This is a genomic window from uncultured Sphaerotilus sp., from assembly GCF_963924895.1.
Classification (GTDB): Bacteria; Pseudomonadota; Gammaproteobacteria; order Burkholderiales; family Burkholderiaceae_C; genus Sphaerotilus.
The window spans coordinates 113,850-159,021 of record NZ_CAWURG010000022.1 but is presented as its reverse complement, the minus strand read 5'-3'; the positions used below and the strand labels follow the sequence as shown (position 1 = coordinate 159,021).

Below are 45,172 nucleotides of genomic sequence, written 5' to 3'. Positions count from 1 at the left end.
CATCCCCGTGCGGGACATGCTGATGGTGCGCAACAAGATGAAGGCCAAGGAAGCGGCCGGCGGCAAGAAGACGCTGCTGCTGGGCCCGAACTGCCCGGGGCTGATCACGCCGGAAGAGATCAAGATCGGCATCATGCCGGGCCACATCCACCGCAAGGGCCGCATCGGCGTGGTGTCCCGTTCGGGCACGCTGACGTACGAAGCGGTGGCACAGCTGACGGAAATCGGTCTGGGCCAGTCGAGCGCGGTCGGCATCGGTGGCGACCCGATCAACGGGCTGAAGCACATCGACATCATGCGGGCGTTCAACGACGATCCGGACACGGACGCCGTGATCATGATCGGCGAGATCGGTGGTCCGGACGAGGCCGAAGCGGCGATGTGGTGCAAGGCGAACATGACCAAGCCGATCGTGGGCTTCATCGCCGGCGTGACGGCTCCCGCTGGCAAGCGCATGGGCCACGCCGGTGCGCTGATCTCGGGTGGTGCGGACACGGCCGACGCCAAGCTCGCCATCATGGAAGAGTGTGGCTTCACCGTCACGCGCAACCCCTCCGAGATGGCCAAGCTGCTCAAGGCGCTGCTGAAGTGATCTGATCTGATCCCGTCACCGTCTCGCCCATCGGCGTGACACCATGACGAAGGCCACCGCGAGGTGGCCTTTTTTCATTCCCGCTCAAGACAGCACCCGGACTGTCGATAGAGCCGGGCATGCCGTCCGTTCAACTGCTCCGGAAGTTCACCATCCGCACCCGGATGAATGCGGCCATCGCCCTGGTGGTGCTGCTGTTCATGTTCGTCGGCGCCATCGGCACGCTCGGGGGGCGGCAACTGCAGGTGCTGAACGCCACCTTCACCGCGGCCACGCTGCGCGACGTGCATCTGCTCGGCGACATCCACACCGCCATGGGCGCGCTGCTGCCGCACGAGAAGCAGGCCATCATCGAGTACGAGAATGGCGTGGCCGTGCTCAGGGAGCGCGAGGCCTGGGCCGCCGCCATGGCCACGACCCGCCAATCCCTGGCGGCCTTGCAGGCCAGCGCCTCCACCGACATCGCCGGCCTCTGCGGCCAGGCCATCGAGCAGCTGGACGGGTACGCCCGCCTGACCAAGCCCGTGCTCGACCAGATCCAGGACGGTGGTTTCCAGACCGCACAGGACGCCGACAAGGCCATGGCCCCGGCCAAGGCCGTCGTCAAGACCATCGACCGGCACCTGGCCGAGATCAACCGGCTGGTCGACGCCGAAGCCAGCCAGGTGCAGCAGACCTTCGACAGCGCCATGCGGCACACGCTGTGGCTCTATCTGGGCACGCTCGGTCTCATCATCGCGCTGCTGGCCCCGCTGACCTGGCTCAATGCGCGCTCCATCGTGCTGCCGCTAGAGCAGGCCCGCGCCGTCGCCGAATCCATCACCCGCGGCGATCTGACCCATCCGGTCCTGGTGGAGGGCCACGACGAGGCCTCGGCACTGACCGGATCGCTGCGCGACATGCAGCAAGCCCTGCGCGCCCTGGTGGGCCAGGTCCGGGGAACCGCCGACGACATCCGGTCGGCCAGCCACGAGATCGCCTCCGGCAACCAGCACCTGAGCACACGCACCGAGCAGACCGCCAGCAATCTGCAGCAGACCGCGTCCTCCATGGAGCAGCTCACCGCCACCGTCACGCACTCCGCCGAATCGGCGCGGCACGCCAGCCAGCTGGCGGCGTCGGCCGGCGAGGTGGCCGCACGCGGCGGCAGCGTCGTGGCGCATGTCGTGCGCACCATGGACGAGATCCAGTCCTCCTCCAGGCAGATCGCCGAGATCACCGGCGTGATCGACGGCATCGCCTTGCAGACCAACATCCTCGCCCTGAATGCCGCCGTCGAGGCGGCGCGGGCGGGTGAACAGGGCCGCGGATTTGCCGTCGTGGCTGGCGAGGTGCGCAACCTCGCCAAGCGCTCGGCCGACGCGGCACGGCAGATCAAGGGTCTCATCGACCACAGCGCGGAACAGGTGCGCTCCGGCTCGCGCCTCGTCGGGGATGCCGGGCGCACGATGACGGAGATCGTGAACTCGGTGCAGCGTGTCACCGCCATCGTCGACGCCATCACCGTGACCAGCACCCAGCAGGCGGGCGGCATCGCGCTGGTGAACGCGGCCGTGGTGGAACTGGACCAGATGACCCAGCAGAACGCGGCCATGGTCGAGCAGTCCGCCGCCGCCGCCCAGGGCATCCAGGAACAGTCGGCGCGCTTGACCCAGGTCGTGGGCGCCTTCCGCATCGATTCGACGGCAACAAGCCGCGCCTGAGGTTGCAGGACCTCAGGCGCCTGCCAACGCTGTCCGCTGGCAGGCAGCTCGGCTCAGCGGCCGTAGGTCGCCGTGAACGAGGCCTTGCCGAGCAGCTTGTCGCCGAGGCCCTTGTTCAGCACGAAGCCGTGCAGCGCGGCGGTGCCGGTCTGCGGGATGCTGGCAGCGGCGTGCAGGTTGTCCACCCCCAGCGCGAAGACGGTGAAAATGTAGCGGTGCGGCTTGTCGCCCACCGGCGGGCACGGGCCGCCCCAGTTGCCGTTGGCGCCGGTCGCGCCGGTGTCGTGGTAGTCGGTCAGGCCGCCGTTGGCCCCGCCCGGCAGCTTGGCCAGCGAGTTGCCCGCACCCTGCGCCAGCGAGGTCACCGCGGCCGGAATGTTGTAGACACCCCAGTGCCAGAAGCCGCTGCCCGTCGGTGCATCCGGGTCGTAGACCTGGACCGCGTACGACTTCGTGCCGGCTGGCGGATTGGTCCAGACCAGCGCCGGGGACACGTTGTCGCCCTTGCAGCCGAAGCCGTTGAGCACGAACTTGTTGGTGATGGTGCTGCCCTCGGCGATGTCGGGGCTGGACAGCGTGAAGCTGCTGGCCGGCTTGGTCAGCGACGCAAGCGACGGCATGGAGGGCATCGAACCCGAGCAGCCGGCCAGCAGTGCAGCCGCGGCGGCGGCAAGCAGGACGGGCGTGGCATTGGTGCGCAGGGGGCGTTGGTGGCGTTGCATCGTGCGGGGTCTCCGAAAACTGGGAAGGGTGGCGCCGTGCGGGCGCCACCCGCATTCTGTCAGTCCGCCACCACCAGGCTCAACCCATGAACCCGAGGTCCCGCAGGGGGAATTGTTCGAGTTCGGCCGGAAACACCTGCGTGCTCAGCGCCGACGGATTCACCCCGAACCAGCGGCCCAGCGTCGCGCCGAGCTGCTGGTACCCCAGCCGCGGAATCCACACCCCGCGGCCCGACGCGTCATCCGGTCCGCCGAGCGTGAAGTCCGGGAACTCGCCGTACAGACCGCCCTGCACCGCCCCGCCCACCGCCAGCGCGATGCTGCCCCAGCCATGGTCGGTGCCGGAGTCGTTCGGGCTCAGGGTGCGGCCAAACTCGGAGGCGGTGAACAGGGTGACGTTGCGGTCCAGGCCCGCGCCGGTGATGGCGGTCTGGAAGGCATCCACGCCGGCGGACAACTGCTTCATCAGGTCCGCGTGCTGCCAGGCCTGGCCGCCGTGGGTATCGAATCCTCCGAGCGACACGTAGTAGACCTGCCGCCCAGCGCCCAGCCGCGCATGCGCGGCGATGAGCTGGGCAGTGGTCTTGAGCTGCGCGCCAAGACTGGTGCTCGGGAACGTGGCCGCGAGCGATACGGCGGACGACGACTTCAGGGTGGCCGCCAGCCCGATGCCGTCGGCCAGCGACTTGTTGGCGGCGTTCGCCAGCCGGTGGCCGGTGTCGGCGGCCAGCACCTTCTTCAGTGCCGCGAGGCGCACATCCGCCTCGGCCTGCGGCCAGAAGCTGAATCCGTTGAGCGACAGACCGCCGCTTTCCGGCACGAGGTTGGCCGGCACCGACGCCCCCTGCACGAAGCGCCCGGCCGTGCCGACCGCCACCGCATCCAGCGCACGCGCGACACCGAGCGTGTCCATCAGCCGCCCGCCCCAGCCCGTGGCGCTGCCCGCGCCGAGGCCGGCATTCGCCTGGTTTTCCTGGTCCGGGTGGGAGAACAGCTCGCCCGGGGCCTGACCGCCGGCCAGATACGCCGCCTTGGTCAGCGGCCGGCGCAGGTTGCCGATGTTGAGCAGCACGGCCACCTTGCCCTGGCCGTACCACCGGTCGATCGGCGCCAGCGCCGCGTTGAAAGCAAACGGCTGGTCCGCCACGCTGGACGCCGCCCGCAGCGGGCTGCTGCGCGCCGGCATCAGCCCGCTGCCCGTCAGCGCCAGACCGGCGGCGCTGCGCAACCGGCTGTACTGGCCGTAGCGGGTCGCATCCAGCGGCACCACCATGTTGGCCCCGTCGTTGCCGCCGGAGAGGAACAGGCAGACGATCGCCTTGTAGTCGCTGACGGCGGCCTGCGCCGGACTGGTCAGGCCGAGCAGGCCCATCGAGGACAGCGCTGCCGCGCCGGCGGCGTGGGTGGAGTGGCCGAGAAAGCGGCGGCGGGACAGCGTCGGGTCGTTCATCATTTCTGCACCACGTAGTCGCCGGTGATGGCGGTCAGGTAGAGGGCGGTCAAGGCACGCTGCCGCAGATCGGTGGTCTTGACCGCCGCCTCGCCAATGGTCTGGCGGGCACTGGCCGACAGGCGGCCTTGCAGCAGGGTGCGCTCGACCAGCGCCATCAGCGCCTGCGGATCCTTGGCGACGTTCACGAACGGCGTCAGGTCGATCCGCACCGAGCCGGACAGACCGCCATCCAGCAGTGCCAGCACGAAGTTCGCCCGGCGCACCGCCTGGCTGCCGCTGTAGAGCTGGAATTCCGGCCCGATCAGACCGGATCCGCCCGGCAGCGGCGCGAGCGGCGAGTAGTAGCTGAACACGCTCGGCGCCTGGGCTGGGCGTTCGCCCATGAGGTAGTAGTCCCAGAGCAGGTTGCGGCCGCTGACCACCTGTCCACCCAGTGTGCGCACCAGCGAGAGCGTGTGCAGCACGGGGTCTCGCAGGTGCCCGGCGTCGGCCGCTGGTGCGTTCCGGGCCTCGGCATCCAGCAGGATGGCGCGCAGCGTGGCGGCGAGATCACCATTGGTCTGGCGGAACACGGTGGCCACCCGCTGGACATAGGCCCGGCTCGGGTTGCTGGTCACGAAGTGCCGGATCAGCCGCAGCGAGATGAAGGGCGCGACGTTCGGGTGCCGGGTCAGGTTGAGCAGGACGGCGTCGAGGTCCTGCGCCGCCGTCTGGCCCGCGGGCAGCGTGACGCCGTTGAGCAGCGTCTTGGCCCGCCGGTCGTGGTACTGCTCGCGCGCCACCAGCGGCGCCGACATGTCCTCGTAGCTGTTGGCAAAGCCCCAGCCGCTCAGCGCGCGGGCGAACTCGCCGATGCGGGCCTGGTCGTAGGTCGGGATGGTCTTGCCATTGGCGTCGAGACGCGGCGAGCCGTCCAGGTTCAGCTCGACCAGCCCGATGCTGAAGAGCTGCATCACCTCCCGCGCGTAGTCCTCGTTCGGCATCGGCACCCGGCTGTGGCCCAGCCCGAGGTACTTGCCCATCGCCGGGTTGAGCGTCATCTCGCGCAGCAGGTCACCGTAGTTCCCGAAGGCGTGCTTCGACAGGGTCTGCAGCCAGGGCGAGAGTTCCCGGCCCGCCGCGTTCTTGCTGGTCGACACCACCAGGATCTGCGACAGCGCGAAGACCATCCGCTGGCGCAACTGGTCCGGCGCCGCGGCCATCGCGAGGAACCAGGCCTCGCGCACCGGCTCGGTACTGTCGCCACCGTCCGCAATCGCGGTGGCCGGCATGGCGATCTGCGCGTCGATCCAGTTTGCCGCGCCGATCTGGCGCACGCGGGCGAGGTCGGCCGGTGTCGGGCCGAAGCTGGCCTGTTCCAGCAGACGGGCTGCAGCGACTTCGGCCGCATCCACGACCGGGGCCTTGAAGACCAGCGGCGCGGGGGATGGTGTCGGCGTCGGGGTTGGCGTGGGCACCGGAGTGGTGGGCGTGGTGGTCGACCCGCCCGTGCATTCGTAGCTGCTGGGTAACGCCCAGGCCCCGTTGACACATTTGAGCGTCGCCCAGCCCGTCATGCCCGCCAGCGTGTTGCGCACCGTGACGGCGCTGCCCGACGGCGTGGCCGCCACCGGGCCGGCGCAGGACTTGCCCGTCCACGGAATCGTCCAGCTCAGCGACTTGGCCGGACAGGACGACTGCGCCTGCGCCCCGGTGGTGAACAGTGACAGCGACAACGCCAGCAGTCCTGCGGCGCGAAGGCCGCTGCGGACCGGGAAAACAAGGTCTGGGTGGGAGGTCATGGGGCCTTCTGCATGCGATCCGGGTGGGGACGCCGGACGTTGGCACGCCAGCCCGACTGAATGGCATCGGCAGATCGGCGCCCACCTTGAGCGCGGGGCGCCGTGGTGTGCAGACTTGGCACGCGCCAGGCCGGTGGTGCGCAGGGGCAACACTGCGACCGTCCGGCGCCGGCCCTGGCGGATTTCTCCCGGATCGATGCAGGGAACCGGCGCTGGCCGGAGAATGCAGCGATGCACTACCTCCACACCATGGTCCGCATCACCGATGTCGATGCCTCGCTCCACTTCTACCGCGACGCCCTCGGGCTGGAAGTGGTCTCACGCCGCGAGGTGCCCCAGGGGCGCTTCACGCTGATCTTCCTGGCCGCGCCGGGCAACACGTCGGCGCAGGTCGAACTCACCCACAACTGGGACCCCGAGGCCTACACCGGCGGACGCAACTTCGGCCACCTCGCTTACGCGGTCGACGACATCTACGCCACCTGCCAGCGCCTGATGGACCACGGCGTGACGATCAACCGGCCGCCGCGGGATGGGCGGATGGCGTTCGTGCGCTCGCCGGACGGGATCTCGATCGAGTTGCTGCAGCATGGGGAGGCGCTGGCGATCGCGGAGCCTTGGGGGTCGATGCCGAATGTGGGGGTGTGGTGAGATGAAAAAACCCGATCGGCGCAAACCGATCGGGCTTGATTGCAGGAACAGCGGACAGATGCCGTGGGGCGTTACTTCCGATCCACGGAGTCTGGCTCCGCTTCCGGCACCTGCGCAATGGCAGCCAGAAACTTGTGCCGGCTGCTGCGGGCAGCCCGCTGCTCCAGATAGTCCTGCGCGGCCAGCGCCGCCAGCTTTTCAGCCAGCGCCGTGCTGATCAGCTGGTTGACCGAGATGCCCTCCTGGGAGGCGTAGACCTTGGCATTCTTGTGCAAGGACTCGGGCAGGCGGATGCTGAGTGCGCTCATGGCTGTTTCCTTTTCGGTTCGGTCAAGTCGTTCAGGTTCAAGAATGTCTGCGGCGTCATCACCTGGATGCCAAAGGAAGACGCCGCCGCGAAGTCCCGGAGATTCCAGGTGACGATGCACTGGCACTGCCCGTTCACGGCCGCCTCCAGCACCATGTCGTCCTTCACGTCAGCCAGCCGGGGGCACAGCAGGACATCTTCGTACTCCATGACCAGCAACTCGAAAGACCAGTATGGTGCAATCCGATGGATCGTCCGTTTGCAGCATCGAGAGGAGTCCGCCATGAACTACGCACAGGCCATCTACCAGCGTAGCCTGCAACTGCCAGACACCGCGACTTTCCTGCGGGCCATCTCGGATGGGTGGGGCGACGATTTCCCTGACGACATCGACGATGCAGATTTGGGCGTGGACAGCCTCCGTGACCCGCTTTGATGCCCGACTCTTCCAAGGTGATGCCCATGAAGCCCTGACGCTGCATCGCCTTTCGATCCGCCGAATCGTGGCTCAGCACCACGCCGCCAACGCCTGCATCTTCGGTTCGGTCGCCCAGGGCTGCGACGCCGAGGACAGCGATCTGGACATCCTCGTGGACCCGACGCCGGAGACCACGCTGTGCGACATCGGGGCGATCCGGCATGGGCTGTCGGCACTGTTGGGCGTGCGCGTCGAATGCTGACGCCGATGTCGCTGCCAGTGAAGTTTCGGGCTTCGGTACTGTCACAGGCGATTCCGCTGTGAGTCGCCACGGCCAGCGCCTGCCGGACTACCTCGGCCACATCGCCGAGGCCATCGAGCGGATCGAGTGCTACATCGTGTCGATCGATCAACTCAAATCGATTTCGGTCGTCACTTCCGCTCCATCGGATCCGGCTCCGCATCCGGCACCTGCGCCATGGCGGCCATGAACTTGTCGCGGCTGCTGCGGGCAGCACGCTGCTCCAGATAGTCCTGCGTGGCCAGCGCCGACAGCTTTTCGGCCAGCGCCGTGCTGATGAGCTGGTTGACCGAGATGCCCTCCTGGGATGCGTAGACCTTGGCGTTCTTGTGCAAAGACTCGGGCAGACGGATGCTGAGTGCGCTCATGGCTGCTTCCTTTCCGGTTGGTTCAAATCGTTCAGGTTCAAGAATGTCTGCGGCGTCATCACCTGGATGCCCAAGGAAGACGCCGCCGCGAAGTCCCGCAGGTTCCAGGTGACGATGCATTGGCACTGCCCGTTCACGGCAGCCTCCAGCACCATGTCGTCCTTCACATCCGCCAGTCGAGGGCGCCACAGAAAATGCACCGTCTGGCGAACGGCCATGGCGCAAAGGTAGTCGAGGATGTCGGTCACGGCAGCAGGGGCGACCGGCACCATGCCGGGGCGCAGCAGGACATCCTCGTACTCCATGACCAGCGGAACCGTGACCACAGGCTGGTAGCGCCCCCGCTCCAGTTGCATCAGCAGCTCGAATGACCGGCCTGACCTAGACCGCAGGGCGGCGACGAGCACGTTGGTGTCGATGACGATTTTTGGAACAGACTGCATGGTACTGCCGATGATACCGAGACATGCTGTAAGTCCAAACAAAAAGCCCGACTGGCTCACACCAATCGGGCTTTTCTTCGCAGACGTTGAAGCGCTGCGTGGGTACCCGCTTTCGCGGGCATGACGGGAATCGTCTTACTTCTTGCTCGGCGGCAGATCCGTACAGGAACCGTGCGCGACCTCCGCCGCCATCCCGATCGACTCACCCAGCGTCGGATGCGGATGAATCGTCTTACCGATGTCCACCGCGTCCGCGCCCATCTCGATCGCCAGCGCGATCTCGCCGATCATGTCGCCCGCGTGCGTGCCGACGATGCCGCCGCCGAGGATCTTGCCGTGGCCGTGCGCCTCGGGTGAATCGTCGAACAGCAGCTTCGTGAAGCCTTCATCACGGCCATTGGCAATGGCGCGACCGGAAGCCGTCCACGGGAACAGGCCCTTCTTGACCTTGATCCCCTGCGCCTTCGCCTGGTCCTCGGTCAGCCCGACCCACGCCACTTCCGGATCGGTGTAGGCCACGCTCGGGATCACGCGGGCGTTGAACGCAGCAGACGCCAGTTCCTTGTTGCCCTGCAGCGTGCCGGCGATGACTTCCGCCGCGACGTGCGCCTCATGCACCGCCTTGTGCGCCAGCATCGGCTGCCCGACGATGTCACCGATGGCGAAGATGTGCGGCACGTTGGTGCGCATCTGGATGTCGACGTTGATGAAACCCCGATCCGTCACGGCCACACCCGCCTTGTCGGCCGCGAGCTTCTTGCCATTCGGCGTGCGGCCCACGGCTTGCAGCACCAGGTCGTAGACGCCTTCCGACTTCGTGCCGTCCAGCCCCTCGAACTGCACCTTGATGCCTTCGGGGGTGGCTTCGGCGCCGACGGTCTTCGTCTTCAACAGGATGTTGTCGAAGCGCTTGGCGTTCATCTTCTGCCAGACCTTGACGAGGTCGCGGTCCGCGCCCTGCATCAGGCCGTCCAGCATCTCCACCACGTCCAGGCGGGCGCCCAGCGTGCTGTAGACGGTGCCCATTTCCAGGCCGATGATGCCGCCGCCGACGATGAGCATCTTCTTCGGCACGGACTGGAGCGCGAGCGCCCCGGTCGAGTCGACGATGCGCTCGTCCTGCGGGAAGAACGGCAGACGCACGGCTTGCGAACCCGCCGCGATGATGGCGTGCTTGAACTTGACGACCTTGGCGCCACCGGCGCGCTCGGTGCCCGCGCCCGTGGTCTCTTCGACCTGGACGTGGTACGGGTCCAGGAACTGGCCGACGCCGCGCACGGTGGTGACCTTGCGCATCTTGGCCATCGCGGCGAGGCCGCCGGTCAGCTTGCCGATGACCTTGTCCTTGTGGCCACGCAGCTTGTCGATGTTCAGGCTCGGGGCACCGAACTCGACGCCCAGATCCCCCAGGTGCGAGACCTCGTCCATCACGGCCGCGACGTGCAGCAGCGCCTTCGACGGAATGCAGCCCACGTTCAGGCAGACACCGCCCAGCGTCGCGTAACGCTCGACGATGACGACCTTCAGGCCCAGATCCGCCGCGCGGAACGCCGCCGAGTAGCCGCCGGGGCCGGCGCCGAGCACGAGCAGGTCGCACTCGACATCGGCCGCCCCGCTGTAGCTCCCCGCATTGCTCCCTCCCCCAGCGGGGGAGGGTTGGGGAGGGGGTGAAGCCGCAGGCGAAGCTTGTGCCACTGCCGCTGCCCCCACCCTGCCCTCCCCCGCTGGGGGAGGGTTCACAGCCGCAGCCGCCTCGGCGCTGTCCAGCACCAGGATCACGCTGCCCTGGTTCATCTTGTCGCCGATCGCGACCTTCAGCTCCTTGACCACGCCCGCATGGCTCGACGGAATCTCCATCGACGCCTTGTCGGATTCGACCGTGAGCAAGCTCTGCTCGGCCTTCACCGTGTCACCGGGTTTCACCAGCAACTCGATGATCGCCACGTCCTTGAAGTCGCCGATGTCGGGGACTTGTACTTCGATCAATGCCATGTCAGTTCCTTCCGATCACAGCACGATGCGGCGGAAGTCCGCCAGCAGCGACGCGATGTAGACGTTGAAGCGGGTGGCCAGCGCACCGTCGATGACGCGGTGGTCGGCCGTCAGCGACAGCGGCAGGGTCAGGCGCGGCTGGAAGGTCTGGCCGTCCCAGACCGGCTTCATCGCGCTCTTGTTGACGCCGAGGATGGCGACTTCGGGCGCGTTGACGATGGGGGCGAAGTAGGTGCCGCCGATGCCACCGAGGCTGGAGATGGTGAAGCACGCGCCGGTCATGTCGGCCGGGCCGAGCTTGCCGTCCCGCGCCTTCTTCGCCAGCTCGCCCGACTCGATGGCAATCTGGCTGACGCTCTTCTGGTCGGCATTGCGCACCACCGGCACCACCAGCCCGTTGGGCGTGTCGGCGGCGAAGGCGATGTGGCAGTACTTCTTGTAGACGAGGTTGTCACCGTCGAGCGAGCTGTTGAACTCGGGGAACTTCTGCAGCGCCTTGGCACACGCCTTGACCAGGAAGGCGAGCATGGTCAGCTTGGCGCCGGACTTCTCGTTTTCCTTGTTGATCTGGACGCGGAAGGCTTCCAGGTCGGTGATGTCGGCGTCCTCGTGGTAGGTGACCGCCGGGATCATGACCCAGTTGCGCGCCAGGTTCTGGCCCGAGATCTTCTTGATGCGCGACAGCGGCTTGACCTCGACCTCGCCGAACTTGGCGAAATCGACCTTGGGCCACGGCAGCAAGCCAGGGATGCCACCACCCACGGGAACCGCCGCCGCCACGGCCACCGGGGTCGGGGCAACAGCCTTCTGCGCCGCCGTCTGCACGGCACCCGCCATCACGCCCTTCACGAAGCCCTGGATGTCGGACTCGGTGATGCGCCCCTTGGGACCACTCCCCTTGACCTCCGCCAGCGGCACGCCCAGCTCGCGGGCGAACTTGCGCATCGACGGCGAGGCGTGCGGCAGGTTGAGCGCCGGAGCGGTCGGATCATGCGCAGGCACCGCCGCAGCCGCCGGAACCGCCACCACAGGCGCCGAAGCCACGCTCTGGCTCCCTCCCCCAGCGGGGGAGGGTTGGGGTGGGGGAACCACCGCGGCAGGCGCGGCAACCACCGCCCCCGCCACGCCATCCAGCACGACGATCAGCGAGCCCTTCTTCACCTTGTCGCCCAGCGCGACCTTCAGCTCGCGCACCACGCCGGCGTGGCTCGACGGAATCTCCATCGACGCCTTGTCGGACTCGACCGTGATCAGGCTCTGCTCGGCCTTGACCGTGTCGCCGACCTTGACCATCAGCTCGATGACCGCGACTTCGTCGAAGTCACCGATGTCCGGCACAAACACCTCGACCGGACCCGCAGCCGAAGCCGAAGCCGCATTGCTCCCTCCCCCAGCGGGGGAGGGCTGGGGAGGGGGAACCGCCACCGCAGCCACAGGAGCCGGAGCCGGAGCAGGCGCCACAGCAGCCGCCCCGGCCACCTCCAGCATCACCACCACGCTGCCCTCGTTCACCTTGTCGCCCAGCGCGACCTTGAGTTCCTTCACCACACCGGCGTGCGACGAGGGAATCTCCATCGAGGCCTTGTCCGACTCCACCGTCAGCAGGCTCTGCTCCGCCTTGATGGTGTCACCCACCTTGACGAGCACCTCGATGATCGCCACGTCCTTGAAGTCGCCGATGTCCGGGACTTTCACTTCGATCAATGCCATGTCGTGTCTCCGTGTACTGGAAATGCTGGCGTACGGTCAGGCGTACAGCGGGTTGATCTTGTCGGCCTTGATGCCGTACTTGGCAATCGCTTCGGCGACCTTGGCGACCGGCACCGTGCCTTCATCGGCCAGCGCACGCAGGGCGGCGACGACGATGTAGTGGCGGTTGATCTCGAAGTGCTCGCGCAGTTTGGAGCGGAAGTCGCTGCGACCGAAACCGTCGGTGCCCAGCACCTTGTAGGCGCGGCCCTTGGGGACGAAGGCGCGGATCTGCTCGGCGTAGGCCTTCATGTAGTCGGTCGAGGCGATGACCGGACCGGCGTGCGGCTGCAGCTGCTGCGTGACGAAGGGCACCTGCGCCGGCTCCATCGGGTGCAGCAGGTTGTAGCGCTCGGCGGCCTGGCCGTCGCGGCCCAGCTCGTTGAAGCTCGGGCAGCTCCAGACGTTGGCGGCCACGCCCCACTCGGCTTCCAGCAGCTTCTTCGCGGCGATCGACTCGCGCAGGATGGTGCCGGAGCCCAGCAGGTTGACGCGCGGCGTCACCGCGGCGGCGCCCTCCTCCAGCAGGTACATGCCCTTGATGATCTGCGCCTCGGTGCCGGCGGTGAGGCCGGGCATCGGGTAGTTCTCGTTCAGCAGCGTCAGGTAGTAGAAGACGTTTTCCTGCTTCTCGACCATGCGCTTCAGGCCGTCCTGCATGATCACCGCGACCTCGTGGGCGAAGGTCGGGTCGTAGCTGACGCAGTTCGGGATCGTGCCGGCGAGGATGTGGCTGTGGCCGTCCTCGTGCTGCAGGCCTTCGCCGTTCAGCGTGGTCCGGCCGGACGTGCCGCCCAGCAGGAAGCCGCGCGCCTGCATGTCACCCGCCGCCCAGGCCAGGTCGCCGATGCGCTGGAAGCCGAACATCGAGTAGTAGACGTAGAACGGCACCATGATGCGGTTCGACGTGCTGTAGCTGGTGGCGGCCGCGATCCAGCTCGACATGCCGCCGGCTTCGTTGATCCCCTCTTGCAGGATCTGGCCAGCCTTGTCCTCGCGGTAGTACATCACCTGGTCCTTGTCGACCGGGGTGTAGTTCTGACCAGCGGGGTTGTAGATGCCGATCTGGCGGAACAGGCCTTCCATGCCGAAGGTGCGGGCCTCGTCCACCAGGATGGGCACGACGCGCGGGCCGAGGGCCTTGTCGCGCAGCAGCTGGGTCAGGAAGCGGACATAGGCCTGGGTCGTCGAGATCTCGCGGCCCTCGGCGGTCGGCTCGATCACGGCCTTGAAGGTGTCGAGCGAGGGCACGGTGAAGTGTTCGTCGGCCTTGGTGCGGCGGTGCGGCAGGTAGCCACCTAGCGCCTTGCGGCGGGCGTGCAGGTACTGCATTTCCGGCGTGTCGTCGGCGGGCTTGTAGAACGGGATGTTCGCCAGCTCGCTGTCCGGCACGGGGATGTTGAAGCGGTCGCGGAAGGCCTTGATGTCCTCGTCGATCAGCTTCTTGGTCTGGTGGACGGTGTTCTTGCCTTCACCGACCTTGCCCATGCCGAAGCCCTTGACGGTCTTGATCAGCAGCACCGTCGGCTGGCCCTTGTGGTTGACCGCCGCGTGGTATGCCGCGTAGACCTTCTGCGGGTCATGGCCGCCACGCTTGAGGTTCCAGATGTCGTCGTCGGACATCTTGGCAACCATTTCCAGCGTGCGCGGGTCCTTGCCGAAGAAGTGCTTGCGGACGTAGGCGCCGTCGTTGGCCTTGAAGGACTGGTAGTCACCGTCCAGCGTGTCCATCATCAGCTTGCGCAGCGCGCCGTCCTTGTCGCGGGCCAGCAGCACGTCCCACTCCTTGCCCCACAGCAGCTTGATGACGTTCCAGCCGGCGCCGCGGAACTCGCCTTCGAGTTCCTGGACGATCTTGCCGTTGCCGCGCACCGGGCCGTCCAGGCGCTGCAGGTTGCAGTTGATGACGAAGACGAGGTTGTCGAGGTTCTCGCGGGCGGCCAGGCCGATGGCGCCAAGCGACTCGACCTCGTCCATTTCGCCGTCGCCGCAGAAGACCCACACCTTGCGGTTTTCGGTGTTGGCGATGCCGCGGGCATGCAGGTACTTCAGGAAACGCGCCTGGTAGATCGCCATCAGCGGGCCCAGGCCCATCGAGACGGTCGGGAACTGCCAGAACTCGGGCATCAGCTTCGGATGCGGGTAACTGGACAGGCCCTTGCCATCGACTTCCTGGCGGAAGTTGAGCAGCTGCTCTTCCGTCAGGCGGCCTTCCAGGTAGGCGCGGGCGTAGACGCCGGGCGATACATGGCCCTGGATGTAGAGGCAGTCACCGCCGTGGTTCTCGCTCTCGGCGTGCCAGAAGTGGTTGAAGCCGGCGCCGAACATGTGGGCCAGCGAGGCGAAGGAGCCGATGTGGCCGCCCAGGTCGCCGCCGTCTTCCGGGTTGTGGCGGTTGGCCTTGACGACCATCGCCATCGCGTTCCAGCGCATGTACGCACGCAAACGCTCCTCGATCTCGATGTTGCCGGGACAGCGCTCTTCCTGGTCGGTCTCGATGGTGTTCACATAGCCGGTGTTGGCCGAGAACGGCATGTCGATGCTGCTCTGGCGGGCGTGTTCCAGCAGCTGCTCCAGCAGCTGGTGGGCGCGCTCACCGCCTTCGGCCTGGATGACCGCCGTCAGGGCGTCCAGCCACTCGCGGGTTTCCTGGGGATCGGAATCGGGGTTGGCTGCACCGGGCAGGCCTTGGGGGATTGCAGACATGGTGTCTCCTCGTTCTGCAGCGTCAGGGGGTTGAGCGTCGATTCCCATCTGAATCGGCGTTCAGGTGCACCCCTCCATCGGGGTATGGGGCAGAAGTCTCGCACATTGAGCTTGAGATTTCAAATGGCGCGCAATGATTTCATTATGTGAAATTTACAGGGGCGTTTACGGCAATTCAGCCGCGGGCCGGCCGCAACGATAATTCCCGAATGCCTCTGTCCCTTCCCAACCGTCCGCCCGCGCTGGGCGGCCGATCCCGACCGCTGCGGCGCCTGTGGTCGTGGTGGCGCCGCCAGTCACCTTCGCGGCAGGACCGCATGGCCACGCTGGGGCCCCTGCTGTCGGTGCTGCTCTTCCTCGCGGCCATCATCTCGGCGTTCTGGTACCTGCGCACCGAGGAAATCGACCGGGACGTCGAGTCCGTCAAGCGCGATGCCGAGCTGGTGCAGCAGCAGATCCGGCTGCGCCTGATCGACAGCCAGGAGCAGCTCGTCCGGCTGGCGCGCGAGGTGGTCACCCACACGATCGACCGGGAGCAGCTGCTCGGCCAGGCCGAAGCCCTCATGGACAAGCGCCCGGAGATCGTCAGCCTGACCTGGCTGTCGCAGAACCGGCAGGTCGTGGCCCGCCACGTCTCGCCGGATCTGGTGGCGGCCATGCCGCGCCTGGGCACACCCGGCACCAGCGACCAGACCGACGAGCCGCGCCAGCGCGCCACCCAGGACGCCTTCACCGACGCCAGCGAAACGCGGCTGCCGGTGTACTCCACCCCCTTCCGGCACGCCGATCGCCTGATCGTCTTCCAGGTGCATGTGCCGCTGATCGACCACGGCAACTTCGCCGGCACGCTGGTGGCCGAATACTCCATCGACGCCCTGCTGCGCTACGTCGTGCCGGACGATGTTTCGCTCCGCCGCGTCATCTCGCTGCTGGATGCCGACGGGGAGGTGATGGTCAGCACGGTGAGCGGCCAGTCCGGCCGGCCCAGCCCGGGCCTGACCTACACCGTGCCCTTCGCCCCGGTGGACCACGGCGTGACGCTGCGCGGCGAGGGCTACCGCACCTCGGTGGGCCTCGTCGGCAACACGCTGTTCTGGATGGTGCTGGCCCTGTCGGCGCTGACGCTGTGGATGCTGTTCGGCACCTGGCGCCACATGCGCCGGCGGCTGCAGATCCAGGGCGCGCTGGTGCAGGAGACCAACTTCCGCCGCGCGATGGAGAACTCCATGCTCACCGGCATGCGCGCCATGGACAAGGACGGCCGCATCACCTATGTCAACCCGGCCTTCTGCGCGATGACCGGCTTCACCGAGGCCGAGCTGATCGGCCGGCTGCCGCCCTACCCGCACTGGCCGCCCGAGCGCATGGAGGAAAGCTCGCGCCTGCTCCAGCAGGAACTCGCTGGCCGCAGCCCGGCCGGTGGCATCGAGGTGCGCGTGCAGCGCAAGGACGGCACGCAGTTCGATTCGCGCATGTACGTCTCGCCGCTGATCGACTCGCGCGGCCACCAGACCGGCTGGATGACCTCGATGACCAACATCACCGAGGCCAAGCGCATCCGCGACCAGCTCACCGCCTCGCACGAGCGCTTCACCACCGTGCTCGAAGGGCTGGACGCGGCCGTGTCGGTGCTGTCGGTGCAGACCGGCGAGCTGCTGTTCGCCAACCGCACCTACCGGCTCTGGTTCGGCGGTGATGCCCACTGGCACACCCTGCTGGCCGGGCGTCCGCCCAAGTCGGTGGACGAACTCGGTGACGCCATCGACGGCATGACCGGCCTGCCCACCGCCGAGATGGACGACGCGGGCGCCGACGCGCGCGAGGTCTTCGTCGATCTGCAGCAGAAGTGGTTCGACGTGCGCGCGCGCTATCTGCAATGGACCGACGGCCGGCTGGCGCAGATGCTCATCGCCACCGACATCACCGCGCGCCGGCGCATGGAGGAGCAGACCGCCCACCAGATCGAACGCGCCCAGACGACGAGCCGGCTGGTGACGATGGGCGAGATGGCGTCGTCGGTGGCGCACGAGCTGAACCAGCCGCTGGCCGCCATCAACAACTACTGCAGCGGCATGCTCACGCGGCTGCGTGCTGGCACATTGAAGGACGAGGACCTCGTCTCCGCGCTGGAGAAGACCGCCAAGCAGGCCCAGCGTGCCGGCCAGATCATCCACCGCATCCGCCAGTTCGTGAAACGCAGCGAGCCGCAGCGCCAGGCCACGCGCGCCGCCGACATCGTCGACGACACGCTCGAGCTGGCCGGGCTGGAGCTGCGCCGGCGCAATGTGGCGATCCACAGCTATGTCGCACAACGCCTGCCCGTGCTGCAGGTCGATCCCATCCTGATCGAGCAGGTGCTGCTCAACCTGCTGAAAAACGCCGCCGAGGCCATCGACAACGCCCAGATGCCGGCCAAGCGGCGCACGATCGAGCTGCGTGTCGTGCCGCGACACACCCCGGAGATGGGCGGCGTGATCGAGTTCAGCGTGACCGATGCCGGCCCGGGACTGAAAGACGATGTGAACCATCGGCTCTACGAGGCATTCTTCTCCACCAAGCCGGACGGCATGGGGATCGGGCTGTCGCTGTGCCGCTCGATCATCGAGTCCCACCAAGGCCGGATCAAGGCGGAGAACCTCTACAATGCCGAGAGCATCACAGGTTGTCGTTTCTCCTTCATGCTGCCCGTCGGCACCGCCGGTGACCCCTCCTCCAAAACCTCAGAAACCCACTGAACCCGCATGAGCCTGATCCCCAAAAAAGGCACCGTCTACGTCGTTGATGACGACGAAGCAGTGCGCGATTCGCTGCAATGGTTGCTGGAAGGCAAGGACTACCGCGTCAAGTGCTTCGACTCTGCTGAAGCCTTCCTGTCGCGCTTCGATCCTCGCGAAGTGGCCTGTCTGGTCGCTGACATCCGCATGGACGGCATGAGCGGCCTGGAGCTGCAGGACCGCCTGCTGGAGCGCCGCAGCCCCCTGCCCATCGTCTTCATCACCGGCCACGGCGACGTGCCGATGGCGGTCACGACGATGAAGAAGGGTGCCGAAGACTTCATCGAGAAGCCCTTCAAGGAAGAGGAACTGGTCGGCCTCGTCGAGCGCATGCTCGACCGCGCCCGCAGCGCCTTCTCCACGCACCAGGAGCAAGCCAGCCGCGACGCCCTGCTCGCCCGCCTGACGACCCGCGAGGCGCAGGTGCTGGAGCGCATCGTCGCCGGCCGCCTGAACAAGCAGATCGCCGACGACCTGGGCATCAGCATCAAGACGGTGGAGGCGCACCGCGCCAACATCATGGAAAAGCTCAACGCCAACACCGTGGCCGATCTGCTGAAGATCGCCCTCGGCGCCACGGCCGCGGCAGCCAAGGCCTGACCCGGCCGCCCCGCGTCGCACCACCCCCGCACTGCAAGGCCGCTGTCCAGCGGCCTTTTTCATTCCAAGGAGACTTGTCCCCATGACCGCCCCCGCCCAGCTCATCGACGGCAACGCGCTGTCCAAGCAACTCCGCGCCGAAGTGGCGCAACGCGCCGCCGCCCTGACGGCGCGCGGCACGACGCCCGGCCTGGCCGTGGTCCTCGTCGGCGAGAACCCGGCCAGCGCCGTCTACGTGCGCAACAAGGTCAAGGCCTGCGCCGACAGCGGCCTGCACTCGGTGCTGGAGAAGTACGACGCCACGATGACCGAGGCCGAGCTGCTCGCCCGCATTGATGCGCTCAACAACGATCCGAGCATCCACGGCATCCTGGTGCAGCTGCCCCTGCCCAAGCACATCGACGACCACAAGGTCATCGAGGCCATCTCGCCGCTGAAGGACGTGGACGGTTTTCACATCGCCTCGGCCGGCGCGCTGATGGTGGGTGAAGTCGGCTTCAAGGCCTGCACGCCCTACGGCTGCATGAAGATGCTGGAGTCGATCGGCATGCAGGACCTGCGCGGCAAGCACGCGGTGGTGATCGGCCGCTCGAACATCGTCGGCAAGCCGATGGCGATGATGCTGCTGGCCGCCAACGCCACCGTGACCGTCACGCACAGCGGCACCGCCGACCTGGCCTTCCACACCCGCCAGGCCGACATCGTGGTCGCCGCGGTCGGCAAGCGCAATGTGCTGACGGCCGACATGGTCAAGCCGGGCGCAGTGGTGATCGACGTGGGCATGAACCGCAACGACGAAGGCAAGCTCTGCGGCGACGTGGACTTCGACGGCGTTCGGCAAGTGGCGGGCTGGATCACCCCGGTGCCGGGCGGGGTCGGGCCGATGACGATTACGATGTTGCTGGTCAATACCATCGAAGCCGCAGAACGTACCCTCTGACGCGCCGCTGTCCAACGCACTCCACGCCCATGACCGACACGACCTCCCCGAACCCCCTGCTCTCCGCCCAAGCGCTGCCCCTGTTCGACGCCATCCGGCCCGAGCATGTGACGCCGGCCCTCGATGTGCTGCTGGCCGACGCCGAGGCGGCGCTCGAAACCGCCGTGGCGCCGGACACCCCGGCCGACTACGACACGCTGTCGAAGGTGCTGTCGGTGGCGACCGAGCGGCTGGGCTGTGCGTGGGGGGCGGTCGGTCACTTGAAGGGTGTCGCGGACACGCCGGAGCTGCGCGCTGCGTTCAACGAGAACCTACCGCGCATCACCGAGTTCTACACGCGCCAGGGCGCGGACGAGCGGCTGTACGCCAAGTACAAGGCGATCGCCGCCAACCCATCGGCCGCGACGCTGAGCGCCCCGCGCCAGCAAGCGCTGTCGCACTGGCTGCGCGACTTCGTGCTGTCCGGCGCCGAGCTGCAGGGCGAAGCCAAGGCCCGCTTCGCCGCGATCCAGGAGCAGATGGCCGACCTGGGCCAGAAGTTTTCCGAGCATGTGCTGGACGCGACCGACAGCTTCACGCACTACGCCACGACCGACGAGCTGGCTGGCGTGCCCGACGACGTGAAGGCTGCGACCCGCGCCGCGGCGCAAGCCGAAGGCAAGGACGGCCACAAGCTGACGCTGCACATGCCGGTCTACCTGCCGGTGATGCAGTACGCCGACAACCGCGCCCTGCGCGAACAGCTCTACACCGCCTACGTCACCCGCGCCTGCGAAGCTGGTCCGCCCGAGCGCGACAACGGCCCGGTGATGGCCGAGCTGCTGCGCCTGCGCCAGGAAGAGGCGACGTTGCTGGGCTACCCGAGCTACGCCGACGTGTCGCTGGTGCCCAAGATGGCCGAGAGCCCGGCGCAGGTGCTGAGCTTCCTGCGCGACCTCGCCCGCCGCGCCCGCCCGTACGCCGAGCGCGATCTGGCCGAGCTGCGCGAGTTCGCGGCGACTGAGCTGGGGCTGAGCGACCTGCAATCCTGGGATTCCGCCTACGCCAGCGAGAAGCTCAAGGAAGCCCGCTACGCCTTCAGCGACCAGGAGGTGAAGCAGTATTTCACCGAGCCGAAGGTGCTCGACGGCCTGTTCCGCATCATCGAGACGCTGTTCGAGGTGGCGATCCGCCCGGACAAGGCGCCGGTGTGGCACCCGTCGGTGCGCTTCTACCGCATCGAGCGCGCTGGCCAACTCGTCGGCCAGTTCTACCTCGACCCCTACGCCCGCTCGGGCAAGCGCCCCGGCGCCTGGATGGACGACGTGAAGGGCCGCTGGCTCCGGCCGGACACCGGTGTGCTGCAAACGCCAGTCGCGCACCTGGTGTGCAACTTCTCGACGCCGGTCGGTGACAAGCCCGCGCTGCTCACGCACGACGAGGTACAGACCCTGTTCCACGAGTTCGGCCACGGTCTGCACCACATGCTGACGCAGGTCAGCGAGCTGGGCGTGTCGGGCATTTCGGGCGTGGAGTGGGACGCGGTCGAGCTGCCGAGCCAGTTCATGGAGAACTTCTGCTGGGAGTGGGACGTGCTCAAGCACATGACCGCCCATGTGGAAACCGGCGAGCCGCTGCCGCGCGCGCTGTTCGACAAGATGACGGCGGCCAAGAATTTCCAGAGCGGGATGATGACGCTGCGCCAGGTGGAGTTCTCGCTGCTCGACATGCGGCTGCACGCCGAGCCGGGCAGCGACACGCGTGTCCAGCAGGTCGTGGACGAAGTGCGTGACGAGGTAGCCGTGATGAAGCCACCGGCCTTCAACCGCTTCCAGCACACCTTCTCGCACATCTTCGCGGGCGGCTACTCGGCTGGCTACTACAGCTACAAGTGGGCCGAGCTGCTGAGCGCGGACGCCTGGAGCGCCTTCGAGGAAGAAGGCGTGCTGAACCCGGAGACCGGCCGGCGCTACCGGCGCGAGATCCTGGAAGCAGGCGGCGCGCGGGACGCGATCGACAACTTCAAGGCCTTCCGCGGCCGCGAGCCGAACATCGACGCGCTGCTGCGCCACCAGGGGATGGCGGAATGAACCCGTTCATGAAACGCCTCGCAGCGCTGAGTGCCGCAGTGGTCCTGGCGGCACTGGCCGGTTGTGCCTCTGGCCCGACCGCACCGCTGCCGACGGTGCCCACCGTCGACCTGGCGCGCTACACCGGCGCCTGGTACGAAGTCGCCTCGCTGCCCAACCGCTTCCAGAAGCAGTGCGTGGCCGACACCCAGGCCCGCTACCGCCAGACCGGCGCCGACATCGAGGTCGTCAACCGCTGCCGCACCGCAGATGGCAAGGTCGACGACATCACCGGGGTCGCCAAGGTCGTCCCGGACAGCGGCAATGCCAAGCTGCGGGTGAGCTTCTTCCGGCCGTTCTACGGCGACTACTTTGTGCTGGCGCTCGGGACCGGGCCGGACTACGGCTGGGTGCTGGTGGGCGAGCCGACGCGGAAGTTTGGCTGGGTACTCTCGCGCACGCCGACCATCGCGCCGGCCGATCTGGAAACGGCCCTGGCCCGCGCCGAGGCGCTGGGCTTTGTGCGTGCAGCCTTCACGACCACACCGCAGACCCATCCGCTGGACTAGTTCGGCAGGTTCTCGGCGCGCATAGGATTCGCATCCCGGTGCGTCACTTGCCAGATTTATCGAGATTGCACCCGGGGTACCTGCCAGTTCGCGCTTACGCTTGCGTCGGGCCAGACTTAGACTGAGGATCGACCCGTCCTTGGCTGGCGTACGCAAGCACCAGCCCAGTTCAACCAGCCGAAAAGAGTCTCGACATGTCTGCCTTGATGCATCTCATCTACAGCAGCGCAGCCACCCAGGTCTTCACCCCGGAAGACCTCGTGGCGCTGCTCGCCCTGGCCCGCAAGAAGAACGCCTCGCTGGCGGTCACTGGCATGCTGCTCCACATCGACGGCAGCTTTCTGCAGGTGCTGGAGGGCGAGCCGGAAGCCGTGGATGGCATCTTCCGCACCATCTCGGCCGACCCGCGCCACACCCAGATCGTCACCATCATCCGCGAACCCATCCCGCGCCGCGCGTTCAGCGACTGGAGCATGGGCTATGCCAATGTCACGGCCGAGGAACTGGCCGAGCTGGACGGTGCGAATGACTTCTTCACCGGCGCTGCCTGCCTGACCCGGCTCAACTCCGGCCGCACCAAGAAGCTGCTGGGCGCGTTCAAGGAAGGCCGCTGGCGCAGCCGCCTGTCGAGCGCCGCGCTGGCCGCCTCCTCGGCCCGCCGCGAGCCCGCGCTGCGTGAGCGTCCGCCGATCTCGTTCGCGTTCGAGCCGATCTATGACGCCAACGAAAACGCCATCGTCTCGTACGAGGCCCTCCTCTGCAGTCAGGATGGCGGCCCGCCGGACGAGGCGCTGAACCAGTGCAATACGGCGCTGGACCGCGCCCGTCTGGACATGGAAGCGCGCGTGCTCGCCATTGGTCTGGCGGCGCGGCTGGCCCTGCCCTGCGGCCTGACGCTGAGCCTGCGCGCCCACCACGCCGACCAGGCCGCGCAGGCACTGCGCTCGGTGCTCGACACCGCCACGCAGTGCGGCGTCGAGGCCGACCGCATCACCATCGCCATCGACCAGGACCAGCTGATCGGCGATCCGGTGGCCTTCGCGTCGATCATCCAGCAGTACCGCGGTGCCGGCCTGAAGATCAGCGTCGACCACTTCGGCGCTGGCCGCTCCGGGCTGAGCCAGGTCGAGTCCTACCAGCCCGACAGCATCGCGCTGGACGAGAACCTCGTGCGCGACATCGCCTCGAACGGGCCGCGCCAGGCCATCGTGCGCGGCATCATCCAGACCTGCGACGACCTGGGCATCGACGTGGTCGTCAAGCACGTGTGCCTGCCGGTCGAATACGAATGGTTCCGCAACGAGGGCGTGTCGCTCTTCCAGGGACCGCTGATCGGGCAGCCGAAGTTCGAGGCACTGACCCGCGACCTGCCGGTGCCGGAGCAGTGGCTGCCATGATCCGTCTGCCGCAATTCACGTTCGCGTTCCAGCCAATCGTCAACGTGGTCAGCGGCGAGATCGCGTCATACGAAGCGCTGGTGCGTGGTCCGAACGGGGAGCCGGCCTGGCAGGTGCTGACCCAGGTCGGACCGCTGGATCTGCACGCGCTCGACAAGCAGCTGCGCATCGAGGCCATCCGGCTGGCGTCGATGCTCGGCGGCCCGTGCAACCTGAACCTGAACCTGATGCCACGCAGCCTGGACCTGTCGTCCGAGGCCATCACCTCCACGCTGGAGATGGCCGAACGCTGCGGACTGCGCGCCGAGCACATCACGCTGGAGATCACCGAGGGCGAGATCATCGACGACCTGAAGAAGTTCGCCGACATGGTCAACACCCACCGGAGTTCCGGCGTGCACTTCGCGATCGACGATTTCGGTGCCGGCTACGCGGGCCTGAACCTGCTGGCCGAGTTCCAGCCGGACTCGATCAAGCTGGACATGTCGCTGGTGCGCGGCATCGAGAGCCGCGGCCCGCGCCAGGCCATCGTGCGCGGCATCCACCGCACCTGCATCGACCTCGGCATCGACGTCATCGCCGAAGGCGTGGAAACCGAAGCCGAGTACTGGTGGTTCCGCCAGGAAGGCATCGAGCTGTTCCAGGGCTACTTGTTCGCCCGGCCGGGCCTGCGGCAGATGCCGCTGGCCTTCTACCCCCCATCGACCTGAGCGCGGCTCAGCGCCTGCGCGCAGCGCGGGCCACCTGCTCGCACACCGCGAGCGTCTCCACCGCCACATCGTCCCAGGTCCGGCTCATCGCTGCGGCGATCGCCGGCCGGTCCCACGGCTGGTCCAGCGCCTGCCGCAGGGCCTTGGCCAGCGCCTCGGCGTTCTTCGGCGGGATCAGGATGCCGTTGTCTGCGTGCAGGATCTCGCGCGTGCCGCCCACGTCGGTGGCCACCACGGGACGCCCGCACGCCACACCCTCCACCACCACGTTCGGATAGCCCTCGCTCCAGCTCGGCAACGTCAGCACGTCGGCGGCGTTGATCCACTCGGCGACCTGCTCGGGCGCCTGACCCCCCGGCAGGTGGACACGCTCGGTCAACCCGGTGGAGGCCACCAGCGCCATCAGCTCCGCCTTCATCACGCCATCGCCGACGAGGGCCAGCGTCACCTTGGGATCGTCCTTGGCGAGCTGCTGGAAGGCGGTGATCAGCTCGCGCATGCCCTTGGCTTCGACGAAGCGGCCGACGTAGACGATCATCTTCTCGTCCGGCTTCACGCCCCACTTCGCCCGCAGCGCCGGCTGGTCCAGCGGCTTGAAGACGGCGGTGTTGAAGCCGTTGATGATGGTGTGGACCCGCTCGGCCGGCGCGCCGAACTCGCGGATCGCGTACTGGCGCATCGCCTCGCTCACGGTGAGCAGCGCGTCGATGCCGCCGATGGTGCGGCGCGTCATCTTCTCGTTCACGCCCGAGCGGACGTGGATGTCCGAGCCCAGCGCCCCGACGATGCAGGGCACACCCAGCGCGCGCGCCGTCCGCATCGCCGCAAAGCCGTCCGGATAGACCCAGTACGCCAGCACCAGGTCCGGCTTGAAGCGGCGCACGCGCGGCGTCAGCGCGAGGCTGGCGATGTGGCCGTTGTAGCCGCGGCTGACCACCGGCACGCCGGGGAAGGTGAAGGCCTCGACGTCGCAGCCGTCCAGCGTGTAGTCCGGGCCGACCGAGCCGTAGATGAAGCTGCGCGGCTTGAACCCGGGGATGCGCGGGTACTGCATCGTCTGGAAGAAGGTCTTCACCGTGGCGAGCTTGCCCAGCGAACGGGCGGTTTCGTGGATGTAGCGGCCCCGCGTCTGGTCGTGCGGAACGGGCAGCATGGGAGTGACGAGGGCAATGCGCAGCATCTTGGGCTCGGAGAGCGGAGAAATCGGACAGGCCCGGATTGTCATGGCAAACCATGACAGCGATCGCCGGATGCGCTCAGCGGCGCAAGGTTGGACTGTCGAGTACCAGGGAGGAGCCCTCCAGCCGCACGGCGCCGGGCGGCTGCGCGCTGCCCGCCAGCACGCGGTCGATGGGGCCCACGATGACCGTGCGCAGCCGCTCCGGCGTCCAGTGACGCTGGGCGAAGGCCCGCACCTGTCCCGGGGTGACCGCCTCCAGCCGCTGCGGCCAGCGGGCCAGATGCCCCGGTGCGCCGCCCATGGCCCAGTCGCCACCGATGCGGGCGACCATGCCGCTGGTGGTGTCGAGCTGCCGGGCGAACTCCCCGACCAGCGCCGCCCGGCGGGCCGCCAGTTCCGCCGGTGTGACCGGCTGCTGCACCAGCCCGAGGAGCTGGCTCTGCATCAGCGCGGCCACCTCGGCCGCATGGGCATGGTCGGTCTGCGCCGCGGCGACGAACAGGCCCGTCAGGCGCTGCTGTTCCATCCGACCGCTCACGCCGTAGGACAGGCCGCGCCGGATGCGTACCTCCTGGTTGAGCCGGGCCGAATAGCCCGCGCCCATCACCGCCACCGCCAGCGTGCCAGCCGCGTGGTCGGGCGCGTCGGTGCCGACGAAGGGCGCGCACAGCAGCACGCTGGTCTGGGCCGCCGCCGGCAGGTGGACCAGCAGGGTCGGTGCGAGCACCGGGGCCAGCGCATCCGAGGGGGCCTCGCGGGGCTCGGCCGGCGGTGGCTCGGTGGTCAGGCGCCAGTCGTCCAGCACCGGCCCGACCACCGCCCGCGCGCCCGCCAGGTCGATGTCGCCCGCCAGCACCACGGCCACCCGGTCCGGCCGCACCCAGCGGCGGTGCAGCGCCACGACATCGTCGCGCCGGACGGCCATCACGCTCTCGGCCGTGGTGACCTCGCCCTGGGCATCGCGCCCCCAGGCGGTGCGGTGGGCGACCAGTGCCGCGAGCACCGCCGGATCCTGCCGCCGCAGGGCCAGCGCGTCGCGCATCTGCGCCCGCACGCTCTGCAGGTCCGCCGCAGCCAGCAGCGGATGGCGCAGCAGATCGGCCAGCAGCGCCAGCGCGGCCGGGATCCGGGGCGTGAGCACCGTCATCTCCAGCGCGATCAGGCGCTCCTCGACGCGCACGGTCACCGTCCCGCCCAGCGCCTCGGCCTGCCGGGACAGCGCGACGCCATCGACCGCGCGGCCACGCCGCAGCGCGCCCCGAGTCAACAGCTGCGCCAGCAGCTCGGCACAGCCACGGCGCCCGGGGAGATCGAAGGCCGGTCCGCAGCGCACCAGCAGCGCCACGCTGGCCAGTGGCAGACCGGGGCGCGGCGAGACGATCAGCGTGAGGCCGTTGTCGCCGCGCACCTCCTCGGAACGCGCGGGTACCTGCAACGGCAGGGCCGGGCCTGGCTCCGGCAAGGCCGGCGGCGGCGCCGAGCGCTCGCTGACCCGGGTGACGGCCTGCCCGGCCGCGGCAGACGGCGCGGACCGTGGCCCCGGTGCGCCACAGCCACCCGCGGCCGAGCCCAGCGTCAGGGCGCCGCCGCGCACCAGCCAGTGCCCGAAGCTGCGGCGTTTCATGCCAGCCCCCCGGGCAAGGCCGCGGGCGGGCCCTGCACATAGCGCAAGGCCACCGCCGGCACCCCCAGCACATGCGTGCGCAGCACGCGCTGCACGTCCTCGGCGCGCACGGCCTGCAGTTGCGCCAGTTCCGCGTCCACCGCCCCCGCGTCCTGCCGCCGCACGATCGACCAGCCGACCGCCAGCGCGCGGCCCTCGGCGGTCTGGCGCGCCACCAGCGCCTCGGTAAGCAACTGCGTGCGCACCTTGTCGAGTTCGCCGATCGGGATGCTGCCGTGGGCCAGCCGGTGCACGGCCCGCAGCAGCGCGGCATCCAGCTGCGGCAGCCGGGGATCGTTGCGCGCCTCACCGCCGACCACCGCCGGCCCCGCGGCGATCGCCCAGGCGCTGAGCATGCCGGCGTCGGCATGCAGATCGACGCCAAAGCCCGCACTCTGCGCCAGCCGGGCCCGCTCGACCAGCCCGACCGAGAGGCGGGACGAATCCCCCTGCCCCAGCAAGGCGCCCGCCACGCGCAGCGGCGCGGCGTCCGTGTGGGCTGCGCCCGGCGCCTGCCACAGCAGCGCCAGCGCCGGTGCCGGCACCTGCGGTGCCGACAGGGTGAGCGCCTGCCCGCGCTCGCGGCGTGGCTCCCGCAGCGTCACCCGTGGCACGGGGGTGCCGGGCGCGGTCAGCGGGCCGAAATAGCGGTCCACCCAGGCATCGACCCGTGCGGGATCGATGTCACCGGCCACGATCAGCGTGGCGTTGTCGGGCCGGTAGTAGGTGGCGTGGAAACGCTGCACATCGTCGAGGGTGGCCGCATTCAGGTCCTCGACCCGGCCGATCACCGGATGGCGGTAGGGGTGGACCCGCCACAGGGCCGGCGCCATGGCGTTGAAGAGCCGGCCGTAGGGATCGACCAGCACCCGCTGGCGGAACTCCGACGCCACCACCGCCCGCTCGCTGAGGAACTGCGGCTCGGTGACCAGCAGCTGCGCCATGCGCTCGGCCTCGGCCCAGAGCAGGCGCTCGACGTGGTTGGCCGGCACGACGTTGAGGTAGGCGGTCGCATCCTCGGTGGTGAAGGCGTTGTTCTGGCCCCCCACGTCCTCGGTCAGGCGGTCGAAGGCCTCGTCGGCGAGGTGGCGGGTGCGCTTGAACATCATGTGCTCGAACAGGTGCGCGAAGCCCGAGCGGCCGGGCGGATCGTCCTTGCCGCCGACCCGGTACCAGACCTGCAGCGCGGCCGTGCCCGTGCCAGCGCGCCCGGCAACCGGCGCGTCCGGCATCAGCACCACCTGCAAGCCGTTGCGCAGCAGCCGCACCCGCGGCGACAGCGCCGGCACACGCACCGCAGGCATCGGCGCCTGGGCCTGTACCCGCACCGGCAGGCCCGCCAGTCCGCCGCCGGCCAGCAGGGCCACAGCAGCACCCTGCCGCAGCAGTCGACGGCGTGGCGCCTGCAGGGCCTCAGGGCGCACCAAGGTCGGTGTCCTGTGCATGGTGGAAACGCAGTCCGTTGCGGCCCTCGCGCTTGACTTGGTACATGGCGGTATCGGCACGGCGCATCAACGTGGTTTCGTCCTCGCCATCATCCGGGTAGACGGCGATGCCGATGCTGAAGGACACGTGCAGATTGGCTGCACCGATCCGGTAGGGATGCGCCACCGCCGCCAGAATGTGGCGCGCCACCTCGGCCGCGTCTTCGGCCACGTTGATCTGTGGCAACAGCACCACGAACTCGTCGCCCCCGAGCCGGCAGACCGTGTCGCTGGCCCGCACGGCGCCCTGCACGCTGGCGGCAACCTGGCGCAGCAGTTCGTCGCCCACGTCATGGCCCTGCCGGTCGTTGATCTGCTTGAAGTGGTCGAGGTCCAGGAACATCAGCGCCAGACAGCCCCCGCTGCGCCGGGCCAGTTGCAGCGCCTGCTGCAGGCGGTCCTGCAGCAGCAGGCGGTTGGGCAGACCGGTCAGCGCGTCGTGCTGGGCCTGGCGCGCCAGCGTGCGGGCGAGTTCGTGCGCGGTGGTCGTGTCCTGGAAGGTCGCGACCGCGCCGATCAGGGCGCCACTGTCCGGATCCCGCATCGGCGTGATCGTCTCGCGGATGACGCGGCTGCTGGCGTCCCGGTGCAGCAGCCGGGAGGACTCGCCATTGAGGCAGTGCCCGTCGCGCAGGCAGGCCAGCACCGGATCGACCAGCGGCTCCCCGCTGTCCAGATGGCACCGGCGCACGACCGTGCCATAGAACTGGCCCACGGCCTGCGCGGCGGGCCAGCCCGTCATCGCGACCGCGGCAGGATTGAAGCTGACGATGCAGCCCCGCTCGTCGGTGCCGATCACTGCATCCCCGATGCTGGCCAGCATCACCGACATGCGCTGGAACTGCGCCGACAACTGCTCGGCCAGCCGCTTGCGGGTGACGTCCTCGAGGATGGCCAGCGCGCGGCCGGCACGCCCGCGCGCGTCGCGCTCGCAGGTCGAGGACAGCAGCACGTCGACCAGCTGCCCGTCCCGGCACACCATGCGCAGCTCGATGTCGTGGAGTTCGCCGGTGCGCAGCAGGACCGGCCAGGCCTGCTGGAGCATCCGCTGGCGTGAGGGGCCGTCCAGGAACTCGGTGGCCTGCCGTCCGACGACCTCGTCTGCCGGGTACCCCAGGCGCTCCAGCCAGCGCTGGCTGACGGCCACGATGCGGCCCTCCGCGTCGATCGAGTGCAGCATCGCGGGCGAGTACTCGTAGAGCTGCCGCAGGCGCTCGCGTTCACGCTCCAGCGCGCGCTGGCGTCCACGCGCCGACTCCATCGCCGCCGCCAGCAGCAGCGGCGGCAGCAGCGCGGCGAGCAGGGGCAGGTGCAGCATCAGCGTGTGCCACTCGCCATGGCCCGGGGGCAAGGCCAGCCCTCCGCGGGCGATGGTGGCCCCGACCGTCAGCGAAACCAGCCAGACCTGCAGCACGACGTCCAGAAACCGCAGCCGCATGGCCGCCGCCAGCATCGGCAGACCCAGGTAGACAAACGGGAACGGCAGGTGCGACAGGGTCAGCGCCGCGGTGGCGATGGACAGGGCCATCATGGCCACCGTCTCGCCGGTCACCAGTTGCCGGACCACCGCACGCACGCCCTCGCCGCTCCAGGTCCGGATCAGCGACAGACCCAGCGGCAGGAGCGCGGAGGTGCCGATCAGGCTGCCCTCGAACCAGGACAGCCACAGCGCGGTGCTGGACTGGCCGTTCACCCCGGAGCCACCCAGCAGCGGCACGGACAGCGTCGCCCCGCACAGTGCGGGCAGCAAGGCGGCCCGGCACCAGACCCGCCAGCCCGCCATCGGACTGCGGTGGATGAGGCGCCAGTCCGCGCTGCGCGACAGCATCCAGCCGCCCAGCACCATCTCGCCCAGGTTGGGCACGGCATACAGCACGGCCGAGCGCAGATCCGCCCCGGCCAGAACGTTGGTGGCCAGCAATCCGGCCGCCAGCGCCAGCAGCGCCGCCCACCACCGCCCGCGCGCCGCCACCAGCAGGCAGCATGCGCCGAAGGCATTGGCATACCAGAGCGTGGCCATGCCGACTTCGCGGCACGACAGTGCGATCGACAGGCCCGCCAGCGCGGCGCAGCCCGCCGCCATCGCCAGATGGGACCACCACGGCGGCCCGACGATTCGGCGATCTACAGCGGGCTGCAGCTCTTCTTCCAGTTCCGATATCACCTGACAACCCCCGACGCATGCGCGATTCAGCGACCGCCCGACCCTATTCTTGGCCGGATACGGCGCAATGACCAATCCGTATCAACGACGAGACCGGCCGCGCCGATCCGGCAACCGCGTCGGCGGCAAATCAGCCGGTACGGCTTGGTCTCGCGATTCTGGCGCCTCCTGATCCGCTCCGGCGGCATCGCGCAAGGCCAAAGCGTGTTCATACAACGCATTGCGGGCGCCGCCTGTCACCTGGGCCGTCAGCGACACCGCCTGTTTGAGGGGGAGTTCGGCCATCAGCGTGCGCAGCAGGTGGTCGGTGGAGACGGCGCCGGCGTCGTCCTGGGCCGCTTCGGAGGCGCCGCGCGCGTGCAGCACCAGCACGAACTCGCCGCGCCGGTGGTCCGCGTCCGCCGCCAGCCAGGCCGGGAACGCGGCGCAGTCCAGCGTGTGGATGTCCTCGAACTGCTTGGTGAGTTCGCGGCAGACGGTCAGGCGCCGCGTCGGCAGCCCCTCGGCCAGCGCGTCGGCCAGGGCCTCGATGCGGTGCGGCGCCTCGAACAGCACGCAGGTGCCCGGATCGCTGTCGAGCGTGCGCAGGTCCTGCGCGCGTGCGGCAGCCTTGGGCGACACGAAGCCGACGAAGCGGAACCCGCCACCCGCCACATCGCCCGCGGCGCTGAGCGCCGTCACCACGCTGCTCGCGCCGGGCAGCGGCACCACGCGGAAGCCCGCGGCCCGCACCGCAGCGACCAGCCGCGCGCCGGGATCGGAGATCGCCGGCGTGCCCGCATCGCTGACGTAGGCCACGCGCTCGCCGCGGGCCAGACGCTCGATCACCAGCGGCGCGGCGGATTCCTCGTTGTGCTCGTGCAGCGCGATCAGCGGCCGGTGCAGGCCCAGGCGCTGCAGCAGCCCGGCGCTGACCCGCGTGTCCTCGCAGGCCACGGCGTCCACCAGCGAGAGCACGTGGATGGCGCGCAGGCTCATGTCGGCCATGTTGCCGATGGGGGTGGCCACGACATACAGTGCCGAGGCGGGGTGCTGCTGGTGCCCCGCTGCCGCGCTGGCGGCTTGCAGGATCAGGGGGGAAACGATGGTGTCGAGGCTCACGGGCAGCAATCGCGAAGAACGCAGGGACAGGAAGGACGTCGGCGATGCCGGCGAGGACCGCGCCTTGGCGCATCTGCAACAGCAGGGACTCGTGCTGGTGCAGCGCAATTATCGGGTCGCCGGTGGTCCGTCCGTCCGCGCCGGCGAAGTCGATCTGATCATGCGCGACCGGGACCGCGAGGGCACGCTGGTGTTCGTCGAGGTGCGCCGACGCGGCAGCTTCGACCACGGGGGCGCCGCGGCCAGCGTGACACGGTCCAAGCAGATGCGGGTCATCTTCGCGGCGCGCCACTACCTGCAGCGCCATTGCCGGGTCTGGCCGCCGTGCCGCTTCGACGTGGTCGCCATCGATGGCGAGTCGCTGACGTGGCTGGTCGCGGCCTTCGATGCCGGCTGATTCAGGTTGATCCGACGCTGAAATCGAACGCTCATCTGGCTGGAATATCATCGGCCATGCTTGAGCAACGCATACAGCAACAGTTTTTCGACAGCGCCGACCTGAAATACGCCGCCGCGGAGGTGCTCACACGCCCCGTGAGCGAAGCCGCCCAGGTGCTGCTGAACGCCATCACGTCGGGCTGCAAGGTCCTCGCGTGCGGCAACGGCGGCTCCGCGGGGGATGCCCAGCATTTCGCCGCCGAGTTCGTCGGCCGCTTCGAGCGCGAGCGCCCGGGGCTGGCCGCGCTGTCGATGTCCACCGACACCTCCATCCTGACGGCGATCGGCAACGACTACGCCTTCGACCAGATCTACGCCAAGCAGGTGCAGGCGCTGGGCCAGCCGGGGGACGTGCTGCTGGCCATCACCACCAGCGGCAACTCGGCCAACATCCTCGAAGCCATCGACGCGGCGCACCAGAAGGACATGGTCGTCGTGGCCCTCACCGGCAAGGGCGGCGGCAAGGTCAACAACGCGCTGAACGAGGGCGACATCCACATCTGCGTCCCGCACGACCGCACGGCCCGCATCCAGGAAGTGCACCTGCTGGTGATCCACTGCCTGTGCGATGCGGTCGATGTCTCACTGCTTGGAGAATGAGCCGATGGCTTTGCTGCTGAACCACTCCCGCCTGTCCCGTCCCCTGTCGGCCATCGTGACCGCTGCGGCCCTGTGCACCGCGCTGGCCGGCTGCGCGCCGCTGCTGGTGGGCGGTGCGGCCGTCGGTGGCGCGATGGTGGTGACCGATCGGCGCAGCTCGGGCATGCAACTGGAAGACGAGACGATCGAGCTGAAGGCCGGCCAGCGCATCCGCGCCACGGTGGGCGAGCGCTCGCATGTCAATGTCACCAGCTACCAGCGCCAGGTGCTGCTGACCGGCGAGGTCTACAACGAGGCGGACAAGGCAGCGATCGAAGCCGCCGTCGGCAAGGTCGACGGCTTGAAGTCGGTGATCAATGACCTGGCCGTGATGTGGCCAAGTTCGACCAGCGAGCGTTCGCGCGACCTGCTGCTGGCCGGCAAGATCAAGGCCACCTTCGTCGATGCGGCCGGCCTGGCGTCCAACGCCTTCACGGTGGTGACCGAACGCGGCGTCGTCTACCTGATGGGCCGCGTGACCGAGGAAGAGGCCACCCGCGCGATCGAGCTGGCCCGCGCGGTGCCCGGTGTCGTGAAGGTGGTGCGGCTGATCGACGTGATCACCCCCGAGCAGCTCAAGAACCTCAAGGGCCGCTGAGCAGCAGCCCTTGAGGCTCAGCGCAGGCGCCGGACCAGGCTGGAGGTGTCCCAGCGCCGGCCACCCAGGGCCTGCACCTCGGCGTAGAACTGGTCGACCAGCGCCGTGACCGGCAGCCGCGAGCCATTGCGGCGCGCCTCGTCCAGCACCAGCCCGAGGTCCTTGCGCATCCAGTCCACCGCGAAGCCGAACTCGAACTGGTCGTCGACCATGGTCTTGCCGCGGTTGTCCATCTGCCAGCTCTGCGCGGCACCCTTGCCGATGACGTCGAGCACCTGCTTCATGTCCAGCCCGGCGTTCTGACCGAAGGCGATCGCTTCCGACAGGCCCTGCACCAGCCCGGCGATGCAGATCTGGTTGACCATCTTGGCGAGCTGGCCCGCGCCACTCTCGCCCAGCAGCGTGATGGCGCGCGAAAACGCCATCGCCACCGGCCGCATCGTCTCGAACGCCGCCGCGTCACCGCCGCACATGACGGTCAGCACGCCATTGACCGCACCCGCCTGACCACCGGACACCGGCGCGTCGATGAACTGCCCGCCCTGTGCCACGGCCAGTGCCGCCAGCTCGCGCGCCACATCCGCCGAGGCGGTGGTGTGGTCGACCAGCAGACCGCCCTTGCGCAGGCCCGCCAGCGCGCCATCCGCACCCAGCACGACCGAGCGCAGGTCGTCGTCGTTGCCGACGCACAGGAAGACGATGTCCGCCTGCTGCGCCGCTTCGCGCGGCGTCAGGGCCATCGCGGCGGACAGGCCTTCGGCCGTGTGCTGCGCCACCCAGGCTTCGGCGCGGGCCGCGGTGCGGTTGTAGACGGTCACGCGGTGGCCGGCGCGCGCGAGGTGGCCGGCCATCGGGCCGCCCATCACGCCCAGGCCGATGAAGGCCACTGCTTGGGGAGGGACAGAGTCGTAGAGTTTGGTCATGGCGTGTCAATAACGGCGGTCTTCAGCGATGCTCAGGCCGCCAGTGTCGGTGGGCTTGCCAGTGCGGGCGCGCATGCTGTTGAGCTTGATCTGCAGCCGCAGATCGTTGACCGAATCGGCATTGCGCAGGGCGTCAGCCTCCGTAATGTAATAGCCTTCGTAGAGATCGAAGAGGGCCTGGTCGAAGGTCTGCATGCCGTGCTCGCGGCCCTTCTTCATCACCTCCTTGATCGCCGACACCTCGCCCTTGAAGATCAGGTCGGAGATGAAGGGCGTGTTGAGCAGGATCTCGACCGCGGCGATGCGGCCCGCGCCGTCCTCGCGGGGGATCAGGCGCTGCGAGACCATCGCCTTCAGGTTCAGCGACAGGTCCATCAGCAGCTGGTCGCGGCGCTCTTCGGGGAAGAAGTTGACGATGCGGTCCAGCGCCTGGTTGGCGCTGTTGGCGTGCAGCGTGGCCATGCAGAGGTGGCCGGTTTCGGCGAAGGCCACCGCGTGCTGCATCGTCTCGCGGTCGCGGATCTCGCCCATCAGGATCACGTCGGGGGCCTGGCGCAGGGTGTTCTTCAGCGCGGCCTCCCAGGTCAGCGTGTCGATGCCGACCTCGCGCTGGGTGATGATGCAGTTCTTGTGCGGATGCACGAACTCGACCGGATCCTCGATGGTGATGATGTGGTCGCAGGCCGCCTCGTTGCGGTGGTCGACCATGGCGGCCAGCGAGGTGCTCTTGCCCGAGCCGGTGGCGCCGACCAGGATGACCAGCCCGCGCTTGACCATCGTGATGTCCTTCAGGATGCTGGGCAGCCCGAGCTTGTCGATGCTGGGCAGGTCCTTCGGGATGGTCCGCAGCACCATGCCGACCTGCCCCTGCTGCACGAAGGTGTTGACGCGGAAGCGCCCGATGCCCTGCGGCGAGATCGCGAAGTTGCACTCCTTGGTGCGCTCGAACTCGGCCGACTGCTTGTCGTTCATGATCGAGCGGGCCAGCGCCATCGTGTGCTGGCTCGACAGCGGCTGCGGCGAAACCTTGACGACCTTGCCGTCGACCTTGACGGCCGGCGGAAAGTCGCAGGTGAGGAACAGATCCGATCCTCCGCGCGAGACCAGCAGGCGCAGCAGATCGTTGATGAATTTGGAGGCCTGGTCGCGTTCCATGGTGGGATTCGTCGGGGGTGGAACGGCGTCAGCCGGGGAAATTCTCGGGCGAACGGGCCTTGGAGCGGGCCTCGGCCGCCGTGATCTGGCCGCGGCGCAGCAGGTCGGCAAGGTTCTGGTCCAGCGTCTGCATGCCCTGGCCCTGACCGGTCTGGATGACGGAGTACATCTGCGCCACCTTGGCCTCGCGGATCAGGTTGCGGATGGCGGGGGTGCCCAGCATGATCTCGTGCGCCGCGATCCGGCCGGTGCCGTCGCGGTTCTTGCACAGGGTCTGCGAGATCACCGCCATCAGCGACTCCGACAGCATCGCGCGGACCATGTCCTTCTCGTCGCCGGGGAAGACGTCGATGATCCGGTCGATGGTCTTGGCCGCGCTCGAGGTGTGCAGCGTGCCGAAGACCAGGTGGCCGGTTTCGGCAGCGGTCAGCGCCAGGCGGATCGTCTCCAGGTCGCGCAACTCGCCCACCAGGATCGCGTCCGGGTCTTCACGCAGCGCCGAGCGCAGGGCCGCCGCAAACGAATGGGTCTGCGTGAACACCTCGCGCTGGTTGACCAGGCATTTCTTGGATTCGTGGACAAACTCGATCGGATCCTCGACCGTCAGAATATGACCATACTCCGACTCGTTGAGGTGATTCACCATCGCCGCCAGCGTCGTGGACTTGCCGGAACCCGTCGGGCCCGTGACCAGCACCAATCCGCGGGGTTTCAGCGCGAGTTCGCCAAACACCTTGGGCGCGTTGAGGTCTTCCAGCGTCAGGATCTTGCTGGGAATGGTCCGGAACACCGCCCCCGCGCCGCGGTTCTGGTTGAACGCATTGACCCGGAACCGCGAAAGCCCTTGAATCTCAAAGGAAAAATCGCACTCCATGCTCTCCTCGTAGCTCTTGCGCTGCGAGTCGTTCATGACGTCGTAAACCATCTCGTGGATGCGCTTGTGCGGCAGCGGATCGACGTTGAGGCGGCGGACATCGCCATGAACCCGGATCATGGGCGGCATGCCCGCCGAGAGGTGCAAGTCTGACGCCTTGTTACGAACTGCAAACGTCAGTAGTTGTGTGATATCCATGCATTTGCTCCTACGGACCAGACGGCCAGTTTGCCGACTTTTCCGGAGGGAAAAGTGACGAAAAATGAAAACTTCGATCCGGATGATTATGACGACCATCACAAGCAACGTACAAGCCACACAAGCGCGGCTAAATCAGGCTTGTTTCACGGCAGGACGTCACCCAGAAACAGTACACCTCCTGGCCGTGAGCAAGTTGCATCCGGCCGAGGCGGTCCGCGAAGCCCACGCGGCCGGACTCTGCGCCTTTGGCGAGAACTACGTGCAGGAAGGCCTCGACAAGATCGCCGCGCTGGCCGATCTGCGCCCCGTGCTGGCGTGGCACCTGATCGGGCCGCTGCAGAGCAACAAGACCCGCGCTGTCGCCGAGGCCTTCGACTGGGTCCACAGCGTCGACCGCCTCAAGATCGCCCAGCGCCTGAGCGAGCAGCGCCCCGACGGCCTGCCGCCACTGAACGTGTGCCTGCAGGTCAACATCAGCGGCGAAGACAGCAAGAGCGGCGTGGCCCCGGCGGACGTGCCCGCGCTGGCCCGCGCCGTGGCCGCCCTGCCCCGGCTGCGGCTGCGCGGCCTGATGTCGATTCCGGAGCCCGAGACCGATCTGGAGGCCCAGCGCCGCCCGCACCGCGCGCTGCGTGGGTTGTTCGACCAGCTCAACGCCGAAGGCCTCGGGCTGGACACCCTGTCGATGGGCATGAGCGCCGATCTGGAAGCCGCCGTCCTCGAAGGCGCCACGCTGGTGCGCATCGGCACGGCGATCTTCGGCGCACGCACCTGAATCGGGGCAACGCATCGCTGCGTCCCCCGCCTTCGTCAAGGTCTGTTCACGCGCCGGGCCTTGAATCGCGCGTGAACAACCACACGTAGGAATGGTCGTAACGCCACAAGGAGCACGTCATGATCAAGATCGATGAACTGCGCGAGGGCTTCGGCTCGTTCTGGGACTCGGTGTCCGAAGGCTGGGACCGCCTGCGCCACACCGCGGCGGGCGCATTGACCCGCTTCAAGCCGGGCGAGCAGACCGCCCTGCCCGAGCGCGCCCAGATCGACGACCCGCTGCATTTCCCGGCGCAGTCCTGGTCCATGCTCGGCAGCGACGTGTTCGAGGACGAGCAGCGGCTGGTCGTGCGCATCGAGGCGCCGGGCATGGAGAAGGACAACTTCACCATCGAGATCAGCGGCGACACGCTGGTGGTGCGCGGCGAGAAGCGCTTCGAGGGCGAAACGACCGAGGGCCGCTGGCGCGTGCTGCAGTGCGCCTACGGGGCCTTCCAGCGCACGGTGCCACTGCCGGCTGCGGTGCGCGGCGACGATGCCAAGGCGAGCTACCGCAACGGCGTGCTCAAGATCGACCTGCCCAAGGTGCAGCCCGGCAAGCCGACATCGGTGAACATCAAGGTCGACTGAGGCACCGGCCAACACCCCACGGCGGCCATCACACCGCGATCGCCGCCGTGTTCTTCACCTCTTCCATCACCACATAGGTCCGCGTCTCGCGCACCCCGGGCAGCGCCCAGATCACCGTGCCGATGAAGGCGCGGTACGCCGCCATGTCGGCGACCCGGGTCTTCAGCAGGTAGTCGAAGCCGCCCGCGACCAGGTGGCACTCCAGGATCTCGGGGCGCACCTGCACGGCCGCGCGGAAGGTGTCCATCACGTCCTGCACCGTGCGGTCGAGCAGCACCTCGACGAACACCATCAGCCCGGCGCCGAGCCTGTTCGGGTCCAGCCGCGCCTCGTAGCCGAGGATGTAGCCGTCGCGCGTGAGGCGGCGCACGCGCTCCAGCACCGCCGTCGGCGACAGGTGCACCGCCTCGGCCAGCTTCAGATTGGAGATGCGTCCGTCGGCCTGGAGCAGTGCGAGGATGCGGCGGTCGATCTTGTCGATGTCGGTGCTCATGGAAAAATATTATCCAATCAATGGCCATTTGATTGGTGAGTTATTCATCTGCATGGCGAATAAGCTGGAGGTCTGCGCCACACCACGCCGAGAGATTCACCATGACGACCACCGCCTCCGCCGTCCGGTTTTCCGACCGCCTGCCCGCCCCCGTGCGCGACGAAACCGCGCAAGTCTCGCGCCTGCTCGGCGAGTTGCAGGGCCGCGTGGACTGGTCCGCCGTGTTCGCCACCGGCACGCCCTGGGTGGACGCCGTGCGCCGCCAGCCCGCGCCGTTCTGGGCGATGGAGTCGGTGCTGCGCGAGTATCCGATCTCCAGCGCGGAGGGGCTCGCGCTGATGCGGCTGGCGGAGGCGCTGCTGCGGGTGCCGGACACCGAAACCGCGCTGGCGCTGACCGCTGACCAGCTGGGCCGCGCCGATTTCTCGGGCCATGCCGCGGATGGGCAGGCCCACCCGATGCTGTCGGGGCTGGCGTCGCAGGCGATCCATCTGTCCAAGAAGCTGCTGCCCGAGGATGGCGATGCGCCGAACGGCGGCGGGTTGCTGCAGCGGCTGGGGGCGAAGACGGTGGTCGCCGCGACGGTTCGGGCGATCCAGTTGCTCGGGCGGCAGTTCGTGCTAGGCCAGTCGATCGGGGAGGCACTGACCCGCGCCGACGCCAACCGCCGCGCCAATCAGCCTGGTGCTGCGCTGATCCGCCACAGCTTCGACATGCTCGGCGAAGGCGCACGCACCGACGCCGACGCGCTGCACTACGGCCGCGCCTACGCCGACGCCATCCGCGCCATCGCCAGCAAGGGCCGCCCGGCACGCCCGGAGGACGGCGACGGCATCTCGATCAAGCTCTCCGCGCTCGACGCCCGCTACGAGCCGGCGCAGTTCGCCACCGTGGCCGAGCGGCTGATGCCCCGCCTGCTCGACCTCGTGAACGCCGCCGCCGCCGCGAACATCAATCTCACCATCGACGCCGAGGAGTCCGAGCGGCTGGAGCTGTCGCTGGTCGTGCTGGACCTGCTGGCGGCGCATGTCGCGGCCACCTTCCCGCAATGGCAGGGGCTGGGGTTGGCGGTGCAGGCGTACCAGACCCGCGCGCCCGAGGTGATCGACGAAGTGACCGCCATCGCCCGCCGCCACGGCCTGCGCTTCATGGTGCGGCTGGTCAAGGGCGCGTACTGGGACGGCGAGATCAAGCGCGCGCAGGAGCTGGGTCTGGCCGGCTACCCGGTCTGGACCGACAAGCGCCACACCGACCTGAGCTACCTCGCCTGTGCGCAGCGCCTGCTGGCCGCGCCCGAGATCTACCCGCAGTTCGCCACCCACAACGCCGGCACCATCGCCGCGATCCTGGAAATGGCCAAAGCACACGGAACGCCCTTCGAGCTGCAGCGCCTGCACGGCATGGGCGAAGGCATCTACCGCGAGGTCATGCGGCGCCCGGACGCGCCGCCGCTGCGCATCTACGCCCCCGTCGGTGAACACCGCGACCTGCTGGCCTACCTCGTGCGGCGGCTGCTGGAGAACGGGGCGAATTCGTCGTTCGTGCATCAACTGGCGGACGAGGCCGTGACGCCGCAGATGCTGCTGGCCTCACCGCTGCGGGCGCCGTCGCGCTCGGTGCTGCCGATGCCGCTACAACTGTTCGGCGCGGCGCGGGCGAATTCGAAGGGCGTCGATCTGGCGGCTGAGCGCGAGCGGCTGCCGCTGCTGGCGTCGCTGGCGGTGCCGATGCCCGCAGCGCCGAATGATGCGAGTGTCCAAGGCGCCGCCGCTGCGATGGACGCGCTGCACGCCGCCCAGCGCGGCTGGAACGCGACACCGCTGACCGAGCGCTGCGCCGTGCTGCTGCGCGCTGCGGACGCGCTGGAGCGGCGCACGAGCGAGTTCGCCGGCCTGCTCGCCCAGGAAGGCGGCAAGACGCTGGGCGACGCCGTGGCCGAGATCCGCGAGGCGGTCGATTTCTGCCGCTACTACGCCGAGCAGGCCGCCGCCCGGCTCGCCCCGCAGACGCTGCCCGGCCCGACCGGCGAGCGCAACGAGCTGCGGCTGCATGGCCGCGGGGTCTTCGTCTGCATCAGCCCGTGGAACTTCCCGCTGGCGATCTTCGCGGGCCAGGTGGTCGCCGCGCTGGTCGCCGGCAACACGGTCGCCGCCAAGCCCGCCGAGCAGACGCCGCGGGTCGCGCAGCGTTTCGTCGAACTGCTGTTGGAGGCCGGCCTGCCGCGCGCAGCGCTGGCGCTGGTCTGCGGCCCCGGCGAGACGGTGGGCGCGGCGCTGGTGGCGCATCGGCGCTGCGCGGGCGTGTGCTTCACCGGCTCGACGCAGGTGGCCAAGGCGATCAACCGCACGCTCGCGCAGAGCGACGGCCCGATCGTGCCGCTGATCGCCGAGACGGGCGGGCTGAACGCGATGCTGGTGGACTCCAGCGCGCTGCCGGAGCAGGTGGTGGACGCCGTGGTGCAGAGCGCGTTCCGCTCGGCGGGCCAGCGGTGTTCGGCGCTGCGGCTGCTGTGCCTGCACGAGAGCGTGGCGGACAAGGTGCTGGAGATGGTCGCGGGCGCGATGGCGGAGCTGGTCTGCGGCGATCCGGCGAATGCTGCGCAGAGCTGGGCGGTCGATGTCGGCCCGGTGATCGACGCCGAGGCGCACGCTGGTCTGAGCCGCCACATCGCCCGGCTGGAACGCGAGGCACGGCTGATCGCCCGCACGCCGCTGCCCGAGCGGCTGGCCGGCACGCACATCGCGCCGGTCGCGTTCGAGCTGAAGTCGATCGGCGAACTGCGCGAGGAGCTGTTCGGGCCGGTGCTGCATGTCGTGCGCTGGCGCGGCGCGGTCGATGCGCTGGTGGACGAGGTGAACGCGCTGGGCTACGGGCTGACGCTGGGGGTCCACACGCGCATCGACGACCGGGCGGTGCGGATCGCGGAGCGGGCGCGGGTCGGGAATGTCTACGTGAATCGCAACATGATCGGGGCGGTGGTGGGGGTGCAGCCGTTTGGCGGGGAAGGTTTGTCCGGGACGGGGCCGAAGGCGGGGGGGCCGCACTACCTGTATCGGTTCTGCGGGGAGCAGACGGTGACGGTCAACACGGCGGCGGCGGGGGGGAATGCGACGTTGTTGGCGGGCGGTCTCAACTGACCTCGTCGGCGTCCTGATCCCGGTACCAGTTCTCGGTTCGCAGCCCCGGCACCCGCTCGAACTCGCGCAGATTTCGCGTCACCAGCGTCAGCCCACGCGCCCGAGCCTGACCGGCGATGAGGATGTCGTAGGCACCGATCGGCGTGCCCTGCGCCGCCAGCCATGCGCGGATGTCGCCAGCGTGGCGCGCATCCTCCGTGTCCAGCGCCAGCACCTCGAAGCGCAGCGCATCCACCACCGCCAGATTCCGCTCGCGCCGCTGGCTCTTGAAGGCACCGAAGTACAACTCGTGCATGACGATGGCGCTGACCACGACATCCGTCGGCGCCTGGGCATGAAGCCGGCGCGACACCGGGCCGCCCGGCGTGTTGAGCACGGCAATCACCGCATTGGTGTCGAGCAGATAGCGCATCCGTCGGTCCACCCGTCAATCGAAGAGTTGGTCCAGCGCCGCGCGGTCCTGCGCATGCGGTGGCTCGCTGGCCGCCTCCACGAAATCCGCATCCAACGGACCGGCCAGCGCATCCAGCCAGGCCCAGTCGGCGGTCATGGGTTCCAGGATCACGGCGTTGCCATGTCGGCGGATGCGAACCTCGCTGCCTTCGATGCGGAAGTCCTTGGGCAGCCGGACCGCCTGTGAGCGGCCAGACCAGAAGAGTTTGGCGGTGTCCATGGGGAAGCTCCAGAATGTCTTGCACCGAAATAGGTAGCAAAAAGATATACCAATGACATCGGCGACGCAAGCGGTGCGTTCAGGTTCGTTCAGGCGAAGCAGCTCGGTAAACTGGTTCCATGACACACCCCACCGCCCCCACCCACCCCACCCTCGCCTTCGTCGGCGGCGGCAACATGGCCACCGCCATCCTCGGCGGCCTCGTCCGCAGCGGCACGCCCGGCGCGAACCTGATCGTCCTCGACCCGAACGCCGACCAGCGCGCCCGCCTGGAGCGCGACTTCGGCGTGCGCACCCTCGCCGCCGCGGACGCGACGCTGGCCGAAGCCGACGCTGTCGTCTGGGCCGTGAAGCCGCAGAGCTTCGCCGAGGCCGCTGCCCCGTGCGCCGCCCATGTCGGCGGCGCGCTGCACCTGTCCGTGATGGCCGGCATCCGCAGCGACGCCATCGCGCAGGCCACCGGCTCCGACCGCGTGGTCCGCTCCATGCCGAACACGCCCGCGCTGATCGGCCAGGGCATCTCGGGCCTCTACGCCCGCCCCGCCGTGACCGCCGCCGAGCGCGCGCAGGTCGAAGCGCTGCTGGCCCCGACCGGCGACGTGGTGTGGGTCGAGCGCGAAGTCGATCTGGACGCCGTGACGGCGCTGTCCGGCTCCGGCCCGGCCTATGTGTTCTATTTCATCGAGGCGATGGTCGCCGCCGCCGAGCGCATGGGGCTGAACGCCGCGCAGGGCAAGCAGCTCGCGCTGGCGACCTTTGGTGGTGCCACCGAACTGGCGCGCCGCTCCGACGAAACCCCCGCCACATTGCGCGAGCGCGTCACGTCCAAGGGCGGCACGACCTACGCCGCGCTGACCACGCTCGACGCCCGCGAGGTCAAGGCCAGCTTCGTCGACGCAATGCTAGCCGCCCAAGCTCGCGCGCGCGAGCTTGGCGACGAGTTCGGGCGCTGAGGCCAGCGGGCGGGCCGTTGGCTCTCAGTTCGAGAGATCTGTTGACGGCCCGAAGCGATGCAATGCACTGCGTACCTGAGCCCCCAAGTAAGCTCACCCGCTCCTGCAGCCACACCACCTGCTCGCGCAGCTGCGTCGGCTGCTAGCCCAGCATCAGCGGCTTGGCCGACGGGTCTTCGGGCGGGTACGTGCTGCTACGCCACGAACAGGTCATCTGCAACCTCGGCCTCATCAGGAAAGAAGCTCGAGTGCTTGATGCACGGCGTTAATCGTGGGAAGCTGATCTTGCCTCAGCCCGAGGCGGGCTGAGTGGCCCGGAGATTTTTCGAGAAGTGCTCTGTCGATACTGCAGTTAAATATTACTTTAAAAATCCATAATCCACGACTTGGGGCCTAATTTTCAGACTGAGTTTCTCATAAGCTTCTTTGAGACCAGAATAGTCTTCCGTTCCATTTGCTTCAAAAGCTTTTCTTATTTGATACCACCCAACATCAGGGCGATTCAGCTTAAACTCATCCCTAATTCTTTTCTCAAACTTAACCGAGTGGAACCGCATCCATAATTTTCGCCCTTCATCCAGAACTGCTTTGGCCTCCTTGCTGAATTTCAGTTTTGAGATGTATTGGCTCATGAAATCGGATTCAAAGCGTCCGCTTGCTCCAACCTCTGATTCTGTGAAGGGGATGAAGTGATTCACCAAGGACCACTTCCTACAGCTCCACTCCAAGCCCTCTGCACCGGCACTTAGGTTGCTTGTGTTAAAGAGCATCCAGACTAGACAGTCGGCTTTGAACTCGCTGGAGGGCTCTTCTCTGGGCTGCAAGAACTGGTCACGGTCATTCAACCAAGTTGGCTTGATGATCCTTCGCACCGTGAAAATGATTGCTGCCTTCCAGAGGTTTTCAGCGGTCACGAAGAAGGCGCCAGCATTCCCGTATCCTGAGGACAGAAGCGCCGTTCCTTGGGAAGCATGTTGCAAGTCGTTCCCGAAAACGATCATGCTCCCGATGGCACCATCAGCCCACTTTGACCCTCTCACGTCCTTGGTGCTGGTGGTGGGTGTGATGGCATTCTTCAGCGGCAAGGCATCTTGCTTGTTCGATCTCGGCCGAACAAACCACTCACTCAGAGGCTGCTGCCCGGGCTCGTTGTAGAATATTTTCTCCCCTACGAACTCGCCATTTCGGTCCAGGGCCTTAGTCTTGATTTCGTTGGCGCCTTCCTTCTTGCTCAGATCCCAGACCAAGAACCCGATTGGGAAATCTCCCTTCAATCCGTCAAATGCCTTGCTGTGGACCACGAGGCCATCAAGATACTTGGCTGTCCATTTCTGCCTGAATTCCTTGAAGTTCGGCGCATTAACATACTTTAGCTTGCTGAACATCGCCACTGTAGAGTTGGGAAGTTCTTTTTGAATTCGCACCAAGAACTGAACAAAAAGCTCTCTTGCAGCATAGCCAAGATCACCCATCAAAGCGCCGATCTTGGTGTTTGCCACTCCTGATTTTTGTTCTGAATTCTTACCCGCCGAATCTGTAATGTTGTCAACATTCATGGCTTCTGCATATGGCGGATTAATAAGGACCAGAATCTTTTTTGCACCCTTTTTCTTGGCTTTTGCATCAGCAATAGCTTGTTGAAGCTCTTTTGGTAGCCTCTTGGTTAGAGAGTAATCAATTTCCCCAAATTCTGCAATATCATCATTCAGATAGTCATACTGAAACTTAGTAGCAGCCACGCAAGTACGACTAGCATTCATGATCTTCAGATCCGATTGATCCAAAGTACTCATGAAAACATTTCTGTAATTAGAGTGCTTCACCTCTAAATTACCAACACCGCAGCACATATCCCAGACAATATAATT

41 protein-coding genes (1 of these 41 running past the window's edge) are annotated in these 45,172 nt (G+C 67.8%); 19 read left to right on the top strand and 22 right to left on the bottom strand.

Annotated features, from left to right (window positions below):
- Positions 1 to 592, top strand: a 592-nt coding sequence (locus AABN02_RS09775; RefSeq protein ID WP_338414735.1) for a succinate--CoA ligase subunit alpha, incomplete at its 5' end; no start/stop codon positions are given.
- A 119-nt stretch (positions 593 to 711) separates the two neighbouring features.
- Positions 712 to 2,295, top strand: a complete 1,584-nt coding sequence (locus AABN02_RS09770; protein ID WP_338414734.1) for a methyl-accepting chemotaxis protein — start codon at positions 712 to 714, stop codon at positions 2,293 to 2,295.
- Positions 2,296 to 2,348: 53 nt separating this feature from the next.
- Here the strand turns inward: AABN02_RS09770 and AABN02_RS09765 are convergent, their stop codons facing one another.
- The 3 genes from AABN02_RS09765 to AABN02_RS09755 all read right to left on the bottom strand — a co-directional run bounded on the left by AABN02_RS09765 (position 2,349) and on the right by AABN02_RS09755 (position 6,251).
- Positions 2,349 to 3,017: a YbhB/YbcL family Raf kinase inhibitor-like protein gene (locus AABN02_RS09765; RefSeq protein ID WP_338414733.1), complete on the bottom strand. Its 669-nt coding sequence runs from the start codon at positions 3,015 to 3,017 to the stop codon at positions 2,349 to 2,351.
- 79 nt (positions 3,018 to 3,096) lie between these two features.
- Entirely contained in the window at positions 3,097 to 4,467 is a 1,371-nt protein-coding gene (locus AABN02_RS09760; RefSeq protein ID WP_338414732.1) for a DUF1501 domain-containing protein, read from the bottom strand.
- Positions 4,467 to 6,251, bottom strand: a complete 1,785-nt coding sequence (locus AABN02_RS09755; RefSeq protein WP_338414731.1) for a DUF1800 domain-containing protein — start codon at positions 6,249 to 6,251, stop codon at positions 4,467 to 4,469. The genes AABN02_RS09760 and AABN02_RS09755 overlap by 1 nt, the downstream gene beginning before the upstream one ends.
- A 231-nt stretch (positions 6,252 to 6,482) precedes the next feature.
- On the opposite strand from AABN02_RS09755, the gene AABN02_RS09750 reads away from it, so the two are divergent.
- The gene (locus tag AABN02_RS09750; RefSeq protein ID WP_338414730.1) at positions 6,483 to 6,902 is read left to right on the top strand and encodes a VOC family protein; all 420 of its coding nucleotides are present in this window, start codon (positions 6,483 to 6,485) and stop codon (positions 6,900 to 6,902) included.
- A 71-nt stretch (positions 6,903 to 6,973) separates the two neighbouring features.
- On the opposite strand, the gene AABN02_RS09745 is transcribed toward AABN02_RS09750, so the two are convergent.
- Positions 6,974 to 7,210 (bottom strand): toxin-antitoxin system HicB family antitoxin, encoded by a 237-nt coding sequence (locus AABN02_RS09745; RefSeq protein ID WP_338414729.1) that lies wholly within the window; start codon positions 7,208 to 7,210, stop codon positions 6,974 to 6,976.
- Complete coding sequence (locus AABN02_RS09740) at positions 7,207 to 7,419, bottom strand: PIN domain-containing protein (RefSeq protein WP_338414728.1); 213 nt, start codon at positions 7,417 to 7,419, stop codon at positions 7,207 to 7,209. Before AABN02_RS09740 ends, AABN02_RS09745 begins: the two co-directional genes overlap by 4 nt.
- Positions 7,420 to 7,492: 73 nt before the next feature.
- On the opposite strand from AABN02_RS09740, the gene AABN02_RS09735 reads away from it, so the two are divergent.
- Both AABN02_RS09735 and AABN02_RS09730 read left to right on the top strand, forming a co-directional pair.
- Entirely contained in the window at positions 7,493 to 7,645 is a 153-nt protein-coding gene (locus AABN02_RS09735; protein WP_338414727.1) for a hypothetical protein, read from the top strand.
- Positions 7,632 to 7,889: a nucleotidyltransferase domain-containing protein gene (locus AABN02_RS09730; protein WP_338414726.1), complete on the top strand. Its 258-nt coding sequence runs from the start codon at positions 7,632 to 7,634 to the stop codon at positions 7,887 to 7,889. Before AABN02_RS09735 ends, AABN02_RS09730 begins: the two co-directional genes overlap by 14 nt.
- Before the next feature lie 170 nt (positions 7,890 to 8,059).
- Here the strand turns inward: AABN02_RS09730 and AABN02_RS09725 are convergent, their stop codons facing one another.
- From AABN02_RS09725 to aceE, 5 genes are all read right to left on the bottom strand, one after another.
- A complete protein-coding gene (locus AABN02_RS09725) occupies positions 8,060 to 8,296 on the bottom strand; it encodes a toxin-antitoxin system HicB family antitoxin (protein ID WP_338414725.1) in 237 nt (78 codons plus the stop codon).
- A complete protein-coding gene (locus AABN02_RS09720; RefSeq protein ID WP_338414724.1) occupies positions 8,293 to 8,739 on the bottom strand; it encodes a putative toxin-antitoxin system toxin component, PIN family in 447 nt (148 codons plus the stop codon). The genes AABN02_RS09725 and AABN02_RS09720 overlap by 4 nt, the downstream gene beginning before the upstream one ends.
- 135 nt (positions 8,740 to 8,874) lie before the next feature.
- Entirely contained in the window at positions 8,875 to 10,731 is a 1,857-nt protein-coding gene (gene lpdA / locus AABN02_RS09715) for a dihydrolipoyl dehydrogenase (protein ID WP_338414723.1), read from the bottom strand.
- A gap of 15 nt (positions 10,732 to 10,746) precedes the next feature.
- Positions 10,747 to 12,441: a dihydrolipoyllysine-residue acetyltransferase gene (gene aceF / locus AABN02_RS09710; protein ID WP_338414722.1), complete on the bottom strand. Its 1,695-nt coding sequence runs from the start codon at positions 12,439 to 12,441 to the stop codon at positions 10,747 to 10,749.
- 36 nt (positions 12,442 to 12,477) lie between these two features.
- Positions 12,478 to 15,186: a pyruvate dehydrogenase (acetyl-transferring), homodimeric type gene (aceE, locus tag AABN02_RS09705; RefSeq protein WP_338414721.1), complete on the bottom strand. Its 2,709-nt coding sequence runs from the start codon at positions 15,184 to 15,186 to the stop codon at positions 12,478 to 12,480.
- 209 nt (positions 15,187 to 15,395) lie between these two features.
- Here aceE and AABN02_RS09700 point away from each other — a divergent pair, with 209 nt between their 5' ends.
- From AABN02_RS09700 to AABN02_RS09670, 7 genes are all read left to right on the top strand, one after another.
- A complete protein-coding gene (locus AABN02_RS09700; protein WP_338414720.1) occupies positions 15,396 to 17,921 on the top strand; it encodes a PAS domain S-box protein in 2,526 nt (841 codons plus the stop codon).
- Positions 17,922 to 17,927: 6 nt separating this feature from the next.
- Positions 17,928 to 18,560, top strand: a complete 633-nt coding sequence (locus AABN02_RS09695; protein ID WP_338414719.1) for a response regulator transcription factor — start codon at positions 17,928 to 17,930, stop codon at positions 18,558 to 18,560.
- Positions 18,561 to 18,642: 82 nt separating this feature from the next.
- The gene (folD, locus tag AABN02_RS09690) at positions 18,643 to 19,500 is read left to right on the top strand and encodes a bifunctional methylenetetrahydrofolate dehydrogenase/methenyltetrahydrofolate cyclohydrolase FolD (protein WP_338414718.1); all 858 of its coding nucleotides are present in this window, start codon (positions 18,643 to 18,645) and stop codon (positions 19,498 to 19,500) included.
- Between the two features lie 29 nt (positions 19,501 to 19,529).
- Positions 19,530 to 21,569, top strand: coding sequence for a M3 family metallopeptidase (locus tag AABN02_RS09685; RefSeq protein WP_338414717.1), 2,040 nt, complete (start codon positions 19,530 to 19,532; stop codon positions 21,567 to 21,569).
- Positions 21,570 to 21,577: 8 nt separating this feature from the next.
- Positions 21,578 to 22,117 carry a lipocalin family protein gene (locus tag AABN02_RS09680; RefSeq protein ID WP_338414716.1) on the top strand — a complete coding sequence of 180 codons (540 nt, stop codon included), beginning with the start codon at positions 21,578 to 21,580 and terminating at the stop codon, positions 22,115 to 22,117.
- A 194-nt stretch (positions 22,118 to 22,311) separates the two neighbouring features.
- Positions 22,312 to 23,514 carry a diguanylate phosphodiesterase gene (locus AABN02_RS09675; protein WP_338414715.1) on the top strand — a complete coding sequence of 401 codons (1,203 nt, stop codon included), beginning with the start codon at positions 22,312 to 22,314 and terminating at the stop codon, positions 23,512 to 23,514.
- On the top strand, positions 23,511 to 24,224 hold the full coding sequence (locus AABN02_RS09670; protein ID WP_338414714.1) for an EAL domain-containing protein: 714 nt from the start codon (positions 23,511 to 23,513) through the stop codon (positions 24,222 to 24,224). The genes AABN02_RS09675 and AABN02_RS09670 overlap by 4 nt, the downstream gene beginning before the upstream one ends.
- Positions 24,225 to 24,231: 7 nt before the next feature.
- Here the strand turns inward: AABN02_RS09670 and AABN02_RS09665 are convergent, their stop codons facing one another.
- From AABN02_RS09665 to rsmI, 5 genes are all read right to left on the bottom strand, one after another.
- On the bottom strand, positions 24,232 to 25,377 hold the full coding sequence (locus tag AABN02_RS09665) for a glycosyltransferase (RefSeq protein WP_338414713.1): 1,146 nt from the start codon (positions 25,375 to 25,377) through the stop codon (positions 24,232 to 24,234).
- A gap of 103 nt (positions 25,378 to 25,480) precedes the next feature.
- On the bottom strand, positions 25,481 to 27,028 hold the full coding sequence (locus AABN02_RS09660; RefSeq protein ID WP_338414712.1) for a pitrilysin family protein: 1,548 nt from the start codon (positions 27,026 to 27,028) through the stop codon (positions 25,481 to 25,483).
- Complete coding sequence (locus AABN02_RS09655) at positions 27,025 to 28,491, bottom strand: pitrilysin family protein (RefSeq protein ID WP_338414741.1); 1,467 nt, start codon at positions 28,489 to 28,491, stop codon at positions 27,025 to 27,027. Before AABN02_RS09655 ends, AABN02_RS09660 begins: the two co-directional genes overlap by 4 nt.
- Positions 28,481 to 30,715 (bottom strand): diguanylate cyclase, encoded by a 2,235-nt coding sequence (locus tag AABN02_RS09650; protein ID WP_338414711.1) that lies wholly within the window; start codon positions 30,713 to 30,715, stop codon positions 28,481 to 28,483. The genes AABN02_RS09655 and AABN02_RS09650 overlap by 11 nt, the downstream gene beginning before the upstream one ends.
- 81 nt (positions 30,716 to 30,796) lie before the next feature.
- The gene (gene rsmI / locus AABN02_RS09645; RefSeq protein WP_338414710.1) at positions 30,797 to 31,816 is read right to left on the bottom strand and encodes a 16S rRNA (cytidine(1402)-2'-O)-methyltransferase; all 1,020 of its coding nucleotides are present in this window, start codon (positions 31,814 to 31,816) and stop codon (positions 30,797 to 30,799) included.
- Between rsmI and AABN02_RS09640 the strand changes: the two genes are divergently transcribed.
- The 3 genes from AABN02_RS09640 to AABN02_RS09630 are packed head-to-tail and all read left to right on the top strand — an operon-like array spanning position 31,800 to position 33,491.
- Positions 31,800 to 32,213, top strand: coding sequence for a YraN family protein (locus tag AABN02_RS09640; protein ID WP_338414709.1), 414 nt, complete (start codon positions 31,800 to 31,802; stop codon positions 32,211 to 32,213). The two genes, rsmI and AABN02_RS09640, sit on opposite strands and share 17 nt — an antisense overlap.
- A 56-nt stretch (positions 32,214 to 32,269) precedes the next feature.
- Entirely contained in the window at positions 32,270 to 32,854 is a 585-nt protein-coding gene (locus tag AABN02_RS09635) for a phosphoheptose isomerase (protein ID WP_338414708.1), read from the top strand.
- A 4-nt stretch (positions 32,855 to 32,858) separates the two neighbouring features.
- Complete coding sequence (locus AABN02_RS09630; protein WP_338414707.1) at positions 32,859 to 33,491, top strand: BON domain-containing protein; 633 nt, start codon at positions 32,859 to 32,861, stop codon at positions 33,489 to 33,491.
- A 17-nt stretch (positions 33,492 to 33,508) separates the two neighbouring features.
- On the opposite strand, the gene AABN02_RS09625 is transcribed toward AABN02_RS09630, so the two are convergent.
- From AABN02_RS09625 to AABN02_RS09615, 3 genes are read right to left on the bottom strand one after another with little or no spacing between them, the layout of a single operon-like run.
- Positions 33,509 to 34,414 (bottom strand): NAD(P)-dependent oxidoreductase, encoded by a 906-nt coding sequence (locus AABN02_RS09625; RefSeq protein WP_338414706.1) that lies wholly within the window; start codon positions 34,412 to 34,414, stop codon positions 33,509 to 33,511.
- Positions 34,415 to 34,420: 6 nt separating this feature from the next.
- Positions 34,421 to 35,569 carry a PilT/PilU family type 4a pilus ATPase gene (locus AABN02_RS09620; RefSeq protein WP_338414705.1) on the bottom strand — a complete coding sequence of 383 codons (1,149 nt, stop codon included), beginning with the start codon at positions 35,567 to 35,569 and terminating at the stop codon, positions 34,421 to 34,423.
- 28 nt (positions 35,570 to 35,597) lie between these two features.
- A complete protein-coding gene (locus tag AABN02_RS09615) occupies positions 35,598 to 36,641 on the bottom strand; it encodes a type IV pilus twitching motility protein PilT (RefSeq protein ID WP_338414740.1) in 1,044 nt (347 codons plus the stop codon).
- A gap of 88 nt (positions 36,642 to 36,729) precedes the next feature.
- On the opposite strand from AABN02_RS09615, the gene AABN02_RS09610 reads away from it, so the two are divergent.
- The gene (locus tag AABN02_RS09610; RefSeq protein WP_338414704.1) at positions 36,730 to 37,419 is read left to right on the top strand and encodes a YggS family pyridoxal phosphate-dependent enzyme; all 690 of its coding nucleotides are present in this window, start codon (positions 36,730 to 36,732) and stop codon (positions 37,417 to 37,419) included.
- A gap of 119 nt (positions 37,420 to 37,538) precedes the next feature.
- Positions 37,539 to 38,048 (top strand): Hsp20/alpha crystallin family protein, encoded by a 510-nt coding sequence (locus AABN02_RS09605; protein WP_338414703.1) that lies wholly within the window; start codon positions 37,539 to 37,541, stop codon positions 38,046 to 38,048.
- Between the two features lie 28 nt (positions 38,049 to 38,076).
- On the opposite strand, the gene AABN02_RS09600 is transcribed toward AABN02_RS09605, so the two are convergent.
- Complete coding sequence (locus AABN02_RS09600; protein ID WP_338414702.1) at positions 38,077 to 38,541, bottom strand: Lrp/AsnC ligand binding domain-containing protein; 465 nt, start codon at positions 38,539 to 38,541, stop codon at positions 38,077 to 38,079.
- A 101-nt stretch (positions 38,542 to 38,642) separates the two neighbouring features.
- On the opposite strand from AABN02_RS09600, the gene AABN02_RS09595 reads away from it, so the two are divergent.
- Positions 38,643 to 41,678, top strand: a complete 3,036-nt coding sequence (locus AABN02_RS09595; RefSeq protein ID WP_338414701.1) for an L-glutamate gamma-semialdehyde dehydrogenase — start codon at positions 38,643 to 38,645, stop codon at positions 41,676 to 41,678.
- Here the strand turns inward: AABN02_RS09595 and AABN02_RS09590 are convergent.
- Entirely contained in the window at positions 41,671 to 42,090 is a 420-nt protein-coding gene (locus AABN02_RS09590) for a type II toxin-antitoxin system VapC family toxin (RefSeq protein ID WP_338414700.1), read from the bottom strand. The two genes, AABN02_RS09595 and AABN02_RS09590, sit on opposite strands and share 8 nt — an antisense overlap.
- A 15-nt stretch (positions 42,091 to 42,105) precedes the next feature.
- A complete protein-coding gene (gene vapB, locus AABN02_RS09585; RefSeq protein ID WP_338414699.1) occupies positions 42,106 to 42,351 on the bottom strand; it encodes a type II toxin-antitoxin system VapB family antitoxin in 246 nt (81 codons plus the stop codon).
- A gap of 119 nt (positions 42,352 to 42,470) precedes the next feature.
- Here vapB and proC point away from each other — a divergent pair, with 119 nt between their 5' ends.
- Positions 42,471 to 43,304, top strand: coding sequence for a pyrroline-5-carboxylate reductase (gene proC, locus AABN02_RS09580; RefSeq protein WP_338414698.1), 834 nt, complete (start codon positions 42,471 to 42,473; stop codon positions 43,302 to 43,304).
- A gap of 359 nt (positions 43,305 to 43,663) precedes the next feature.
- Here proC and AABN02_RS09575 read toward each other — a convergent pair whose 3' ends face one another.
- A protein-coding gene (locus AABN02_RS09575; protein WP_338414697.1) for a hypothetical protein crosses the window boundary here: on the bottom strand, positions 43,664 to 45,172 show its 3' portion. The gene runs 885 nt beyond the window's last position; 1,509 of the gene's 2,394 nt are visible here — the last part of the coding sequence; its start codon lies beyond the right edge, outside the window; the stop codon is at positions 43,664 to 43,666.

Coding starts and splice junctions, on each gene's coding strand:
- AABN02_RS09640 (WP_338414709.1), top strand. CDS start 31,800: ATGGTGTCGAGGCTCACGGGCAGCAATCGCGAAGAACGCAGGGACAGG.
- proC (WP_338414698.1), top strand. CDS start 42,471: ATGACACACCCCACCGCCCCCACCCACCCCACCCTCGCCTTCGTCGGC.
- AABN02_RS09615 (WP_338414740.1), bottom strand. CDS start 36,641: ATGGATATCACACAACTACTGACGTTTGCAGTTCGTAACAAGGCGTCA.
- AABN02_RS09725 (WP_338414725.1), bottom strand. CDS start 8,296: ATGAGCGCACTCAGCATCCGTCTGCCCGAGTCTTTGCACAAGAACGCC.
- AABN02_RS09635 (WP_338414708.1), top strand. CDS start 32,270: ATGCTTGAGCAACGCATACAGCAACAGTTTTTCGACAGCGCCGACCTG.
- AABN02_RS09735 (WP_338414727.1), top strand. CDS start 7,493: ATGAACTACGCACAGGCCATCTACCAGCGTAGCCTGCAACTGCCAGAC.
- aceE (WP_338414721.1), bottom strand. CDS start 15,186: ATGTCTGCAATCCCCCAAGGCCTGCCCGGTGCAGCCAACCCCGATTCC.
- AABN02_RS09675 (WP_338414715.1), top strand. CDS start 22,312: ATGTCTGCCTTGATGCATCTCATCTACAGCAGCGCAGCCACCCAGGTC.
- AABN02_RS09680 (WP_338414716.1), top strand. CDS start 21,578: ATGAAACGCCTCGCAGCGCTGAGTGCCGCAGTGGTCCTGGCGGCACTG.
- AABN02_RS09660 (WP_338414712.1), bottom strand. CDS start 27,028: ATGAAACGCCGCAGCTTCGGGCACTGGCTGGTGCGCGGCGGCGCCCTG.
- folD (WP_338414718.1), top strand. CDS start 18,643: ATGACCGCCCCCGCCCAGCTCATCGACGGCAACGCGCTGTCCAAGCAA.
- AABN02_RS09625 (WP_338414706.1), bottom strand. CDS start 34,414: ATGACCAAACTCTACGACTCTGTCCCTCCCCAAGCAGTGGCCTTCATC.
- AABN02_RS09670 (WP_338414714.1), top strand. CDS start 23,511: ATGATCCGTCTGCCGCAATTCACGTTCGCGTTCCAGCCAATCGTCAAC.
- lpdA (WP_338414723.1), bottom strand. CDS start 10,731: ATGGCATTGATCGAAGTACAAGTCCCCGACATCGGCGACTTCAAGGAC.
- AABN02_RS09685 (WP_338414717.1), top strand. CDS start 19,530: ATGACCGACACGACCTCCCCGAACCCCCTGCTCTCCGCCCAAGCGCTG.
- vapB (WP_338414699.1), bottom strand. CDS start 42,351: ATGGACACCGCCAAACTCTTCTGGTCTGGCCGCTCACAGGCGGTCCGG.
- AABN02_RS09600 (WP_338414702.1), bottom strand. CDS start 38,541: ATGAGCACCGACATCGACAAGATCGACCGCCGCATCCTCGCACTGCTC.
- AABN02_RS09760 (WP_338414732.1), bottom strand. CDS start 4,467: ATGAACGACCCGACGCTGTCCCGCCGCCGCTTTCTCGGCCACTCCACC.
- AABN02_RS09590 (WP_338414700.1), bottom strand. CDS start 42,090: ATGCGCTATCTGCTCGACACCAATGCGGTGATTGCCGTGCTCAACACG.
- AABN02_RS09630 (WP_338414707.1), top strand. CDS start 32,859: ATGGCTTTGCTGCTGAACCACTCCCGCCTGTCCCGTCCCCTGTCGGCC.
- AABN02_RS09665 (WP_338414713.1), bottom strand. CDS start 25,377: ATGCTGCCCGTTCCGCACGACCAGACGCGGGGCCGCTACATCCACGAA.
- AABN02_RS09720 (WP_338414724.1), bottom strand. CDS start 8,739: ATGCAGTCTGTTCCAAAAATCGTCATCGACACCAACGTGCTCGTCGCC.
- AABN02_RS09620 (WP_338414705.1), bottom strand. CDS start 35,569: ATGGAACGCGACCAGGCCTCCAAATTCATCAACGATCTGCTGCGCCTG.
- AABN02_RS09610 (WP_338414704.1), top strand. CDS start 36,730: ATGACGACCATCACAAGCAACGTACAAGCCACACAAGCGCGGCTAAAT.
- aceF (WP_338414722.1), bottom strand. CDS start 12,441: ATGGCATTGATCGAAGTGAAAGTCCCGGACATCGGCGACTTCAAGGAC.
- AABN02_RS09755 (WP_338414731.1), bottom strand. CDS start 6,251: ATGACCTCCCACCCAGACCTTGTTTTCCCGGTCCGCAGCGGCCTTCGC.
- AABN02_RS09745 (WP_338414729.1), bottom strand. CDS start 7,210: ATGAGCGCACTCAGCATCCGCCTGCCCGAGTCCTTGCACAAGAATGCC.
- AABN02_RS09695 (WP_338414719.1), top strand. CDS start 17,928: ATGAGCCTGATCCCCAAAAAAGGCACCGTCTACGTCGTTGATGACGAC.
- AABN02_RS09765 (WP_338414733.1), bottom strand. CDS start 3,017: ATGCAACGCCACCAACGCCCCCTGCGCACCAATGCCACGCCCGTCCTG.
- AABN02_RS09595 (WP_338414701.1), top strand. CDS start 38,643: ATGACGACCACCGCCTCCGCCGTCCGGTTTTCCGACCGCCTGCCCGCC.
- AABN02_RS09750 (WP_338414730.1), top strand. CDS start 6,483: ATGCACTACCTCCACACCATGGTCCGCATCACCGATGTCGATGCCTCG.
- AABN02_RS09770 (WP_338414734.1), top strand. CDS start 712: ATGCCGTCCGTTCAACTGCTCCGGAAGTTCACCATCCGCACCCGGATG.
- AABN02_RS09740 (WP_338414728.1), bottom strand. CDS start 7,419: ATGGAGTACGAAGATGTCCTGCTGTGCCCCCGGCTGGCTGACGTGAAG.
- AABN02_RS09605 (WP_338414703.1), top strand. CDS start 37,539: ATGATCAAGATCGATGAACTGCGCGAGGGCTTCGGCTCGTTCTGGGAC.
- AABN02_RS09700 (WP_338414720.1), top strand. CDS start 15,396: ATGCCTCTGTCCCTTCCCAACCGTCCGCCCGCGCTGGGCGGCCGATCC.